The following is a 56,736-nucleotide window of genomic DNA, read 5'->3' as shown; positions in this document are numbered from 1 at the left end:
TTCCCCGACGACCGCGGCTGGGACCTCGACGCGCTGTACGACCCCGACCCGGCGCGGCCCGGCACCAGCTACGCCCGGCACGGCGGCTTCCTGACCTCCCCCGGTGACTTCGACGCCGCGTTCTTCGGCATCGGGCCGCGCGAGGCGCTCACCATGGACCCCCAGCAGCGCCTGCTCCTGGAGACCGGCTGGGAGGCCGTCGAACGCGCCGGCATCGACCCGGTGTCGCTGCGCGGCAGCGACACCGGGGTGTTCGTCGGCCTCGTCGCCCAGGACTACGCGCCCCGCCCCCACGAAGTCCCCGGTGAGCTCGACGGCCACTTCATGACGGGCAACGCCGCGAGCGTCGCCTCGGGCCGGCTCGCCTACACGCTCGGCCTCGAAGGCCCCGCGGTCACCGTGGACACGGCCTGCTCCTCCTCACTCGTCGCCCTGCACCTGGCGGGGCAGGCGCTGCGCGCGGGGGAGTGCCGGCTCGCTCTCGTCGGCGGCGTGTGCGTGCTGGCCGGGCCGCGGGTGTTCCTGGAATTCAGCCGGCAGCGCGGACTCGCCCCGGACGGGCGGTGCAAGGCGTTCGCCGCCGCGGCCGACGGTACGGGGCTCGCCGAGGGCGCCGGGATGCTGCTCGTGGAGCGGCTCTCCGACGCCCGGCGACTCGGGCATCCCGTGCTCGCCCTGGTGCGCGGCAGCGCCGTCAACCAGGACGGCGCGAGCAACGGACTGACCGCGCCGAGCGGCCCCGCACAGGAACGCGTCATCCGCCGCGCCCTCGACCAGGCCCGCCTCACCCCCGACGAGGTCGACGCCGTCGAGGCACACGGCACCGGGACCACTCTCGGTGACCCCATCGAGGCCCACGCGCTGCTCGCCACCTACGGCAAGAGTCGTCAAGCGCCCCTGTGGATCGGCTCGCTGAAGTCCAACATCGGCCACAGCCAGGCCGCCGCGGGCGTCGCGGGCGTCATCAAGACCATCGAGGCCCTGCGCCACGAGAAGCTCCCCGCGACCCTCCACGTCGACCGCCCCTCGCCGCACATCGACTGGTCCGCAGGGCCCGTCCGTCCGCTCACCGAGCCTCGGCCCTGGCCCCGCACCGAGGGACGGGCGCGCCGCGCCGCCGTCTCCTCCTTCGGCATCAGCGGCACCAACGCCCATGTCGTTCTGGAGGAGGCCCCGGACCTCCCGGCCCCGCCGCCGTACCTTCCCACCGCGCACCTCCCGGCCCCGGCTGCGCCGGCCAGGGACGCGACCGCCCCCCACACCACAGCCCCCTCGCTCCCGCGGCCCCCGCGCCCCTGGATCATCACCGCCCGCACGGACCAGGCCCTGCGGGACGCGGCCGCCGCGCTGCTCGCCCATCTCGACGGGGCGCCCGGCGCCCCGACCGACGACATCGCCCACTGGCTGGCGCACGGCCGCACCCGTTTCCCGCGCCGCGCGGCCGTCACCGGCACCGACCGCGGCTCGCTGCGGGACGCCCTGCGCGCCCTCGCCGACGGCAGGCCCGCTCCCGGGCTCGCCCTCGTCTCGCCCCGCGCTGCGGGACCGCTCGTCCTGGCCTTCTCCGGCCAGGGTTCCCAGCGGGCCGGCATGGGACGCGACCTGTACGCAGCCCACACCGTGTTCGGCGCCGCCCTCGATGACGTACTGGACCGCCTCGCACCGAAGCTGAGCGGCCACCTTCCGCTGCCGCTGAAGGAGGTCATGTTCGCTGACGCCGGCACCCCCGAGGCGGACCTGCTGCAGCGGACCGGCTACACCCAGACCGCCCTCTTCGCCTTCCAGCTCGCACTCGTACGGCTGCTGGAGGCGCACGGGCTGCGCGCCGACGCCGTCATCGGGCACTCCATCGGGGAACTCGCCGCCGCCCACGTCGCCGGTGTCCTCGGCCTCGACGACGCCGTGGCACTCGTGGCGGCCCGCGCCCTGTCGATGGAACGGCTGCCGCGGGAACGCGGCGCCATGCTCTCCGTCCAGGCCGCCGAACGCCACGTCCGTCCCCTGCTGCGCCCGCACGCGGACCGGATCGCCGTCGCCGCCGTCAACGGGACACGGTCCACGGTGGTCTCCGGCGACCTCGACGCCGTACGCGCCGTCGAGGAACGCTGCGCGAAGCTCGGCCACCGCACCCGCCGGCTCACCGTCAGCCATGCTTTCCACTCCCCGCACATGGACCCCGTGCTCGACGCCCTGCACGCCACGGCCCGCACGCTCACCGCGGCCCCGCCCCGGCTGCCGCTCGCCTCGAACGTCACCGGGACGACCGCCGGCCCGGGAGACCTCGCCGACCCCGGCTACTGGGCCCGGCACGCCCGCGGCACCGTCCGCTTCCACGACGGGCTGCGCGCTCTCGCCGAAGCGCACGCCGGTCATCCGACGTACCTGGAGGTCGGCCCCGATGCGACCCTCACCCCGCTGATCGCCGTCGCCCAGCCCGACACGGTCCATGTGCCGCTCCAGCGCCGCGACCTACCGCAGACCCAGGCCCTCGACCTGGCGCTCACCACGCTCACCCTGCACGGCCGTACCGTCGCACCCGCCGAGGAGGCCCTACGGCACACCCCCGTGACTCCGCCGACCGAACTGCCCACCTACCCCTTCCAGCGGCAGCGGTACTGGCTCACCACACCCGGCCCGCACCCCGGCGCCGCAGCACCTCAGAACCTTCAACGCCCCGACCCGGACGGCGGGTTCGGGGGCCTGCTGACCGCTGCCGAGGGGCCGGCACGCGAACGGCTTCTGCTGGAGCGGATCAGGGCGCACGCCGCGGAGGTCCTCGGCCACGAGGGGCCCGACGCCGTCGCGGGCGACGCCGCGTTCCAGGAGGTGGGGCTGACCTCCTTCGCCCTGCTGGACCTGCGCAACCGGCTGTGCGCGGACACCGGACTCGAACTCGCGCCCGTCGTCGTCTTCGACCACCCCACCCCCGCCGCACTCGCCGCCCACCTGCACCGCACGCTGCCCGCGCACCCCGTGCCGGCTTCAGAGGCGGTTTAGCCCGCCCGGACATGCTGAGCGGCACGCAGCAGCGCACGCACGTACGGCATGACCAGCGGGAGGAAACCCATGAGCGACGGCCTGCCCACGCGCCGCCTCGGCACCCTCGAAGTCGCCGCGCAGGGCCTCGGAGGGCTCGGCATCAGCGAGTTCTACGGGCCCACCGACGACGCCGAGTCGATCGCCACCATCCACCGGGCCCTCGACCTGGGCGTCACGCTCATCGACACCGCCGACGTGTACGGCAACGGCGCGAGCGAGGAACTCATCGGCAAGGCCCTCGCCGGCAGCCGGCGTGAACAGGCGGTCGTCGCCACGAAGTTCGGCGTGGTGCGCAGCGGCAGCGGGATCGGCCACGCCGTGCGCGGTGACGCCGCGTACGTGCGGCAGGCCGCCGACGACTCGTTGCACCGGCTCGGGCTCGACCACATCGACCTGTACTTCCAGGCCCGCGTCGACCCGGCCGTGCCCATCGAGGAAACCGTCGGCGCGCTCGCCGAACTCGTCACCGCCGGAAAGGTCCGTTTCATAGGCCTGTCCGAGGCCGCAGCGGCCACCATCCGGCGCGCCCACGCCGTGCACCCGATCACCGCGCTGCAGACCGAGTGGTCCCTGTGGTCACGCGGAATCGAGGCGGAGACCGCCCCCACGGCACGCGAGCTGGGCATCGGCATCGTGCCCAACGCGCCGCTCGGCCGCGGGTTCCTCACCGGCCGCTACCGCGACGTGTCCGCCTTCGGCGAGCACGACTTCCGGCGCCTGGCCCAGCCCCGGCTGACCGCCCGCAACCTCCCCCACAACCTCGCCCTCGTCGACCGGCTCGCCCCGCTGGCCAAGGACAAGGGCGTCACCGTCGGCCAGCTCGCCCTGGCCTGGGTCCACCACCGCGGCTCCGACGTCGTACCGATCCCCGGCACCCGGCGCGTCGACCACCTCGAGGAGAACCTCGCCGCCGCCACACTCGACCTCACCGCCGACGAACTCGCCGCCGTCGAGGAGGCGCTGCCCGCGCAGGAGGTCGAGGGCACCCGGCTCACCGAGTTCAGCCTGCAGTTCACCGACCGCTGATGGCCGCCCCGACCCTGTCCCGCGACGCCCCGGCGGCGCTCGGCGCGGCGGAGGTCCGCCGCCGCCCGGCGCTCGCACGGCCCTTGCGCCGCGCCCTCGTGCTGCTCTTCCTCGTCGTCGTGCCGGTGGTCCTGCTCAGCTCGCTGATCGTGTTCACGCTCGGTCATCTGTCGCCGGTGGACCCGGCCGCCGCCCGGCTGGGCGAGAACGCCACCGCCGCCGACGTGGCCCGGCTGCACCGGCTCTGGGGCCTCGACCAGCCCTTCGCGCAGCAGTACCTGTCCTGGCTGGGGCACGCCCTCACCGGCGACCTGGGCCGCTCGTACCTGACCGACATCCCGGTGGCCGACGCGATCGCCCAGCGCCTGCCCGTCGACCTGTCGGTGGCGCTCGTCGCGCTCGTGGCGGCGGTGCTCATCGGCTTCCCCGCCGGGATCGCGGCGGGTGTGCGGCCGGGCGGGCGCGTGGACAAGGCGGTGACCGCGCTCGGTTCGCTGGCCGTGACGGTGCCCGTGTTCCTCGTCGGCATCTGGCTCGTGCAACTGTTCGCGGTGCACCTCACGTGGCTGCCGGCCACCGGGTACGCGCCGCCCGCCGCGGGCATCGGGGAGTGGCTGCGGCACGTGCTGCTGCCCGGGCTGTCCTTGAGCTTCGTCGTCGCCACCGCCCTCGCCCGGCAGCTGCGCACCTCGCTCGCCGGTGCCCTGGCCGAGAACTTCGTCGTCGGCGCCACCCTGCGCGGCCTGAGCGCGCGCCGGGTGCTGTTCGTGCACGTGCTGCGCACCGCCGCAGGACCGGCGGTGTCGCTGATCGGCCTGGAGGTGCCCGAACTCCTCGGCGGCGCGGTGGTCGTGGAGACCGTGTTCGGGCTGCCCGGACTCGGTCAGTACGCGCTCAGCGGAGCCGCCTCGCACGACACCGCCGTCGTCCAGGGCGTGCTCCTGGTCACCGTGGGTGTGGTGCTGGTCGCCAACCTCCTGGTCGACGCCCTCATCGGACGGCTGCGGCCCGAGACCCGGAAGGGATGAACACCGCGCCATGATCACTCGGATCTCCCGGAGACTGGCGGCCGCCCTGCCCACGGCGTCCGCTCGCATCGCGGCCGTGCTGCTGCTCGGGGTGCTGGTGCTCACGGCGTTCGGACCGGCGCTCACGCCGTACGACCCGCTGGCCCAGAACCCCGACGCCATCCTGCGCGGCCCCGGCCTCCACCACCCGTTCGGCACCGACGAGCTGGGCCGCGACGTCCTGAGCCGGCTTGTCACGGGCACCCGGCCCACCGTGCTGAGCGCGCTGGCGATGGTCGGCATCGGTGTCGTGGGCGGTGCCCTGCCGGGGATCGCGTCGGTGCTGCTCGGCCGCAGGGCCGCGGGCGTCGCGCTGCGCGGTGTCGACGCGCTGCTCACCCTGCCCACTGTCGTCGTCGCCATCGCCGTCGCCGGCGTCTTCGGCAACGGCCCGGCGACCGCCGCCCTCGCCGTCGGCGCCCTCTTCGCACCACGCCTGCTGCGCGTCGTACGGGCCGAGGCCCTCGGCTATGCGCACACCCAGTACGTGGAGGCCGCCGAACTGCTCGGCGCGTCCCGGCTGTGGATCGTGCGCCGGCACATCTGGCGCAAGACCCTGCCCACGCTCGGCGTCACCACGGCCCTGACCGCCGGGTACGCCGTCCTCGCCACCACCGGCCTCGCATTCCTCGGCCTCGGCGTGCAGCCACCGCACCCCACCTGGGGCGGCATGCTCACCGGCACCGTCCAGCAGCTGTGGCAGGACGCGTGGGGCCCGCTGTGGCCGGGCCTGTTCATCATCGCGACGGTGTGGTCGTGCAACGCCCTGGCCGACACCCTGCGCCGCGGCGAGCCGGTGGCCGCCGTGCCCGGCACGGTGAAGGAGGCCCTGCGTGTCTGACTCCGAACCCCTCCTGTCCGTGGAGAACCTGACGATCTCCGCCACGGGCACGGACCCGCCCCTCGTGCGCGGAGTCGGGTTCACCCTGCGCCGCGGACGGACCCTCGGCCTCGTCGGCGAGTCGGGCAGCGGCAAGACCCTCACCTGCCGCGCCGTGCTCGGCGTACTCCCCGCCGGATGCACCGTCACGGCCGGGCGGATCCGCTTCGCGGGCCAGGACGTCACCCGCCTCGACCGGCGCGGCTGGCAGCCGCTGCGCGCCGCCCGGATCGGCGCCGTCTTCCAGGACCCCGGCTCGTATCTCACCCCGTCCCTGACCATCGGCAGGCAACTGCGCGAGGTGCTGCGGGTGCGCGGCGGAGCCACCCGCGCCGAAGCCCGCGAACGCGCCCTCGGTCTCCTCACCGAGGTCGGCCTGCGCGATCCAGCGCGGGTCGCCCGGCAGATCCCCGCGCAGCTGTCCGGCGGCATGCAGCAGCGGGCCATGCTCGCCCTCGCCGTCGCCTGCCGCCCCGACCTGCTGGTCGCCGACGAACCCACCACCGCGCTCGACGCCCGCACCCAGCGCGACGTGCTCGCGCTGCTGCGCTCCCTGCGCGAACGCCTCGGCCTCGCCGTCCTGTTCGTCTCCCACGACCTGGAGGCCGTCGGCGGACTCTGCGACGACATCGGCGTGTTCCGCCACGGAGAACTCGTCGAGGCGGCGCCCGCGCGGCGGCTGCTGCACACCCCCGCCCACCCGTACACCCGCTCGCTCCTGGCGGACGCGGGCCTGCTGGAGGAGGAGCCGTATGCCCGCTGACGAACCCGTCCTGCGCGTCGACGACTTGGGCGTCACCTACCGGGCCCCCGACGGCACACGGCACCGCGTCCTCGACGGTGTGCACCTCAGTGTCCCCGCTGCCACCGTCACCGGTGTGATCGGGGAGACCGGATCCGGCAAGACGACCCTCGCGCGGGCCGTGCTCGGTCTGGTCACACCCACCGCCGGAAGCGTGCACCTCGACGGCCGTGACATCACCCGCCTCGGCCACCGCGCTCGCCGCGCGCTACGCCGCCAGGGCACGATCCAGTACGTCTTCCAGGACCCGCTGCGCTCCCTCGACCCGGACCTGACGGCGGCCGAGTCGATCACGGAGGGCCTCGCCGTGCGCCGCGAGGGCGACGCCGCCGGCCGTGCCGCACGTGCCGCCGAACTCCTGGACCTCGTCGGACTCGATCCGGCGTTGGCCGACCGCACCCCCGGTCGGCTCTCCGGCGGGCAGCGCCAGCGCGTCGCCATCGCCCGCGCACTGGCCACCCGGCCCCGGCTGCTCGTGTGCGACGAACCCGTCAGCGCCCTCGACGCCTCCGGCCGCGCGCAGATCCTCGCCCTGCTGGGCCGGCTCCGCGACGAGCTGGGACTGGCCGTCACCGTCATCTCGCACGACCTGCCGAGCATGGCCGAGGTCGCCGACCGTGTCGCCGTCCTGCACGAGGGCCGCATCGTCGAAGAGGGCCCCACCCGTCAGGTCCTCACCCACGCGGCCCACCCGTACACCGAACTGCTCCTCGACGCCGCCCCCCGCACCCTCAAGGCCCGTCTCGCCCGCCTCCCGGCGTGAACGACGACGCGCCGACCGCTCCGTCACGCACCAGCCGCCCGGAGCCCACCGTGGCCCCGGCCCGGAAAGGATCCCAGTGAACCCGCACAGCGCCAGACCGCACACCCGGACGGCCGCCGCCGCCGTCGCCCTCACCGCCCTGCTCACCGCGTGCAGCGGCACCGGGGGCGACACCACCGGCGCGGCCGGCTCCGCCCCCGGCGGCACCCTCAGCTGGTCCCTGCCCACGCCCTCCTCCTGGGACCCGGTCACCTCCCAGTCCGGGATCGACGTCACCCCGCTCAGCCTGGTCTACGACTCGATCACCCGGCTCGGTCCCAAGGGGGACGCCCGTCCCGGCATCGCCCGCACATGGGCGTACAGCCAGGACGGCCGCACCCTGACCCTCACCCTGCGCCCGGGCCTGACCTTCTCCGACGGCACCCCCCTGAACGCCGAGGCCGTGCAGAAGAGCATCGAACGGGGCAAGACCCAGGCCGACTCCGGCATCGCCGGCCAGCTCGGCTCCATCGCCACGATCGACGCCCCCAACCCCACCACCGTCGTGCTCCACCTGAAGCACAAGGACTACGCGCTGCCGCTCGCGTTCGGCGGCAAGACCGGCATGGTCGTCAGTCCGAAGGCGGCCGCGGCCGACCCGAAGCAGCTCGCCACCGCACCGGTGGGCTCCGGACCCTTCACCGTCACCAGCTACAGCCCGGACGGGCAGGCCGTCCTCAAACGCAACCCGCACTACTGGGACGCCAAGGACATCCACCTCGCCGGCGTCACCCTGAAGTTCCTGTCCGACCCGCAGGCCATCGTCTCCGCGCTGCGCAGTGGCGAGACCCAACTCGCCAGCTTCATCAACGGCACCCAGGTGGCCTCCCTGAAGGCGTCCGGCCTCGCCGTCGACGAGTTCCCGAGCCTGCAGGTCTCCAGCATCGAGGTCAACGCCAAGCTCAAGCCGTTCGACAACCCGCTGTTCACGCAGGCCGTCAACCACGCCATCGACCGCAGGGCCCTGGTGAAGGTCCTCAACGGCGGCCACGGCGAGCCCACCGTGCAGCCCTTCCCCGCCGGCTACCTCGCCTACGACCCGGGCAGCGCCGACGCCTACCCCTACGACCTGGCCAAGGCCAAGTCCCTGCTGAAGCAGGCCAAGTACGACGGCAAACCGTTCCCGATCACCTGGTTCTCCAGCCCCGGCGGCATCGACCGGCGGGTGGAGGCGGAACTGCTCCAGGACCAGCTGAAGAAGGCCGGCATCAACACCACCCTGGAGCAGATCCCGGTCGCCCAGGTCGCCGACAAGGTGTACGTCAAGCACCAGGTCGCGTTCTTCCCGAGCGGCGTCTTCGGCCGGGAGTCGCCGGCGCAGCAGCTGTCGTTCGCGAACACCCCGTACGGCAGCTACGACGTCCCGGCCCTGACGAAGGCGCTCCAGGACGCCGGCGACCAGCCCGTGGACAGCCCCGGCTACGGCCCGGCGCTGCGCAGGGTCACCGCTCAGACCGTGCGCAGCGGCTCGGACATCATGCTGTTCACGTCACCGTGGCTGTTCGGACGGGCGAAGCAGGTCACCGGCTTCGCCCCGGCCATCACCTCACCGCGGCTGGAGGGCGTCAGGCTGAGCTCGTGATCCGCTCGGCGCTCGCCCGCGGGACCGTGGCCCGGTCCCGCGGGGCGACGTCCGGCAGCGCCAGACCGTAGTGCTCGCGCAGGGTGCTGCCCTCGTAGGCGGTACGGAAGAGGCCACGGCGCTGCAGGATCGGCACCACCTCGTCGACGAAGGCGGGCAGCCCGTCGAAGGTGACGTCCGGCATGAGCGTGAACCCGTCGACGGCGCCGGACTCGAACCACGTCTGGATCAGGTCGGCGACCTGCTCGGGCGCGCCGACGGCCACCACGTGCCCGCCCCCGCCGCCGCGCCGCACGATGTCGCGCACGGTGCGGCCCTCCAGGGCCAGCCGGGCCACCGCGCGGGCGTGGCCGCCGACGCGGTGCAGACCGCCGCGCAGGGCCTCGGGAACGGGCCGGTCGAGCGCCAGGTCACCCGGGTCGAGGCCGAGGGTGGCGGCGACCGCGAACAACGCGCCCTCGTTGCCGCTGAGTTCGTCGAGCTCCTCCCGGCGCTCGAGCGCCTCCTCCTCCGTGCCGGCGACGGAGGTGACCAGTCCCGGCAGGAACAGTACCGATCCGGCCGGGCGTCCGAAGGCGAGCGCGCGGGAGCGGATGTCGGAGATGTCGGCGAGCGCCGCGTCCGGGTCGACGACGGCGCTGAACATCACCTCGCCCGTGCGTGCCGTCAGGGTCCGCACGCTGTCGGACACGCCGGCGTGGAAGATCACCGGGTAGCCCTGCTCGGAGGGGGGCAGGCTGATCGGTCCGGCCACGTCGTAGTGGGAGCCGTGGTGGTCGATCGGCCGTATCCGCGCCATGTCGGCGTACCGGCCGGACGCCACGTCGGTGACCAGCGCGTCGGGCGCCCAGCTCTCCCAGAGCTTTCGCACGACGGACACGAACTCCTGGGCACGTGCGTACCGTTCGGCCGAGTCGGGTTCGTGGGCGGTGAAGTTCCCGGCGACGCGCGGGCCCGAGGTGGTCACCGCGTTCCAGCCGGCCCGGCCGTGGCTGATCAGGTCCAGGGCGCGGAACCGGCGGGCGATGTTGTACGGCTCGTTGTACGTGGTGGATGCGGTGCCGACCAGGCCGATGCGCTCGGTCACGACGGCCATGGCGGTCAGGACCAGCGTCGGTTCCAGGCCGTTGACGATCGGGTAGTCGGTGAGGTCCGCGTGCAGCCCGGGCACGTCGGCGAGGAACACCGCGTCGAGCAGTCCCCGCTCGGCGGTCCGCGCCACGTCCAGGTACCCCTCGATCCGGGAGAACGCCACCGGGTCGGCGCCCGGCCACCGCCATGCGCCGGGGTGGTGGCCCGCGGCCACGGGGTGCACGTTCAGGTGCAGGGTACGGGCGGGGTTCGGCTGGCTGTGCGCAGGCACGACAGGTCCTCCCTGGTCGTGTGGACGGGTGGGCCGCATCGTCCCAACGCGGTCTAAAGCCGCACTGAACCCTTCCCGGGCAGGACCACGCCCTCCAGCATCAGGCCCAGGACCCGGGTGCCGGCGTCGCGGCCCGGCGCCGCGTTCTCGCTGACCCAGCCGGCCGCCGTGAGCAGGTCGAACAGGTCGTCGGGGGTGAGGTCGTCGCGCACCTGGCCCGCCTCCTGCGCCGCCCGCAGCAGATCGGCGCCGCAGCGGTGCATCGCGGTACAGGCCACGTGCGAGGGGGTGCCCTCGTCGTACATCGCCTCGGTGAGGATGCCGACCAGGCCGCGGAAGGTGCTGATGTGGGCGACGGCGTGCTTCATCCAGCGGGCGAGGGCGTCGAGCGGGTCGCTGTCGGCGGCGTACTCCCTGGCCTCGGCGACGAGCGTGTCCAGGCCGTCGCGGGTGGCCGCCTCCACGAGGGAGGCCCGGTTGGGGAAGTGCCGGTACAGGGTGCCGATGGCCACGCCGGCCTGGGCGGCGATGTCCTCCAGGGAGGCGTCGGAGCCGGAGACCGCGAAGGCCTTGCGGGCCGCGGCGAGGATCGTGTCGTAGTTGCGCCGGCCGTCCGCCCGCTTGGGGCGCTGTGCGATGTAGGGGCCCTTGGCTGCCATGTCCGGTCCTCCAGCGGTTGACTACATGAGGCAGCCTCAGCTTAACTGACTCAGGACAACCTGAGGTGGCCTCAGGTTAAGCGGGCCGAAACAGCCCGGGCCGCCCGTCAGGGCCGTTCGCCATGCGCTCGGGCCCGTCGTCGTCCGTCATCCGCTCAGGCCTCTCGTCCTTGAGCCCAGGCCTTCCAAGGAGGCATCCCCATGTCCACCGACACCAGTTCCGGAGCCGGGCCCGTCGCGCAGTCCCCGGCGCACGCGCCCCCCGCAGCCTGGGGTCTCGTCCTGCTCGCCCTCGTCGGGGCGGAGTTCATGCTCCAGCTCGACGGCACGATCGTGAACGTCGCCCTGCCCGGTCTGCAGGCCGACCTCGGCCTGAACGTCACCAGCGCGTCCTGGGTGCTCAACGGCTTCTTCCTCGCCTTCGGCGGCCTGCTGCTGCTCGCCGGACGCCTCGGCGACGTCCTCGGCCACCGCCGGGTGTTCCTCGCCGGCGTCGCCCTCGTCGGCCTCGCCTCGCTGCTGGCCGGGCTCGCCCCGAACGTCGCCGTGCTGCTCACCGGACGCGTCCTGCAGGGCGCGGGCGCCGCGATCGCCGGACCCACCGGGCTCGCCCTGCTCACCATCGAGTTCGAGGGGGAGCGTCTGCAGAAGGCGTTCGGCCTCTACTCCACGGTCACCGGCCTCGGCGCCGCCTCCGGCATGATCCTCGGCGGCGTGCTGACCTGGGCCGGCGACTGGCGCTGGACGCTCCTCGTGAACGTGCCCGTCGCCCTCGCCATCGTCCTGACCGGAGCCCGCGTGCTCACCCGCACCCCCGCCCCGGCCACCCGCCGCTCCCTCGGCGTCGCCAGCGCGGTCCTGGTCACCGGCGCCCTCGTGGCCCTCGTCCACGGTCTGGTCCGCGCTTCCGAGGACGGCTGGGGCGACGCCCTGACGCTGGCCTCGCTCGGCGCCGCCGTCGTCCTGGCCGCCGCGCTGCTCGCCGTCGACTCGCGCGCGTCCGAACCGCTTCTGCCGCTGCGCGTCTTCGCACACCGCGAGCGGGTTGGCGGCTTCCTGGGCCTGATCCTGCTGGCCGCCGTCCTGACCGCGTTCCTGTTCTACGTGGTCCAGTACCTGGACGCCGTACTGGGACTCGGTCCGCTGCGGCGCGGCCTGGCCATCCTGCCCTTCGGCCTCGGCATGCTGCTCACCACGCAGGTACTGACGAAGTACTTGTCCCGCATCGGTGTGAAGGCACGTGGCGTGATCGGCCTCGTGGTGGTGGTGGCCGCCGTCCTGTGGCTGACCCGGCTCGACGGCGCCAGCTCCTACGCCGCCGACGTCCTGCCGCCCATCGTGGTGCTCGGCGTCGGGGTGGGCCTGGCGATCGTGCCGATCAACATGACGATCCTCGCCACGTCCCGGCCCGAGGACACCGGCATCACGGCCGGCATCCTGCAGACCGCGCTGACCGTCGGCGGCACCATCGGCCTCGCCGTGCTGCTCATCCCGTTCACCTCCGGCAGCGGCGACCCCGCCGAGACGATCTCGTCGCTGTTCTGGTGGGCGACCGGCATCGCCGCGGCGGCGGCGCTCGTGGTCGCCGGGTTCTGGTTCACGGGCCGCGGCACGAGCGCGGCCGAGCAGGCCGGCCCGGGCGCCGAGGCGGCCGAGCAGCCGGCCCCGGCCACGGACCCGGCCGAGCAGCGCTGAGCACCGGCCGGTGACCGGACGGCCGGACGAGCGACATCCCCCGCGCTCGTCCGGCCGTCTAGGCATGCCGGCACGGCGCCGGTCACGACGTCGCCGCACGGGGACACGGCGCTTTAGACCCGGCCAAGCCTCGGCCAAGGCCCGCCTTGGGGGAGGGGCGCAGACTCGGGTGCGATCACCCACGTCCGTGCATGCGATCACCCGCGCCCGGATATCCGCACTGACCCCCGCACCCCCGCATCCTCCCCGTCCCCCGCATCCCCCGAACCGATCCGCTGAAGACCCACTCACCAGGAGCCCCGCATGACCGCGCTCTCCGTGCTCGACCAAGGCCCCGTCCGCGTCGGCGGCGCACCCGGCCACGCCCTGCATGACGCGCTCGAACTGGCCCGCGTGGTCGAGGAACTGGGATACCGGCGCTACTGGGTGGCCGAGCACCACTCCACCGCCATGATGGGCACCTCCGCGCCCGAGATCCTCATCGGCCACCTCGCGGCCCACACCACGCGTCTGCGCCTCGGCACCGGCGGCATGATGCTGCCCAACCACCGCCCGCTGCACCTGGCCGAGCAGTTCCGCACCCTCAACGCCCTGTATCCCGGGCGGATCGACCTCGGGGTCGGCCGGTCCTCGGGCACCGGTGACGAGACGACGGCCGCCGCGCTCGGCTGGAGCCGTGAACGCAGCGACCGTTTCGAGGAGTTGCTCGCCGAGCTGCTCGGTCACGGCGGCCTGCGCCCGCTGCCCGCGGAGCACCCGTACGCCACGCTGCGCGCGGTGCCCGTGGAGGTGCCGCTGCCGCCGGTGCACGTCCTGGGGTCCAGCGTCAGCTCCGCCGAACGCGCCGCGCGCGCCGGCCTGCCGTACGCCTTCTTCGCGGCCTATGTGAACCCGGACGTCGCCGTCACCGCGCTGCGCCGCTACCGGGAGGCGTTCGTGCCGCACACCCCGGACGCGCGACCGCACGCCGTACTCGCGCTGCGGGTGTGGGCGGGCGAGGACGACGAGCACGCCCACCGGATCGCCGCCCCCGCCAAACTCGCGGTGCTGCAGATCCTCACCGGCCAGGATCCGCGGCTGGTGCCGGAGGAGACCGCGCTGGCGCACCGCCCGACCGAGGCCGAGCGCGCCGTCGCCGCGCCGCTCGACCAGCGCTCCGACGTCATCGGCGGCCCGGACACCGTGCGCGAACGGCTCGAGGCGCTGACCGAGGCGTCCGGGGCCGACGAGATCATGGCGCTGACCAACACCTACGACCCCGGCGAGCGCCGCGCCTCCTACCGGCGCCTCGCCGAGGCCCTGAGGATCACTCCCGCGGTGGCGGCGCACCCTCCTCGGACAGTGTGAGCGCACCCGACGGGCACAGTGCGACGGCCTCCCGCACGGCCGCGTACTGTGCCTCGTCGGGCCGCGCGGCGAGCAGGACGGTGAGTCCGCCCTCGTCATGCTCGAAGACATCCTCGGCGCTCAGGACGCACAGGCCCGCGCCGATGCAGCGGTTCCGGTCGACGATGACACGCATGATGACGGACTCCTTGTCCCTGCCGCGCTGGACTACCACGTGACGGGCAGGGACACGAGCCCCTGCATGGTGCCGGACTGACGCATCGTCAGCTCATCGGAGTCCACCGCGAGCCGCAGCCCCGGCAGGCGCCGCACCAGCGTCTCGTAGGCCACCTCCAGCTGGGTGCGGGCCAGGCTCTGGCCGAGGCACTGGTGGATGCCGAAGCCGAACGTGAGGTGCTGACGGCTGCCGCGCGACAGGTCGAAGGTGTAGGGGTCGGCGTGCACCGACGGGTCGCGGTTGGCCATCGTCGAGGAGACGACGATCCCGTCGCCCGCCTTGATGTGCCGCCCCGCGATCTCGATGTCGTCGGTCACCCAGCGCACCCCGCCGAAGTCCGTCACCGCCGTGATCCGCAACAGCTCCTCGACGGCGACCCGGACCGGCACCCGGCCCTCGCGCAGGGCGGCCAGCTGCTCGGGGTGGTCGAACAGCGCCACCACACCCAGCGGGATCATCGACGAGGTGGTCTCCAGACCGGCGATCAGCAGCACCATCGCCAGCTGCACCAGCTCGTCATGGCCCAGTTCGCCCTCCAGGACCCGGCGCGCCAGCCGCCCGAGCAGCTCCTCGCCCGGGTCGCGCTCCTGCGCCGAGACCAGCCCGTCCAGATAGCCGAACAGGGCCTTGCCGGCCGCGTTGGTCTCCTCCGGCGTGCTCGCCTGCATCACCCCGCGCGTGGCGTCCTGGAAGAACGCGTGGTCCGCAAACGGAATGCCGAGCAGCGCCGACATCGCGAGCCCCGGAATCGGCATGGCGTAATCCGCCACCAGATCGGCCGGCGGTCCCTTTTCGAGCATCGCGTCGATCAGTGCGTCGATGTCGGCCTGAATACGCGGGCGCAGCGCCCGCGCGTGCTTCAGGCCGAATTCCGGATTGAGCAGCCGGCGATGGATGTCGTGGGTGGGCGGATCCTCTCCGACGAGCACCAGTTTCCGGGCCTCCTCGGCTCCCAGATGCGGCGCCATGGTGGGGTACTCGTCATAGCTGCGGTCCGAGGAAAGGCGCGGATCGGAAAGGATCTCACGGCTCTCCGCGTACCCGGTGAAGAGCCAGACCCGACGCCCGTTCCAGAGGGTGACCTGGTTGATCGGGCCGCGTTCCGCTATGTCCCGGTAGATGCCGGGCGGTTGGTAGGGGCACGTACGGCGCTGCGGGAACGACGGTGCCTCGACGACATCGGCGGACAAGGCGGCCTCCGTGGGCTCGGGACGGGCTGGGACGAAGCCGACCGTAACCACGCCGCGCGAATACCGGCAATGCGCGAACCGCCTCTGATTACCGACGATTTGGTGCTCCCTTGCACCGCCTTATGGCTGGGTTTAGGCGGGGCGAAGGCGGAGTTTGTCCGGCCCCCGGACGCTGGACGCGAACCACCGCTGTCACTGTCCATGTCACCGGCCTGAGGGGATTCCCGTGCGGATCGGCATCACCTACCTCGGCGTATCGCCCACCGTCGACCGGGAATCGGCACGCGAGAAGTATCACGAATTCCTGCGCCAGGTGGAGTGGGCGGGCGACCACGACTTCTCCGGCATCTGGATCACCGAGCACCACTTCTCCGGCTACAGCCTGAGTGCCTCGCCGCTCCTGCTGCTGTCCCGGGCCGCCGCCGCGGCCCCCACCCTGCGGATCGGCACCGGCATCCTGGTGCTGCCGCTGTGGGAGCCGGTGCGGCTCGCCGCCGACCTCGGCACGCTCGACACCCTCTCCGACGGCCGGCTCGACATCGGCATCGGACGGGGCTACCAGCCGCACGAGTTCCAGGGGTTCGGGCGGGCGCTCGACACCAGCCGGGACAGGTTCGAGGAGGCCACCGACCTGCTGGTGCGGCTCCTCGAAGGCCCCGTCGAGTCCTACGCGGGCACGTACCACTCCGTCGACGCCCCGGTGACCGTGCTGCCCCGCCCGGTGCAGACCCCGCGTCCGCCCGTGTGGCTGGCGGCGGTGAGCCCCGAGTCGACGCGCTTCGCGGTCCGCCGCGGGTTCCATCTGCTGGGCCTGGCCCTCGCCACCCCCGCCGAGCTGGCACGACAGTGGCGCACGGCCCAGGACCTGGCCGCGGAAGAGGGCACGGGGACAGACGGCTTGGAGTACGGCGTGAACCGGTTCGTGTACTGCGGCACCGACCCCGACGGTCGCCGCGCCGCGGTCCGTGAGGTGGCCCGCCAGATACAGACCTCCCGGGCCCTCGCCCAGGGCACCGTACCCGCCGGCGGACTGCCCCCGCTGCCCGCCCGCATCGACCCGGCGGACGAGGCCCTGGCCGCCGAACGCCTGCTGGCCGGGTCCCCGGACGAGATCCGCAAGCAGCTCACCGAACTCGCCGAAGCGGGCGTCACCCAGGTCAACGCGGCCTTCGAGTACGGCGCACTGCCGGCCGAGACGGCCTTCGCGTCCCTGCGCCTGTTCGCCGAGGAGGTACTGCCGCTCTGACCACGCCGGAGGTCCCGCCACCCCACCCGGCCCGGCGCTCGCCGTCACCCGTGGTCACCACGCGCGAATGCCGGGGAAAGTCACCGCGATCCGCTGCATCGCACCGACTTCCACCTGGAGCAGCCCACCGCGTGGCAGGGTTGCCGGTCAGCGACCGAGGGCTTGACGCTGACACTCAATGCCGGTCGGTGATCGTGCGGAGCGCTCCTGCCCCACGTCGGTGCCGGAAGGCGACGCCCTGCAGGGGCAGTCGGACCGGCACCGCGTCCCGGCTCAGGAACCGCCGCGCTCGCGGGGTGTCTTCCGGCCGGCCTCGATCGCCACCGCCAGCCGGTTCTCGGCCGGGGGCAGCGGGCAGGTGGCGAGGTCCGTGTAGGCGCCCCGCATCGGCCGATCCGGTCGTCGCAGCGCACCTTGCCGCCCGTGCTCGCCGGGACGAAGCTCGCGCCCTCGCGCAGAGCGACCCTGTTCTCGCGCACGACCTTCGCATCGGCCGTCCGGACCTGCCGCGCCAGTACGACGACGGTGGCCTGGTCGATGTGAACAGCGCGCCGGCGCATGCCATCGCCACGGCCTGCTCCATCGAGCCGTCTTCGGCCGAACGGATCGTGGCGACTCGTCAGGACCTCGGTTCATTCAGCTCGCTGGACGAGGTGTTCGTCTACGCTCAGGTCGAGGAGGGCGCCGCTGCACGGATCCGCGACCACGCGCTGCTCCTGCCGAGGTAGACCGTGAGGCGTGTACGGGCTGACCTTCGGCAGACGACACCCTGCGCGCGGCCGCCCGCCGACCTCGCCGGGGCACGACCACGGCGGTGAGCAGACGGTATAACGCCCCGGCCGGCATGGACCCGGGTGAGTAGTCGACGCGTATGACAGCACGCCAAGCGGTACCGCGGGGGCCGTGCCACCCGCCCCACCCGTTGATCACCGACCGTCCGTCGCCCTAGGGTGCGGGGACAGTCGTACCGGGAGCCGATAACCATCAGTCAGTACCTCACCCCCCGTGCACGCGCCGCCCTCGCCGTCGGCCGGGGGCTCGGCACCGTTCCGGCCCCGGGGCTCGTCCTCGGCGGCATCCTCGGCCTGCAGGGCGGGGCGGCGCTGACGACCCGTCTCTACCCGGCCGTGGGACCGGCCGGCGTGGTGACCCTGCGGCTGGCGATCGCCGCACTCGCCCTCACCGCACTGTGGCGGCCACGGATCCGCGGCGACCGGGCCGGCCTCGGCCTCGCGGCCGCCGCCGGGACCCTGCTCGCCGTGCACCATCTCGCCTACTACGAGGCAGTCGCCCGGCTGCCCCTGGGCGCCGCCACCACCCTGGAGTTCCTCGGCCCCTTCGCCATCGCCCTGTGCGGCTCCCGTCGCGCCCCCGACCTGCTGTGGGCGGGCCTCGCCGCCACCGGCGTCCTCCTGCTCAGCGGCACCGGTACCGCCCTGGACGCGACCGGCATCGCCTGCGCCACCCTCGCCGGATGCTGCTGGGCCGGATACATCCTGGTCGGCAAGCGGCTGGCCGGACACGCCCCCGACGGCCGCGGCCTCGCGCTGGCCGTGATCTGGGGTGCGCTGCTCAGCCTTCCGTACGGCATCACACAGGCCGGCAGCCGCCTCCTGGACCCGGGCACCCTCGCCGTGGCCGCGGCGGTCGCCGGGCTCTCCAGCGTCCTGCCCTACACCCTCCAGCTGGAGGCGCTGCGCCGCCTGACTCCGCGCGTCTTCGGGGTACTGACCAGCCTGGAACCGGCGATCGGCGCGCTGATCGGGCTGCTGTTCCTGGGGCAGCACCTCGCGGTGGCCCAGTGGGCGGGGGTCGCGGCGGTGGCGGTGGCTTCGGTGGGGGCGACGCGCACGGAGGAGTCGCCGGGCGGGACGGGTGGGGCGCCGGCCGTCGATGGTCCCACCCGGGCCGCTGGGGACTGAGCGGCGAAGTTCCCCTGCGGGGCCGGGAATGCCGCGGTGACCGCTCCACGTACGCAGCCGTCGGTGGCCTGGACGCGAGCCAGGGGCGGCCCGGCCCGGGCAGCTGATGGGAGGGTGCGGCCGTCGCTTTGGGGTGCCGGGCCCGGCATTCCGGCCTGCGCTGCGCGCGAGCGCGTCGCGCGTCGCGCGGCGGTGATGGCCGCGGCCTGCCTGCCAAGTGCCGCCGTGGATCGGCCTCGACGGCCCGCGGGTGGTGTCGAGGGTGCCGACAGCCCACCGGGCCATGCCCTACCGTGACCGGCATGGACGCGTCGGGACGGAGCCTTCGGAGCTATCGATATGTCGGTCCCAGGGACCTGAAGGCCGCCGTCGGGCCGGGGGACGCGGGCACCGTCGTTCGTACGGCGGCCGAGTTCGCGTACTGGGCCGCCACCCGGACCCGTGAGGAACTGGCCGAGCCCTTCACCTTCGTCGTCGGCCTGGACGGCGCCCTGCGGCTCGCCCCGCGCCGGTCCGAGCACGTGGCCTGCGCGGGGGGTGAGCCGGTGCTGAGCGCGGGAGAGATCCGCTTCGGCGAGGAAGCCGGCCGCTGGGCGGTGCGCGAGGTGAGCAACCAGTCGACGGGTTACTGCCCGGACACGGACTCATGGCCGGCGGTGGCCGAGGCGCTCGACCGGGCCGGGGTGGACCGTCCCGGGTCCTTCACCCATGAGGTGGTCTTCCGCCGGTGCCGCGGCTGCGGGCAGCACAACATCGTGCGGGAAGACCACTTCGTCTGCGTCTTCTGCGACGCCGACCTTCCCTGGCGGTGGAACATCGACCCCTGAGCGGTCAGCGGGGAAGCGGCCGTACCGTGAGCATCTGCTGGGCCTGGCCCACGGGGCCGTGGACGTCGTGGAGGACACTGCTGGTGAGGCCCTGGCCGCTGGGGCCGAAGGTGACCGTGGTGTCCAGGCCGACCCAGCGGCCCGCCGGTTGCCGGTGCAGATGGATCGTCAGGTCGACGTTGGGGAACATCCACTCGGCCGGAGACCGGCGTACGGCGATGCCGTTGGCCGTGTCGACGAGGGCGACGTAGGAGGCGAGCGGGCTGCCCGGCTCGCCCGCGACGAGTCCGAGGTCCGTGGAGATCCAGACCGTGCCGCGGCCCGGCTCGGACGGGGCGACCGGCCGGATGTCGACGGACGCGCAGTGGCCGCCGGGCCAGACCGAGGCGAGGGAGTGACCGGCGAGCCCGTCCGGCGGGGTGAGGCGCGCCCCGGCACCGCCGGCCACAGTGCCGGTGTCCACCTCGGTCAGCAGCCAGGCGCGGGCCCGTACCACCGGCCGGTCCGCGATGCGTACGACCGCTTCGAGCAGTTCGACGGTGCGGCCTGGCCGGATCGACTCCACCTGGACCTCGCACTCGTCCAGGGCGAGGCGCCCCAGGATGTCGAAGCTGATCCTGGACAGGAGCAGGCCGTTCGGTGGGCGCTCGGCGCGGTACTGGTCGATCGCGTGGACCACGAGTCCGCCGAGCGGGCTGAAGTGCATGTCGTCGGTGTCCCACGCGCCGCTCGCGTGCGCGGTGGGCTTGTAGCGATGCTGATCGATGCGCTCGAAGTAGCTGGCGGCCAACGGGTGCCTCTCCTCAGGATGTCGGTGCACGTGGGTGCGTCGAGCAGATCGATGCACAGTACATCCGTGGCCGTGGCCGTGTATCCGGTGATGACGCCGGCCTCTCCAGGCGCTTGACCCGGCGCAGACACGGCCGTACCGCCGGCCTCGGTCGCTCTCTCCGCGTTCCTGGTGAACGTACGGCACGTGTTCTGCGCGCCGTCCTTCCCGCTGCACCGGATCAAGGGGCCGCTCGGCAGGGTGTACAGCACCTGGGCGCTGTGCGACGAGGCCTGCGCGCTGACCGCGTAGGAGCAGGCCCGGTGCTGGTCCGGGCGCCGCATCCTGTGGCTGCAGTGGTTCATGCATCTGTACTGGGCGGGCGGCGCCACGGCTGGGGCGCTGCTCGGCTCGCTCATCCCCGAGAGTGTCCACGGTCTGGACTTCGCGCTCACGGCCCTGTTCACGGTGCTGGCGCTCGATGCCGTCCGCGACCGGCGAGACGACCTGCCCACCACCCTGCTCGCCCTGCTCGGCGCGCTCGCCGCCCGGCTGCTTCTCCCCGGAAGTCTGCTGCTCGCCGCCTTCGCCCTGTTCACCGCCGGCTCCTCGTCCGCCGTTCGACCACCCGAAGGGTGAGCCATGCCTGACCCGGGCTGTCTCGTCACCGCGCTCCTCGTCGCCGCCGCCGTCACCTGGGCGCTGCGCGCCGTGCCCTTCGCCGTGCTCGGCCCGCTGCGCGCGAGCGGAACCGTGCGGTACCTCCAGCCCCGGATGCCCGCCGGGATCATGGTGATCCTCGTCGTGTACCGCCTGCGCGACCTGCCGCTCACCCACACCGCCGTGCTCGCCCCGGTCGCGGCCCTCGCCGTCACCGTCGGCCCGCACCTGTGGCGCCGCAACGCCCCGCTGAGCATCCTGGCCGGCACCGCCGTGCATGTCGCGCCGGCCAGTACGGTTTTCGCCCGCTGACGCGGCTCGGCCCGGCGCCGCGCGCGGGGCGGTGCCGGGCCGGGGCGAGTCGGTGCCGGCCGGGGCGCGTCGGCGCCGGGCCGGGGTGACGGGAGCGGGGCGGTGCCGGTCAGGCCGCGAGGCGCTCCGCGAGCTGCTTGGCCTTCGCGGCGGCCTCCTCCAGGGCGCGCTCGCGGGAGGCCTCGTACAGCGGGACCAGCTCGGCCATCGCCGGGTTCTGCGGGGCCATGGTCAGCTCGGGAACGATGAAGTCGACGTCCAGACCGAGGGCGTCGCCGAGCACGGCCTTGAGGTAGTTCTGCACGTACTCGTATCCCTCACGCGGCGTGCCCGGCCCGTACGCGCCGCCCCGGCTGGCGATGACCGTCACCGGGGTGCCCTTCGCGGACTGGGTCTCGCCGGCCGTGCGGCCGATGAGGATCACGTTGTCCAGCCAGGCCTTGAGGGTCGAGGGGATCGAGAAGTTGTACATCGGGGCGCCGATCAGCACCGCGTCGGCCTGCTCCAGCTCCTCGATCAGCCGGACCCGCTCGGCGAAGGCGGCGGCCTGCTCCGGTGTGTGCGAGGCAGGGTCGGCGAAGCCGGCGGTGTGCGCGGCGGCGGTGATGTGCGGGACGGGCTGCGCCGCGAGGTCGCGGTGGACGACCGTGCCGTCGGGGTGCTGCTCCTGCCAGTGCGCGCGGAACGCCGCCGCCACGGCGCGCGAGGCCGAGGCCTCGGCCGGGAACACGGACGAGTCGATGTGCAGCAAGGTGGCCATGGTGACTCCAGAAAGAAGGCAAAAAGGAAGGCAAAAGGGATAGAGGTGTCCTGCGGCTCAGCATGGGCTGAGTTTTCGGGCAGAACTATGTTTAGCACAGGGGCTTACTTTTTTTCAGCCCCCTACCTCGAGGTAGTACCCTGAGCGCATGGCAGCGGACGTGACCCACGACAGCGCGGCGTGCAAGCGGGTGGACGACGGCATCACGCGTGTCTTCCAACTGCTCGGAAAGCGCTGGAGCGGCCCGATCGTGGCGGTCCTGGTGGAACAGCCCGCGCACTTCGCGGACCTGCGCCGGGCCGTCCCCGGCATCAGCGAGCGCATGCTGTCCGACCGGCTCGCGGAACTCGGCGCGGCCGGACTCGTGCTCCGCGAGGTCGACGAGGGCCCGCCGCTGCGGGTGTCCTACCGGCTGACCGAGGCGGGGGCCGCCCTGGAGCCGGCGCTCCGGGAGCTGGCCGAATGGGCGAAGGCCCACCTGCCGGACGCGCCGTCGTGCCCCGGCGTGGAGCGCGGGCGGGCGGCCGGATCGCCGGCGTAGACCCGGCCATGGACATCACCGTGCAGTGGGTGCGGACCTTCTGGACCAAGCGGTCACGCGGCGGTGCCGCCGCCGCCCGGCGGAACGCGGTGCCGGTCGGATTCCCGTTGCCCGAGGTGCCGCTGGGCCGCGCGCACGTCGTGTGGGTGGCCCAGCGGCACGGCTTCGAGGCCCGGGAGAGGCGTACGGATCTCGGCGACATCGGCGTGAGCCTGCCGTAACGGGACGGCGGCCTCAGGGTCTTCGCGCACACCGGGTTCGGTCTGCCCGCCCGGCCCCGCAGGGCGCCCGCCGTATGGCTCCGGCCGGACCAGTGGGTTCGCCGGCAGCTCAACCACCGCTGCAGCAGCGCCTCCGGGATGGCGGACCGGTCCTACTCGCTCGACACCTTCAACGTCGCCTACGGCCCGGTCGGCCATGAGGTGTTCCTCGGGGAACCGACCGTGCTGGTCGACGAGCGCGGCCCGGTGCGCCAGCCCGCCGGCGACCGTGAGAGGACCGGGGTCCCGGTCCGTCACGCGACACCGGAGAGTGTCCACTTCGGCCGGGAATCGCTGGTCGGCGGAGTGAGCCGGTGCGGGGGTTGTCCCCCGACTCGAGGGACCGGATGGCCGGATGGTGCGGAACACCGCGCGTCGGCGACGGTGGTCTCCCATGATCGCCCGTCGGAAGGACACGCACGTGCGCACCCTCACGGCCACCGCCGCCGCCCTGATCCTCGCCGCCGGGGCCGTACCCGCCGCGGCCGCCGCACGCCCCGGGCCACCGGGCACCGACGGGGTGTGGCGCATGGACGGCTACGGCACCGTCCTCGCCATCGGCGGGGGAGTGCTGCGGGAGTACCAGACGACATCCGTCAGCTGCCTCGAGGGCGACACCTCACGGCAGACCGGTCCGGGCACCTACGCGGCGCCGGACGGCTCGCTGCTGACCGTACGGACCGCGCACGACCGCGACCACGCGCTGCTCGCCGCGGACAGCTCGGTCGGGCACCGCACGCTGCGCCGCCTGAACGCCCTGCCCGCCGCGTGCACGCGCCCCGTCCCCACGGACCCGCGCACCGCCTTCGACGTCTTCTGGCAGACCTTCGAGGAGAACTACCCCTTCTTCGCCCGGAAGCACATCGACTGGCACGCCGTCCGCGACCGGTACCGCCCGCTGGTGCACGAGGACACCACGAAGGACCAGCTCTTCGGCATCCTCAGCCGGATGGTCAGTCCGCTGTACGACGCCCACGTCACGGTGACCGACGGTGATCGCCACTTCGGTCAGGTCCGCCCCGGCACGCAAGCACCCAGCCCCGAACTGGACGCCACCGTCAGGAAGTTCATCGCGGCCCGCGACCTCAAGGACGCCCTCGGCCGCGAGGACTTCGGCGCGGGCCGCATCACCTATGCCGACCTGCCCGGCGGCCTCGGCTATCTGCGCATCTCCGGATTCGGCGGCTACGCGGGCGAGGACGCGCCGTACACCGCCGAACGGGCCGAACTCGACCGGGCGTTGAACACCGTGCTCACCCCGAGCCGCACCGAGCGGCTCAAGGGGCTCGTCATCGACCTGCGCGTCAACGGCGGCGGCTCCGACAGCCTCGGTATCCGGATCGCCGAGCGGCTGACCGGCACGCCGTACACCGCGTACGCGAAACGGGCCCGCAACGACCCGGCCGATCCCGGCCGGCACACCCGCCCCGAACCGGTCCCTGTCGTGCCGGCCGACGCCCCCCGGTACACCGGCCCGGTCGCCGTGCTCACCGGCGGCTCGACGGTCAGCGCGGGCGAGACCTTCACCCAGGCACTGATGGACCGTCCCGGACCGACGGTGCGGATCGGGCAGCCCACCCAGGGCGTCTTCTCGGACGTGCTGGAGCGCACCCTGCCCGACGGGCTGCGCTTCGGCCTGCCGAACGAGGAGTACCTGACCCGCACCGGCCGCACCTTCGACGGCACGGGCATCCCGCCGCAGCTGACCGAACCGGTCTTCACCGAGGAGGAGTTCGCCGAGAACCGCGACTCGGCCTTCGACCGGGCGGTGAACCTCCTCGGCGGGCGCGGCTGAGCCGGCTTCAGTCCACCGGCCAGGTGTGGGCGGGGGCGTTGAGGTGCATGTAGTCGATGTACAGCTGGGTCATCTGCCGCAGGGCCTCGTGGCGGCCGGCGCGCGTGGTGGCGTCGAGGTGGTGGAACATCTCCTTCTGCCACACGGCGCCGTTGCGCGCCGTCACACAGCGCTGCTCGATGATGCCGAGCAGCGGCTCGCGCCACGCGTCGTCCATGCCGGAGTGCTCCAGGCCACGGTGCGCGAGCGGCAGCAGCCTGCGCAGGACCAGTTCCGGCACCGGCACCTCGCCCATCCCGGGCCAGTACAGCAGGGCGTCGATGCCACGCCGGGCGGCGGTGTGCAGATTGTCCTCGGCGGCCGCGAAGGACATCCGCGACCACACCGGCCGGTCCTCCTCCACCAGGGCCCGGGTGAGGCCGTAGTAGAAGGCGCCGTTGGCGAGGGTGTCGGCGACGGTCGGTCCGGCGGGCAGCACCCGGTTCTCCACCCGGATGTGCGGGACGTCGTGGGAGACGGCGTACACCGGGCGGTTCCAGCGGTAGATCGTGCCGTTGTGCAGGGTCAGTTCACCGAGGTCCGGGATGTCACCACGGTCCAGGGTCTCCGCCGGGTCCTGCTCCTCGCACAGCGGGAGGAGGGCGGGGAAGTAGCGCAGGTTCTCCTCGAAGAGGTCGAAGACGCTGTTGATCCACCGCTCCCCGAACCACACCCGGGGCCGTACGCCCTGCACCTTGATCTCCTCCGGGCGGGTGTCCGTGGCCTGTTCGAACAGCGGGACACGGGTCTCGTGCCACAGTTCCTTGCCGAACAGGAACGGTGCGTTCGCCGCCAGTGCGACCTGGACCCCCGCGATGGACTGCGCCGCGTTCCAGTAGGGGGCGAACTCCTCGGGAGAAACCTGGAGGTGGAACTGTGTGCTCGTGCACGCCGCCTCCGGGGTGATGGTGTCCGCGTAGGTGCGCAGCCGGTCCACACCGTCCACCTCGATGCGCAGGTCCTCGCCGCGGGCGGCGAAGATCTGGTCGTTGAGCAGCTGGTAGCGCGGGTTCTCCGACAGGGTCTCCTCGCCGATGTCCTCCTGGCGCAGGGTGGGCAGGATCCCGATCATGATCAGCCGTGTGCCGATCGACCTGGCCCGCTCGTCCGCGTGGTTCAGCGCCGCGCGGATCTCCGACTCCCACGCGTCGGGACCGCCCGCCGTCAGCCGCCGGGGCGGCACGTTGATCTCCAGGTTGAAGCGGCCCAGCTCGGTGGACCAGGCGGGGTCGGAGATCGCCTTCAGCACATCGGTGTTGCGCATCGCCGGCTCGGCGTCGTCGCCGACCAGGTTCAGCTCGATCTCCAGACCGACCTGCGGCCGCTCGGACTCGAACCGCGAGTCGCGCAGCATCTGCGCCAGCGCGTCCAGGCACGCGTGCATCTTGATCCGGTACCGGCGGCGGTCCTCGCGGGTGAAGACGAGCGCCGGGACGTCGCGTCCCATCGGCCCTCCAGGATGCCCCTCGTCGCAGCCCTCCCCACCAGCGTCGCACCAACGCGCGAGCCACACCAGGCGCGGCCGGCGGCACGAGCCGGCGCCGCCTCCGGGGCGAGCCGCGCTCAGCGCCCCGACCGGTGCCTTCGTACCCGGGCGTGCACAGCGCGTGGTGGCCCGGTACGGCCGGAGTTCCGCATCGCGGGGCAGGGGGCGCTGGCCGCGGCACGGCCCAGGTTGCGAAGATGGGGCCATGACCACCTCGCACGGCGCTCGCCGGCCCACGATCGCCGACGTCGCCGCGGCGGCGTCGGTGTCGCGGACCACGGTGTCGCACGCCCTCAACGGCATCGGCAAGGTCGACCCGCGGACCCGCGAACGCATCAGGAAGATCGCCGCCGAGCTGGGGTACCGGCCCAACCTGCGCGCCCAGCGGCTGCGCCGGGGCCAGGCCAAGGCCATCGCGCTGGCGTCCTCGATGCCGTTCGCGGTGGCCGGCGGCCCCTCGCGGCTCGGCTTCTACATGGAGGTGGCCGCCGCCGCGGCCGAGCGGGCCCTCGTCCACGGCTACGCCCTCGTGCTGATCCCGCCGGTACAGTCCGGATCCGCGCTCTACTCCGTCGACATCGACGGCGCCATCGTGGTCGAACCCGAGGCGGACGACGCCGCCGTGGCCCAACTGCGCGAGCGCGGACTGCCGTACGTCGCGCTGGGCCGGCCCACCGCACCCGACGACGACGCTCCCTACGTGGACCTGCACGGCGGCAGGGTGGTCGAACTGCTCCTGGACCACCTGCGCGACCAGGGCGCCCGCAGCCCGGCGCTCATCGTCGGCGCGGGCACCCGGCACTCGGCGGTCGACGCCCGCGCCGCCTACGAACGGATCGCCGCCGCCCACGGCCGGCCGGCCATCGTCGCCACCGCGCCGGAGGAGGGCGGCGAGCAGGCGGGGTACGACCGGTGTGCCGCGCTGCTCGCGGAGCACCCCGGCATCGACGCGCTGTGCGTGCTCGTCGACGCCTTCGCGGTCGGCGCCGTACGGGCGCTGCGGGACGCGGGCCGCCGTGTCCCCGAGGACGTCATGGTCGTCACCCGGTACGACGGGCTGCGCGCCCGCACCTGCGAACCCCCGCTCACCGCGGTCGACCTGGGCCTGGACCGGGCCGCCGCGGACGCGGTGGAACTGCTCCTCGCCCGACTGGGCGCGCGCCCGGAAACGTGCGCGGCGCCCGGGCGGGCGGACACCGAACCGGCGGACACCGGGCCCGCGGATACCGTGCGGGCGGACGCCGGGTCGGCGGATACCGGGCGCGAGGTACCGGTCGCCGTACCCCGGCTCGTCCCGCGGGCCTCGTCCCTGCGCCGTCCGCCGGGCACGGGCGACGGGACTCCGGCGGCCTAGCTCTGGTCGTCAAACTCCCGCTGCCCCGCCGGGCGGACGGCGGGGCAGGCCGGAGATTGACGACAGGGCCTGGCGGCCCGCCGGATTACGTCCCTGCCATCAGCGCCACCCCCGACACCAGGGCGAAGACGAGGACGAAGGCCCGCATTCTCCGCGCGTCCAGGCGCTGGTGCACGAGGCGGCTGAGCCAGGCTCCCGCCGCGAGCGCGGGCAGCAGCAGGAGCGCCCAGCCCATGTCCGCCGGACGGCCGCGCCCGGTGACGAACAGCAGGGCCAGCGAGGCGACTTCACCCACCAGGAAGCACGCGGCGACCGTGGCCCGCAGCTCGCCGGGCGGCCGGTGCTGGTAGACGAGGGCGAGGGGCGGGCCGCCCACGCCGGTCGCGGTCTCGGTCAGCCCGGTGACGACACCGGCGCCCAGGTAGGCACCGCGCCCAGGCACGAACGACGGCACGACGAGGCTCACCACGGCCGCCAGCACCGTCGCCGCGCCGACCACGGCCCCGAGAGAGCCGGCCGGGATCGCCCACAGCAGCGCCAGCCCCGCCGGTGTCGCCGTGAGCCGCGCCGCCGTGATCCACCCGGCGCCGCGCAGATCGAGGCTGTGCCGTTCGCGCCAGGCGACGTACAGGTTGAGCGGGATCATCGCGGTCAGCACGAACACGGGCAGCAGACCCGGATCGAGCAGCCCCGCGACCGGCGCCACGATCAGCGCGAACCCGAGCCCGCTGGCCCCCTGGACGAACGCGGCCGCCGCGACGGTCAACGCCAGCACCGCGAGCGTGCCGCCGCTCATCGCCGCTCACCCGGACAGGGCACGTCCCCGGCGGTCACCTCGTGGCGCGCCGCCGTCCGGCGCCGTGCCGCCACCGACGTCGGATGGGCCCGTGTCACCCCGGCGCGCCCTACCACCTGCGGGGCCAGTTCGGCGGCCCGGCGGACCAGGGCCGGCCCGTCCCAGTCCGGCGGCCAGCCCCGCCACAGGCGCAGGCGGCCGGCGACGAACACGGCGGTCAGCTGGTCCCGGTTGCCCCGCCGGACCAGCTCCCACGGCAGGTCCCAGGACGGCCGCATCTCCGGCCGGTCGAGGTCGACCAGGAGGAAGTCCGCGGCGGCGCCGGGCACCACCCGTCCTGTGTCCCGGCCGAGTCCGACCGCGTCCGCGCCGCCCGCGGTGGCCCGCTCCCACCACGTCCAGCCGGCGCCGCACGAGGAGTCCCCGCTGGCCAGGCCGTAGGTGAGCCGCTGGGCGAACTCCGCCGCGCCGGTGAGCCGGAAGCCGTCCCCACGGGTTCCGTCGGTGCCGAGACCGAACCGGATGCCGCGCTCGGCGAAGACGGTCGCCGGGGCGACGGCGTTGCCCTTCCACGCGCTGGCGACCGGGTTGTAGCTCACCGCGGCGCCGCTGTCCGCGAGCAGCGAGACCTCCGACGGAGTGAGCAGCGTCGCGTGCGCGGCCAGCAACTGTGGGCCCACGGCGCCCACATGGTGCAGGTACTCCAGGGGCCGCAGCCCGTGCCGGACCAGCGAGCGCTCGACGGCGACGAGGTGTTCGTTCACATGGATCTGTACGACGGTGCCCGCGTCGGCGGCGAGCCGCGCCGTCGCGGCCAGCGTGTGCGCCGTCGCGGCCTCCGGCACGGACACGGCGAGCGAGGGACGGACCAGGTCGTCACCGTCGTAGCGCGCCAGGTGCTTCTCGGCGGCGGCGAGCACCGTCTGCGTGTCCACGTCCGCTCCGGTGCCGTCGGCGGCGTCGTTGCAGACGAGCCCCAGCACACAGCGGATCCCCGCGTCCCGCGCGGCCGAGGCCACCACGTCCACGTCCACCGGGGCCCGGGTCCCGGACTCGGCGACCGTCGTGAAGCCGCCCCGCAGGGACTCCAGCGCGGCCAGTTTCGCCGCGACGTAGGCCGACTCCTCGTCCAGGGCCCGCTCCAGCGGCACCCACACCCGGCGGAAGATCTCCGAGGGCTCCCCGAAGGCGAGGGCGCCGCCGAAGCTCTGCGTCAGATGGTGGTGGGCGTCGACGAAGCCCGGCGTCAGCGCGTGCCCGGACAGCCGGAGTGGGGTCAGCGAGGGGTGGGTTTGTACGATCCGCTCGGCGGGGCCGACGTCGGCGAACACGCCGTCCCGCACCACCACCGCGTGCAGCTCCAGCGGGCCGTCGGGGGTCAGCGCCACGTCGGGAACCAGCAGCAGCGCGTCCTCGCGGAGCCGGTCGGGGGTCAGGTCGGTCATGCTTCTCCGTTGTTCGAGGGGGGCGGTGCGGGAGTTCAGGCACGGGCCGCCGGGCCCGGCGCCTCGGCCGGCACGGCGGCACCGGTGTCCGCCGCACGCCGCCCCATGTGGTGGAAGACGACATTGAGGACGGCGGCGACGAGGGCGCCCACGGCGACCCCGCTCTCCAGCAGGATCCGCACGTCGGACGGGAGCCCGGCGTACACACCGGGGACCAGGATCGGCAGCAGCCCCAGCGTGAGCGCGACCGCGCAGGTCATCGTGGCCGTGTGGTCCTCCAGCCGGGCGCGGCCGAGCATCTGCACACCGAGGACGGTGATCACGGCGAAGACGACCATCGCGGCGCCCCCGACCACGGCCGGGGGCATCGCACTGATCGCCCGCGCGACGGGCGTCACGAAGCCGAGGACGACGAGGACGGCGCCCGCGGCGGCCGTGACGTACCGGCTGCGCACGCCGGTGACCCGCACGATGCCGATGTTCTCCCCGCTGGTCACCATCAGCGGCAGCCCGAAGCAGCCGCCGAGCAGCGAGGTCAGCGCGTCCCCGCGCACCGTGCGCGGCACGTCGGCGCGGACGTCGATGTCCTTGCCGACCGCCTCGGCGTTGATGACGGTCTGCCCGGTCGCCTCCGCCATGGACGCCAGGCTGTACAGCATCAGCGGCAGCGCGGCCAGCAGGTCGAAGACGGGTGCGCCGAACGGCAACGGCCTGGGCATGCCGACCAGTTGACCGGAGAGCGCGGAGCCCGGGTGGACCTGGCCGAGGGCGAAGGCGAGGGCGGTGCCGGCCGCGAGGCCGAGCAGGACGGCGAGTTGCCGCAGGACCCCGCGCAGCAGCCGGGTGAAGCCGACGATCAGGGCGATGGTGGCGCAGGCGAGCCCCAGCCGGGCCGGATCCGCGAAGCCGGGCGTGCCGGGCTGTCCGGTGACCAGGAGCGCGCCGACCTTCACCAGATTGACCCCGACGATCACGATCATCGTGCCGATGACCAGCGGCGGGAAGAACCGCAGCAGCCGTGCGAACAGCGGCAGCACCAGGAAGGTGAAGGCGGCGGTGAGCAGCACCGCGCCGGTCGCCGTGCGCAGCCCGTGGGCCTGCGCGATCGACAGGAACAGGATGAGCGGCGCACCGCCCGGGAGCATCACGAACGGCAGCCGCGGCCCGAACTTCCAGGGGCCGAGGGACTGGACGAGGGAGCCGATCCCGGACAGCAGCAGGGCCGCCGAGAGCAGGTCGGCGGTGACGCCCGGGCTGAGCCGGAGGGTGGCGCTCATCAGGAAGATCGCGGAGATCGGGGTCGCCGCCATGACGAGGACGTGCTGGACGCCGAAGAGCAGGATCCGCCCGAGGGGGCGGGACTCGTCGACGGGATGTACGGGTCTGGACACGTGCGGGCTCCGTTCGGCTCGCTCGGTTCAGGCCTCGACGATCCGGTCGTGGACGGCGACCAAATCGATGCGGCCAAATCGATTTGGCCGTCAGTATGGAGCCACCGACGGGGGGTCGGTCAAGGGGGTGGACCCGGCGGCTCCCGCCGTCAGGCGTTCTTGCGGGCCACGCCTCCGTAGAAGCCGATCGCTTCGGAGCCGGGCGGCGGTGTGGTGTCCGGGCGCCAGAACGGCACCTGGGTCAGGCCGGGCTCGACCAGTTCGAAGCCGTCGAAGAACCGCTCGATCCGGTCGCGGGAGCGCAGGTTCATGGTCGCGGTCGCGCTGTCGTACACGGCCTCGGCCTCGCTGCGGTCGTCGGCGAAGTCACCCGTCGCGTGCGAGAGCACCAGGAAACTCCCGGCCGGGAGGGCGTCCCGGAGGGTGGCCACGATCCGCTCGGGCTCTTCCGTGTCGCGGACGAAGTGGAGGACGGCGACGAGGAACAGGGCCACCGGCCGGTCGAAGTCGATGATCCGGCGGATCTCGGGGTGATCGACGACGGACCGCGGATCGCGCAGGTCGGCGAGCACGATGCCGGTCGTGCCGGCCCGGCTGAGCAGCGCGTCGCCGTGCGCCTTCACGATCGGGTCGTTGTCGACATAGGCGACGCGCGTGTCCGCGGCCACCTCCTGGGCGACCTCGTGCACGTTCGGCGAAGTGGGCAGCCCGGTGCCGATGTCGAGGATCTGCCGGACGCCGCTGCCGATGACGTGCCGGACCGCCCGGTGCAGGAAGGCGCGGTTGGCCCGCACGGAGATCCACACCTCGGGCGCCGCCGCGGCCAGTTGGTCGCCCGCGAGCTGGTCCACCTCGTAGTTGTCCTTGCCGCCCAGGAGGTAGTCGTAGATCCGTGCGGGATGCGGCTTGCTGGTGTCGATGTGCACGGCCCGGCCGCCGTCCTGAGTCACGCTGTGCTCCTCTCCCGGCCGTCACGGCCTCGGTCCCGCAAACGGTCGGCCAAAGCTTCCCATATCAACTACCGGGTGCGCGCGGGGAGTTCCCGGAGTTCAGGATCGTGTGGCGCGGAGCCTGGCCGAGGGCGGCGGCACCGGACCGGGCCCCGCCACCTACCGTGTTGGACACCTGCCCGATGCCCTCCACCGTGAGTGTCACCGTGTCACCGGGCCCGAGCGACGGCGGCTCCTGCCGGCCGCGCACGCCCCACACCTCGGCGAGACAACCGCCGTTGCCACAGGTGCCCGAGCCCAGGACGTCCCCGGGACGCACCCGCGTCCTGCCCCTTCGAGGCCGTATCCGTGCAGGAGGCGATCCGGCGCACGCCCAGGACGCCGCACACATCGCCGGAAGGTGACGGAGGTGGGCGCGACGCTGAGGGGACGAGAGCCGGGGCCGGCCGGGGATGGACGCGTAGCCGACGGGGCCCGCACCGGCTGCGGCGGCGTCAGGTGGCTCACCTGGGTATGGATGACAGCCGCCGGCGGCCGGCCTGTCCGTACGCCTTCGCACGCGTCGCTCAGCCGCTCCACCCCCTTGCACCGAACGTTTCTCACGCGCCGTTCGACCCCGCGTACCGCGCGGCCGTCACCCGGGTGGCTCGTCCGGCTGGCCTGTGGGTCGTCGGTGGCGGATGGTCGGAACAAGATCGGTGAGTCGAAGCTTCGTCGGACCGGTCGTGGGTCGTCCCTCCGTGTCCGTGACGAGGCGGGCCGACGCGCCGGGGGCGGGGAACGGTGAATCCATGCGCTCGGGTCGTTCCCCGCTCCTCTCGCTCCTTTCGCTCCTCCCGCTCCTCCTGCTCCCGCTCCTCCGGTCCCTCGGCCCCTCGATTCCCTTCCGCTACTCCGGCCCGGCGAGGCGGCGACTCGCCGCTGGGGCTCACTGCGTGCCGGAGGAGTCCGCGCTCCGTCGGGCGGGAGGCCGCCATCCGCCGGAGACCTCCTTGACCGGCTTGTGCGGGAAGCGGCGTCCGGCGTACCGCTGGGCCTCCGAGCCCGGCAGGACGTAGAGCGTCTCGGTCTTGTCCTGGAGGGGGCGCAGCACCGTGTCCAGATAGGCCTTGCGGTCGTCGAGGTACGGCCCGAGCACGTCCTCGCCCGCGGGGCACACGGCCAGGCAGTAGCCGGACTTGTAGCTGGGCTTGAAGGCGAGGCTCTGCCACATCGACGCGTTCTCCGGATCGGTGACCCGGGAGCGGAAGTCGGCGGCGTCCTCGCTGTCGGCCACCGTCTGCACCCAGTCGGTGAACCCACTCATGAACTCCCGGTAGTTGTGGGTCGCGCAGGCCAGGGCGTCGAACGAACCGTCCTTGCCGATCGCGCCCACCGGGCAGGCCGCGACGCACAGCTTGCAGTCCACGCAGGGGCTGTAGTCCAGCCGTTGTCCGTACGCGCTGACCGGGGCGTCCACGAGCACCGTGGCGAGCAGCACGAAGTTGCCGAACCGGGGATGGATGACGTTGCGGTGCAGCCCCATCACACCCAGGCCCGCCGCGACCGCGACCGTCTTGTGGGCCACCACCCAGATGCGGCCGGGGAAGCGCTCCATCTCCTGCGGAAACCCGGCCGACGGGTTGAGCGCGCGATAACCGGCGCCCTCCAGCGCCCGGGCCACCGTACGGGCGGCGGCGTTGACCTGTTCGTCGGTCTGGTGGAACTCCTGGTTGGCCACGCTGCGCGCGGGTGAGCGCGTGTTGTCGCGGTTCATGCGGACCATCAGCGAGACCAGCGAGCGCGTCCCGGGCAGCGCGGCCAGCACGTGCGCGCGCTCCCCGGCCAGATCGGGGTGGTCCAGGCTCACCGCCGCGGCGTCGTCCGCTCCCGCGTCCAGACACAGCGCGCGCAGCCAGTCCGCGTCGATCACCGGGGGCGGCGCGGGCCGGTCGCCGGCCGAGCGAGCGGCCAGAACGGCCCGCACGGACGGGTGGCCGGCGAGTTTCGCAGGCAGCTTCCGGCCTCCTGTTTCCCCGGCGGTTTCCTGCTCGGTCATGCCGCCCCTTCCAGATGGGTTGGAATTTCAAACTCACTGTAGCGGCTCACTATGTCGCCCGGGCGGGCGCCCTGGCAAGGGGTTCCTGGTGGGTGTGTCTGGGCTCGGGCGATGCGGTTGAAGTTTGGAAACCGATCGGTTTACTGTGCTGGAAACCGATCGGTTTCCCCTTCGAGGAGATGACCATGACTTCGATCAAGGACGCTGTCGTACTGGTCACCGGCGGCAGCCGTGGCCTGGGCAAGGCGCTGGTGGAGGAGCTGTACACGCGCGGCGCCGCCAAGGTGTACGCCACGGCCCGCGACCCGCGCACCGTGACCCATCCCGACGCCGTGCCGCTCGCCCTGGAGGTCACCGACTCCGCATCCGTCGAGGCCGCCGCGGCACAGGCCGGCGACGTCACGATCCTGATCAACAACGCGGGTGTCTCGCTTGGGGCGGCCTCCTTCCTCGAGGCGCCCGTCGACGACGTACGCCGCGAATTCGAGATCAACTTCTACGGGCCGCTGCTGGTCACCCGGGCCTTCGTCCCCGTCATCGGGCGCAACGTCATCGGGCGCAACGGCGGCGGACACCTCCTCAACGTCCACTCGGTGCTCTCCTGGCTCGGCGTCGCCGGCTCCTACAGCGCCACCAAGGCCGCGCTGTGGTCCCAGACCAACTCCCTGCGCCTCGAACTGCGCTCACGCGGTATCGGGGTCACCGGACTGCACGTCGGCTACATCGACACCGACATGACCACGAACGTCGACGCGCCCAAGTCCACCCCGGGCGACATCGCCGCCCTGGCGCTGGACGGCATCGAGGCCGGGGCGTACGAGGTGCTGGCGGACGACGTCACCCGGGGTGTGAAGGCGGGGCTGTCGGGGGACCTGGCGGCGCTGTATCCGCAGCTGGCCGAGTAGGCGTCCGCCAGCGGCCGGCCAGTGAAACCCCACTGGTCACAGCCGTCGCGAGCATCGGCGTTTCGGCCACGCACCGCCGCCGCGAAAGCCTTGCGGCACTGCGACCGCGCGTTCGACGCCCCGGAATCCCGGGCCTGTGCTTCGTCCGGAAACACGTGCGTTCGAATCGCCCGCGCCCTCGTTGAGCCGGGCACCACCGGACCATCCAGGTGCGGTGCCGACCCGAAGGAGGGACGCGCGTGACCGTGACCGACGCCTCGACAGAAGACTTCCCGCCGCCCCCTCCGCCACCGGCCACCATCAGCTACGAGGGCAAGTTCGGCAAGAACCCGCTGGAAGAAGCCAGTTTCCGCGCGATGTGCGGGCGGCTGCCGTCCGTGCTGCGCAGCACCGCCGGTATGGCCTGGTCCGTCGACCGCTCCGGGGTCGTGCTGCTCCTCGTCTGCCAGTTCCTCACCGGCGCGGCGGCCGCCGTGGTCCTCGGCTGCACCGCACAGGCCATGCGCCACCTCCTCGGCACGGGCCCCGTGTCCGCACGTCTGCACGGGGCCCTGCCCGCGCTCGCGGTCGTCACCGCGGCGGCGGCGCTCGGCCGCGTCAGCCGGGCCCTGGCCTCCTACGCCGACGGCAGGATCACCCCGCGCCTGGTGACCGAGGCCGACGTGGCGCTCGTCTCCGCCGTCTGCCGGGTGGAGGCCTCCGCCTGCGCCGAGGACGGCTTCGCCGACCGCCAGGAGGCCGCCGAGGTCGGCGTCACCCGCACCACCACGATGGTCAAGGACGCGCAGCAGTTCCTGGCCTCGCTCATCCGCATGATCGCCGCCGGCGGGGTCATCACGCCACTGCACTGGCTGATGCTCCCGCTGTTGCTGCTGGCCGTCCTGCCCGCGGGCGTGGGTGCCGTGCTCTCCGCCCGCGTCGACTACGAGACCCACTACGCCAACGTCGGCGACCGCAACGTACGCGGCATGATGCGCTGGTGGGCCACCTACTCGCGGCACGGCGACGAGGTCCGCGCCAACGGGATGACCGACTACCTCGTCCACTGGTACCGCGCGCTGTCCGAGCGCATCGACCGGCGGACCCTGAGCGCCGCGCCCCGCATGCTCCGTATCGTGCTGGCGACCTCGGCCCTCGGCGGTGCTTTCCTGCTCCTCACCTGGGCCGCCCTCGCCTGGCTCGCCATGACCGGGCGGGTCGCCCTGTCCGTCGCCGCGACGGCGGTGGTCGCCGTGCAGACCACGCTCGCCGCGCTGTCCCAGTTCGTGACCTACGGCGCCGCGATGTTCCACACCTCCCTCTACCTCGCCGACATGCGCTCGTTCCTCGACATGGCCGCCGAACGGGCCCCGAAGAGGGGTGAATCGACCATCCCGGACCAGGTCGAGGAGATCCTGCTCGAGGAGGTCGTCCACCAGTACCCCGGCAAGGACGAGCCCGCCGTGAACGGTGTCTCCCTCACCCTGCGGCGCGGCGAGATCCTCGCGGTCGTGGGCGAGAACGGCTCCGGCAAGTCCACGCTGACCAAGCTCATCACCGGCATCCTGCTGCCGGACAAGGGGCGGGTCCTCTGGGACGGTGTCGACCTCGCGCGTGCCCGGCCCGACTCCGTCTGGCGCCGGACCGCACTCGTCCCGCAGAACTTCGCCTGCTGGCCCCTGCGCGCCAGGGAGAACATCACACTCGGCCAGCCGCGCACCCATGACGACGGCCCGGTGTGGGAGGCCGTCGACGCGGTCGGCATGCGCGAGGCGGTCGAGCGGCTCCCGCACGGTCTCGACACCCTGCTCGCACGCGAGATCTTCGGCGGCGCCGAACTGTCCGGCGGACAGTGGCAGCGCCTGGCCTGCGGGCGCGCCCTGTACCGCCGTACCCCCCTGCTCATCCTGGACGAGCCGACGTCACAGATGGATCCGCGCGGCGAGCACCAGATCTTCCTGGAGATCAAACGCATCGCCGCGCGGCGCATCACCATCGTGGTCACCCACCAGCTGGAGAACACCCGCCTCGCGGACCGGATCGTCGTCCTGCAGGGCGGCCGCGTCGTGGAGCAGGGCGGCTACGACGACCTCGTGCACGCCGACGGCCTCTTCGCCGAACTCGTCGCCCTGGCCAAGGACCGGTAGCGCACGCAAGGACCGGTAGCGCGCGCAGGGGCCGGACCGCGCCCTATACGATCATGATCACGCTGACGGAGAAGTCCCGCCCGGTACCCGGACCCGCGCCCGGGGGACTCGGCGGGACCCCACCGACGAGGGGAACCGAACGATGGAATTCGTCGAGCTCGGCGCGAGCGGCCTGGAGGTCTCGCGGCTGGCGCTGGGCTGCATGAGCTACGGCGTTCCCGACCGGGGGCCGCATCCGTGGACCCTGGACGAGGAGGCCGCCCGCCCGCTCCTCCGCCAGGCCCTGGACGCGGGGATCACCTTCTTCGACACCGCCAACAGCTACTCCGCCGGCACGAGCGAGGAGATCGTCGGCAGGGCGCTCGGCGAGCTGACCCGGCGCGAGGACGTCGTGATCGCCACCAAGGTCTACTTCGCGGTGGACAACGGCGCGGCGCGCAGCGACCGACCCAACCGGTCCGGCCTGTCCCGCAAGGCGATCCTGACCGAGATCGACCAGAGCCTGCGCCGGCTCGGCACCGACTACGTGGACCTCTACCAGATCCACCGCTTCGACCCGCACACCCCGGTCGAGGAGACGATGGAGGCACTGCACGACGTGGTCAGGGCGGGCAAGGCCCGGTACCTCGGGGCGAGTTCGATGTACGCCTGGCAGTTCGCCAAGCTGCAGCACACCGCCGAGCGGCACGGCTGGACGAAGTTCGTCAGCATGCAGAACCACTACAACCTGCTCTACCGCGAGGAGGAGCGGGAGATGCTGCCGCTCTGCGCGGACCAGGGCGTCGGCGTGCTGCCGTGGAGCCCGCTCGCCCGGGGCCGGCTCACCCGGGACTGGGACGCCACCAGTGTCCGCGGCGAGACGGACGCCTACGGCCGCACCCTGTACCAGCCGGACGACAAGCGGATCGTCGACGCCGTCGCCGCGATCGCCGGACGGCGTGGCGTCCCGCGGGCCCAGGTGGCCCTGGCCTGGGTCGCCTCCCGCCCGGGTGTCACCGCCCCCATCGTCGGCGCCACCAAGCCCCACCACATCCCGGACGCGCTCGCCGCGCTCGACCTCCGGCTCACCGACGACGAGATACGGGAACTCGAAGAGCCGTACACGCCCAGGCGGATCGCCGGTCATTGAGCCCGACCGCGCGCCGGGCTCTCGCCGTACGCCCGTCTGTCCCGTCCTGGACAGACGGGCGTCACCGTATCTAGAGTCCTTGTCCAAGGTTGGAAAATCAGTCCAATGAGGAGACGGTCATGGCCGCCGCTTCGCCCGTAACGTTCGACGACGTCCGTGCGGCCGCCGCACGCCTCGAAGGCGTCGCCCACCGCACCCCGGTTCTCACCTCGCGCACCCTGAACGCCCTCGTCGGCGCCGAGGTGTTCATCAAGTGCGAGAACTTCCAGCGCGTCGGCGCCTTCAAGTTCCGCGGCGCCTACAACGCGGCCGCCCAGCTCTCCCCGGACCAGCTGGCCAAGGGCATCGCCGCCTACTCCTCCGGCAACCACGCCCAGGCCACCGCCCTGGCCGCGCGCGAACTCGGCACCAGCGCCGTCATCCTGATGCCCGAGGACGCCCCGCGCCTCAAGCGGGAGGCGACCGCCGGGTACGGCGCCGAGATCGTCACCTACGACCGCTACACCGAGGACCGCACCGCGCTCGGTACGGCGCTGGCCGAGGACCGCGGCCTGGCCCTCATCCCGCCCTACGACCACCCTCACGTCATCGCCGGGCAGGGCACCGCCACCCTGGAACTCCTCGACGAGACCGGCCCGCTGGACGCCCTGCTCGTGCCGGTCGGCGGCGGCGGCCTGATCGCCGGCAGCGCCACCGCCGCCAAGGCCCTGCACCCGGGCATCAGGGTGGTCGGCGTGGAGCCGGAGGAAGGGGACGACACCAAGCGGTCGTTGGAGACCGGCGCCCGCGTCACCCTGCCCGTGCCCCGGACCATCGCCGACGGACAGGCCCTGCCCACGCCCGGCGAGATCACCTTCGAGATCAACCGGCGCCTGGTCGACGCCATCGCCCTCGTCAGCGACGCGGAGATCGTCACCGCCATGCGCTTCGCCTTCGAACGCCTGAAGATCGTCCTCGAACCCAGCGGGGCCACCGGACTCGCCGCACTCCTGGCCGGCCGCGCCGGCGAACTCCCGCCCCGCATCGGCGTCATCGCCTCGGGCGGCAACATCGACGCCGCGAGGTTCGCCGAACTCATCGCCGGGTGACCGGATTTGCGGCGCGTGGGGTTCCTCGGATTCTGCGCGGGCGGTGAACCGGCGCCGCACCGCGGGCCCGGGCCGTTGTCAGTGGTCGGCCTTACGGTTTGATCAGTGAGGACCCGCGGGGAAGGCCGCCGGTCCGTCCTGGGGGAGGGGTGTGCCATGACCACGGCTTCCGCGGTGTCGACGACGTATCTGGAGCTGTCGCAGGAGGGCGGCGGCGCCCACAAGTTCTACGAAGTGACCGTCGACGGCTTGGTGGTGACGGTGCGGTACGGCAGGATCGGCGCCACCGGTCAGATCCAGACGACGACCTTCCCGACCGCGGAGAAGGCAAAGGCGGCAGCCGCCAGGAAAGTGGGGGAGAAGGTCCGCAAGGGATACGCCCCGGCAGTCCAGGGGCAGCGCGCCCCGCGCCCGGTGACCCGGCGTCAGGTCAGTTCGGCCCCGTCCACCGCGCGGGCCGTGGCACCGGTCCTGTGGCGGTTCCGTACGGGTTCCGCCGCCTTCGGCATCCATGTCGACGACACACACTGCTGGGTCGGCAACCAGGCGGGTGACGTCTACACCCTCGGCCACGACGGCGCCGTCCTCGCCCGTTTCGGCCTGCCGGACGGCGTGAAGTGCCTGGTCGCCGACGACTTCTGGATCTACGCGGGCTGCGACGACGGCAAGGTCTACGACCTCTCCTCCAAGCTGCCGTTCGCCGCGTACGACATCGCCGCCGACGTCGACATCTTCTGGCTGGACATCCACGAGGGCGTCCTGAACGTGTCCGACCGCGACGGCCGGCTGACCGTCATCGACCACGAGGACGAACACCAGTGGGCCCGCCGCAGCCAGGGCGAACACGCCTGGATGGTGCGCGCCGACGACCGCGCCGTCTACCACGGCCACCACCGTGGCGTCACCGCCTACGCGCCCGACGGCAGTGGCGAGTTGTGGCACACGGCCACCGGGGGCAGCGTGCTGTTCGGCTGGCAGGAGGACGACGCCGTCTACGCGGGCACGGGCCACCGCGTGGTCCAGCGGCTGTCGAAGGCGACCGGCGCCATCGAGGCGACCTACGCCTGTGACAGCGCGGTCTACTCATGTGCCACCTCCCCGGGCGGCCGGTTCGTCTTCGCCGGGGACGCCGCGTCCTCCGTCTACTGCTTCGACCGGCAGGGCACGCGCCTGTGGAAGCTGGGCACGGGCGGCGGCTCGGCGCTGTCGATGCAGTACCGCGACGAGCGGCTGTACCTGGTGACCACCGACGGCTCGCTGGTGTGCGTCGACGCGAGCGAGCCGGCCATCGCCGCGGCCCAGCAGGGCACGGTGCCGGTGGCGCGGGACGTCAAGCTCGCCGCGGCCCTGCCGACCTACCAGCCCGCCACCGCCGTGGCCGCCGTGTCCACCGTCGCGCAGGCTCCGACCGGAGCCGTGGTGGTGGAGTGCGTGCGGGAGGGCGGCCGGCTCCGGGTGCACGTGGTGTCCGAGGGCTACGACACCTCCTGGAACGTCCAGTTCCCGCGCGCGATACGCGAGCCGGGCGCCCGCTATGTCGTGGACGCCCTGCACCCGGCGGCCGGCGGTTTCTACCGCATCCGCGGCGACATCCGCCGCCTGCTGTGACGCCCTCACCGCCGCCGGGCGGCCACGTCCCGCGGGGCGGTCGGGTCGGTGCCTCAGGGGAGGCCGTCCCCCCGTGCCTCAGGTCCGCACGCCGTCGCCTCCGTCGGCAACTTCCGTGCTCTGCCGGGACGTTGACGGGCGTGCCCGCGCGCTCCGGCAGAACCGGACGTGAGCCGTCAGGGGCGTACGCTCTCGGCCTCCGCCAGCACCTCCCGCGCCACCGGGAGCACCTCGGCGCGGTCCTCCGGGACCAGTCCGATGCGGGTACGGCGGTCCAGGAGATCCGACTCGTCCAGCGCGCCCTCGTGCCGGACCGCCCACAGCAGTTCCGCGCGGGTGACCGGATGGCCGGGCAGCACCCGCTCGGCCAGGGCGGGGTCGTCGGCCGCGAGGGCATGGACGGCCTCGGCCTCGGTGCCGTAGCGGCGGATCAGGCGCCGGGGCGCGGACAGGCCGCGCAGCCGTCCGGGGGCGGCGGCGCCGACCAGGGGAAGCGTGGCGGTGGGGGAGGGCGGGGCGGGGAGGCCCCGCGCGGCGGTCGCGGCGTCCACGGCGTCCTGGGCCATCCGCCGGTAGGTGGTGAGCTTGCCGCCCACGATCGTCGTGATGCCGTCGGGGGACGTCAGCACCGCGTGCCGGCGGGAGATGTCGGAGGTGCGGGCGGGTTCGCCGTCGCGGCCGTCGAGCGCGGAGGTGTCCAGCAGGGGGCGCAGACCGGCGAAGGCGCCGACGACCTCCTCCCGGGTGACCGGCGTGTCCAGGACCGAGCCCAGCACGTCCAGCAGGAAACCGATGTCCGTCTCGGGCACGTCAGGGACGTCCGGGATCCCGCCCTCGACCGGTTCGTCGGTGAGACCGACGTACACCCGGCCGTCGCCCTGGGGCAGGACCAGGACGAAGCGGTTGGTCTCGCCGGGTATGGGGATGTGCAGGCCGGCCGGCAGGGTGCCGAGCCGTTCCGAGCGCAGCACCAGATGGGTGCCGCGGGAGGGCCGGATCCGGATGCCCTCGACGAGGTCGCCCGCCCACACCCCGGTCGCGTTGATGACCGCGCGGGCCCTGATCTCGCCCTCGTCGCCGGTGAGTTCGTCGCGGATCCGGGCGCCGGTGCCGGTCAGCTCCAGCACCCTGACCCGGGTCAGCACCCGGGCGCCCTGCGCGGCGGCCGTCCTGGCCAGGGCAGTCACCAGCCGGGCGTCGTCGGCCACCTTGCCGTCCCAGGACAGCAGTCCGCCGCGCAGTCCGGCCGGCCGGACCGCGGGCGCCAGGTGCCTGGCCTCCGTCGCCGACAGCCGGCGTGGGGCGGGCAGGACCTGGCGGGGGGTCCGGGCGGCCAGCCGCAGCATGTCCCCGGCGCGGAACCCGGCCCACGCCAGCGAGGCCTGGGCCCGGGACACCAGCGGGGTCAGCGGCAGCACGAACGGCTGGGCGGCCACCAGGTGCGGGGCCGTCCGGGTCATCAGCACCCCGCGCTCGACCGCGCTCTCGTGCGCGACGTCGAACTGCGCGGAGGCCAGATAGCGCAGCCCGCCGTGAATGAGCTTCGAGCTCCAGCGGGAGGTGCCGAAGGCCAGGTCGTGGGCGTCCACCGCGGCGACGTCAAGACCGCGGGCCGCCGCGTCCAGGGCGGCTCCGGCCCCGGTGGCGCCGAGCCCGACGACCAGGACGTCGACCACCCTGCCGTCGGTGGCCTCGGCCAGTTCGCGCCTGCGGCGGTGTGCGCTCAGGGACGAGCCGGCGCCGGCCCGGGTGTGGCTCATGGCGTGAGGGTCCTCTCCAGGAGGGTGCGCAACTCGCCGAGGAAGGCCGCGGAGTCGAGCTCCGGGTCGTCCTCGTCGGTCATCGTGCGCAGGGACAGGGTGAAGGACTGCACGGTCAACAGCAGCGCGCGGGCCTGCCGTTCGACATGCCCGGGGCGCACGGAACCGTCCGCGTGGCCCTCGCGCAGCCCGTCGGCCAGCAGCGCCAGCAGCGCCTCCTGGCTCGCTCCACGGCGGTCGAGCACATAGGGGAGCAGCAGTTCCGGATCGACGTCGACGATCTTGCGGAAGAGCGGGTGCGCCCGGAAGGCCTCGACGCCCGACACCAGGCCGTCCACGATCCGGGTGCGGGTGTCCGTGCCGGAGCCGGGCTCGGGGATCGCCCGGGTGGCCACGTCGATCCACTCGCGGGTCATCAGGTCGCCCACGAGGGTCCGCAGATCCGGCCAGCGCCGGTACAGCGTCATCCGCGAGACACCGGCGCGGCGGGCCACGTCGGCGAGGGTGGTGCGGCGGACCCCGACGGCCAGCACACAGTCGCGCACCGCGTCGAGCACCTGATCGTTGTCCGAGCCGTTGTGACGAATAGGCGTCATGTGTCACAGTGTAACGCCCCGGGGTCGGGCGCAGCAGACACCGTCCCCGGAGACGGCCCGCCGGCCGTCGCGCGAACCGAGTACACCGAGCAACATCGAGCACACCGACCTGTGAGGACGACCGTTCAATGGACATGCTGTGGAACGGCTGGGGCGACCCGGCCAAGGCGGCCCCGCTGCCCGACTCGGTGACCGGACTGCTGCGCGACCTGCTCGGGGTCAAGCCCCGCACCGCGCCCGCCCTCACCCTCGAGGACATCGACCTGCCCGCCCCCACAGCCGCGCGCGCCGCGCTCAAGGCGCTCGCCGAGGCCGTCGGCGGCGCGGACCACGTCCGCACCGACAGCGAGAGCCGCATCCGGCACACCCGCGGCAAGTCCACCCCCGACCTCCTGCGCGTCCGCGCCGGGGACTTCTCGGACGTCCCGCAGGCCGTGGTGCTGCCCGGCTCCCACGACGAGGTCCTCGCCGTCCTGCGCGCCTGCGCCGCGCACGGCCTCGCCGCCGTCCCCTTCGGCGGCGGCACCTCGGTCGTCGGCGGACTCGCCCCCCAGCGCAGTGCGTTCATCGCGCTGGACCTGCGCCGCATGAACGGCCTGCTCGACCTGGACCCGGTCTCGCGCACCGCCGTGCTCCAGCCCGGTCTGCGTGCCCCCGAGGCCGAGGCCCTGCTCGCCGAACAGGGCTTCACCCTGGGTCACTTCCCCCAGTCCTTCGAGTGGGCCACCATCGGCGGCTTCGCGGCCGCCCGCTCCAGCGGCCAGGCGTCCGCCGGATACGGCCGCTTCGACGAGATGGTCCTCGGCCTGACCCTCGCCACCCCCGAGGGCACCATCGAGACCGGCCGCGCCCCGCGCTCCGCCGCGGGACCCGACCTGCGCCAGCTGGTCCTCGGCTCGGAGGGCGCCTTCGGTGTCATCACCTCCGTCACCGTGCGGATCCGCCCGCTGCCGCAGGCGCGGATCTACGAGGGCTGGCGGTTCGCCTCCTTCGAGGAGGGCGCCGCCGCCCTGCGCAGGCTCGCCCAGGACGGACCCCGGCCGACCGTGCTCCGGCTGTCCGACGAGACCGAGACCCTCATCGGCCTGGCCCAGCCCGACGCCATCGGCGGCGACCTGTCGCAGAGCGCGGCCGGCTGCCTGGCCATCACCGGCTACGAGGGCACGGCCGAGGACACCGCGCGGCGCCGGGAACAGGCGGCGGCCGTCCTCACCGCCTGCGGCGGCACCCTCCTCGGTGCGGAACCCGGCGAACGCTGGGCCCACGGCCGCTTCTCCGCGCCGTACCTGCGCGACGCCCTGCTCGACGTCGGCGCCTTCGCCGAGACCCTGGAGACCGCCGCCTTCTGGTCCCGCATCCCCGACCTGTACGCGGCCGTACGCACCGCCCTCACCGAGACCCTCACCGAGGCCGGCACCCCGCCCCTGGTCATGTGCCACATCTCCCACGTGTACGAGAACGGCGCCTCGCTCTACTTCACGGTCGTCAGCGCCCAGGGCGAGGACCCGGTGGCACACTGGACGCCCGCCAAGCACGCGGCCAACGAGGCCGTGCTGGCGGCCGGCGGCACCATCTCCCACCACCACGGCGTCGGCACCGACCACCGCGACTGGTACGTGCGCGAGGCCGGACCGCTCGGCATCTCGGCCCTGCGCGCCGTCAAGCGCCGCCTGGACCCCGAGGGCGTCCTCAACCCCGGCGTCCTGCTCCCCATCGACTGACCCACACATCCGCCGGCCGAACCCACCAGTCCACCGACCCGTCGACCGATCACACCCGATCCGCCTGCTTCGGAGGCACACCGATGCGACAGTTCACCGCCGTCGTCAACCCCACTGCGGGCGGCTCCACCGGGGCGGCGACACTGCTGCACCTCGCCCGGCTGCTGCGCGAGGCCGGAGCCGAGCTCGAAACGGAGTACAGCCACAGCCTCGCCCACGCCCAGGACATCGCCCGCCGCGCCGGTGAGCGCGGCCGGATCGTCCTGGCGGTCGGCGGCGACGGCATCGCGGGCGGCATCGGCGGCGCGCTGAGCGGCACCGGGACCGTCCTCGGCCTGGTGCCCGCGGGACGCGGCAACGACTTCGCCCGCGCCCTGAACCTGCCCGCCGACCCCGCCGCACTCGCCGGGATCCTGCTGCACGCCGAGCCCCGGCCGGTCGACACCATCGAGGTGGAGTCGGCCGTCCACCCGCGCACCGTGGTCCTGGGCAGTGTCTACGCCGGCGTGGACGCGGTGGCCAACCGGCACGCCAACCACGCCCGGCTGCTGCGCGGTTCCGCCTCCTACTACGCGGGCGGCCTGCGCGCCGTCACCACCTGGCGGCCGGCCGACTACCGCGTCACCGTGGACGGTGAGGAACACACTCACCGCGGCTACACCGTCGTCGCCGCCAACTCCCCCTACTACGGCTCCGGTCGGCTCATCGCCCCCGACGCGCGCGTCGACGACGGCCTGCTGGACGTGGTGCTGATCCGCGAGGCACCGCGCCGGCTGTTCTTCACCCTCATGAACGAGCTGAAGACGGGCGGTCATGTGCACCGTCCGGAAGTACGCGTGCTGCGCGGCAGGGAACTGCGCATCGAGGCGAACCGGCCCGTCCCCTACGGCGCGGACGGCGAGGTCGACGCCACCCTCCCGGTGACCGTGCGGGTACGGCCCGGGGACCTGCCGGTGCTGTACTGACCCCGGTCACCGTCGACCGGGAACCGGCCCAGAACACCGGGAAGCGGCACGGCACCGGTGCATGACCGGCCGGCCCTGGGTAGGGGGAGGAGAACCGGCCGAGCGCGCCGGGGAGGGGTTGGTCGGTCATGACACTGGAGCCCGCCGACGGCGTGGTGCAGGCGGTCGTCCTGTACGACGGACGGCTGCTGCTCGTGGCGGACGGCCACGGCTGGGCACTGCCGTCCGGTACCCCCGAACCGGCCGAGCCGGCCGAGGCCACCGCGGCGCGCGTCGTCTACGAACTCACCGGTTACCTCGTCGACGGCACCGAGCCCCTGACCCCGCCCGACGCGGCGGCAGCGGACGGGGCGTCGGCGGTGGTGTGCCAGCTGCTGAGCGAGTCCCCGTCGGACGGGGCCGGTCTCGCGCCGGAGCAGGTGCGCTGGGTGCCGATCTCCGAGACCGGCGATGCCGCACTCCCGCCGGCCGTGCGCGCGTACCTCCGGGGACACACGCCCGCGTGACGTACCTGCCGGTCAGCGGTCCGCCGAGCCCGGCATGCGCGCGAGGAACCGCTGCCGGTCGACGACAGTCCGGTCGATCTCGCCCGTGGCCACCAGCTCACCCGAGCCGTCGACGGCCCGCACCACGAACGTGAGCCACCCGCCCGTGCCGGAGGCGGACGGCTCGGCGCTCACCTCCACCTGGCCACCGACCGGCGTGGCCCGCAGATGCCGGACCCGCACCGCGGTGCCGACAGTGGTCTGGCCGGACCCGGTGAAGGCGCTGGCGGCCCGCACGGTGGCCGCCTCCATCCAGGCGATCAGCCGGGGCGTGGCGAGAACGGGCACGTCACCGCTGCCCAGCGACACCGCGGTGTCGGCCTCCGTCACCTCGTGCTCCATCCCACCACGCTAGCCCCGGGCGACCCGGCACGCCGTACGGGGGGACGCCTGGTTTCAACGGCCGGGCGGCCGCAGCACGTCCACCGCGGACCGGCCGGCCGGTGGCGATGGGCACGGCCGACGTGCGGGGGACCGCGGGCAGTGGCCGCCCGACGCAGGACCGGGCATGGCGCGGGCCCGTTCCCGGCTGCGCGCGGCCCGGAGCGAGGAAGTCCAAGAGGCCTCGTTCGTCTGCCGTCAGGCGCCGCCCGTCTGATAACCGGCGCCTATCACGCCATCGAGAACACCTCTTTGACGTGTCCCCGAACAGAGGCGGATGCTGCCCCGCAGTGCCCATCGGAGAAAGAGGCGGACCGGACCATGAGCGGCATCGAGGACCCCGTCGACGATCTGTCGGTCACCCCGCCCAAGCGCTGGGCGACCGGTGTCCCGGCGGTGACGCACGCGCTGGAGTACTCGCTGGGGCAGACGACTGTACGGCGCACCGCGCTGACCCTGCTGAACATCAACCAGGTCAAGGGATTCGACTGCCCGGGGTGCGCCTGGCCGGAGCCGGCACCGGGCAAGCGGCACCGCAACGAATACTGTGAGAACGGCGCCAAGCACATCAGTGACGAAGCCACCTCGCGACGGGTCACCGCCGAGTTCTTCCGCCGGCACTCCATCCCCGAACTGGGCGGGAAGTCGGACTACTGGCTCAACCAGCAGGGCCGGCTGACCGAGCCCATGATCAAGCGGCCCGGCGCGGCACACTACGAACCGATCGGCTGGGACGAGGCGCTCGACGTGCTCGCCGGAGAGCTCCGCCGGCTGGACTCCCCGGACGAGGCCCTCTTCTACACCTCGGGCCGGCTGAACAACGAGGCCGCCTTCCTGCTGCAGCTCTTCGCCCGCGCCTACGGCACCAACAACCTGCCGGACTGCTCCAACCTGTGCCACGAGTCCAGCGGTTCCGCGCTGACGGAAACGCTGGGCATCGGCAAGGGCAGCGTGTCCCTGGACGACATCCACACCGCGGACCTCGTCTTCGTCGTCGGACAGAACCCGGGCACCAACCATCCGCGGATGCTGACCGCGCTGGAGGAGACCAAGCGCAACGGCGGCAAGGTCATCGCGGTCAACCCGCTGCCGGAGGCGGGACTCATCCGCTTCAAGCACCCGCAGAAGGCACGCGGAGTGATCGGCCGGGGCACCGCGATGGCCGACCGGTTCCTGCAGATACGCCCCGGCGGTGACCTCGCCCTGTTCCAGGCACTGGGCCGGCTGCTGCTGGAGGCCGAGGACGAACGCCCCGGCACCGTACTCGACCACGCCTTCATCGGTGCCCACACCACCGGCTTCGCCGACTTCGCCGATCACGCCCGGAAGATCGCCTGGGAGGACGTCCTGGCCGCGACCGGGCTGAGCCGCGAGGAGATCGAGGCCGTCCACGACCAGGTCCTGCGCAGCCGAAACATCATCGTCTGCTGGGCCATGGGCCTCACCCAGCACAAGCACGGCGTTCCCACCATCCGCGAAGTCGTCAACTTCCTGCTGCTGCGCGGCAACATCGGCAGGCCGGGCGCCGGCGTGTGCCCGGTGCGCGGTCACAGCAACGTCCAGGGGGACCGCACGATGGGCATCTGGGAGCGCATGCCCCAGGCGTTCCTCGACGCCCTGGGAAGCGAGTTCGGCTTCACCCCGCCCGCACGGCACGGACTGGACTCGGTGGACGGCATCCGGGCCATGCGCGACGGCACGGCGAAACTCTTCCTCGGCGTCGCCGGCAACTTCGTCCGGGCCACCCCCGACAGCCATGTCACCGAGGAGGCGATGCGCCGGTGCCGGCTCACCGCGCACATCTCCACCAAGCTCAACCGCTCCCACACGGTCTGCGGTGACACCGCCCTCATCCTGCCCACCCTCGGCCGCAGCGACCGCGACATCCAGGCGTCCGGTGAGCAGTTCGTCACCGTCGAGGACTCCATGAGCGAGGTGCACGCCTCCCGCGGACGCCTGGCCCCGGCCTCCCCGCACCTGCTCAGCGAGGTCGCGATCATCAGCCGGCTGGCCCGCCGCACACTCGGCGACACACCCGCCATCCCCTGGGAGGACTTCGAGGCGGACTACGCCACGGTCCGCGACCGCATCTCCCGCGTCGTCCCGGGCTTCGAGGACTTCAACGCCCGGGTGGCCAGGCCCGGCGGCTTCCGGCTGCCCAACCCGGTCAACCGGCGCGTGTTCCGCACCCCGAGCGGCAAGGCGGTCTTCACCGTCAACGAGTTCACGATGCCGCACATCCCCGAGGGCCACCTGCTGCTGCAGACACTGCGCTCCCACGACCAGTGGAACACCATCCCGTACGCGATGAACGACCGCTACCGCGGCATCCACAACGCCCGCCGCGTGGTGCTCGTCAACCCCGCCGACCTGACCGCCCTCGGGTTCGCCGACCGCGACCGGGTGGACCTCGTCACGGTCTGGCACGACGGGCTGGAGCGCCGGGCGGAGGACTTCCGCGTCGTCGCCTACCCCACCAGCCGGGGCTCCGCGGCCTCCTACTACCCCGAGACCAACGTCCTGGTGCCACTGGACAGCGTCGCCGACATCAGCAACACCCCCACGTCCAAGGGCGTGTTGATCCGCCTGGAGCCGACGCGCGGGACAGCACCGTGGGACGCGTGACGGTACGGCGGCCGGTGCTCCGGCTCCGCGACGGAGTGCCCTCCGCCCGGCCGGACACCCTGGCCGCCGAGGACCGCTGCCGTTGCGCGGCACCATGCTGATGGTCAGCGGCCGCGCCTCCTTCGAGCTGGTGCAGAAGGCCGAACTGGCCGGGATCCCCCTGCTGGCGGCCGTCTCGGCCCCCTCCTCGCTGGCCGTGGACCTTGCGGCCGGCAGCGGGCTGACCCTGGTCGGCTTTCTGCGCGGTACGTCGATGAACATGTACGCCGGTGCGGAGCGGTTCCGGCCGCAGCCGGCGGGCTGACGGGGGTTGATGTCGTCCGGCGCGGGGCGGTGGTGGCGCCGGGGCCGGTGCGGGGGCAACCGGGGGATCGGGGCAACCGGGGGAGCGTCCCGGAGCTGCCGCTGCCGCTGCCGCTGCCGCTGCCGCTGCCGCTGCCGCTCCCGCGCCCCGCAGAACCGGCCGAGGGCTCGATGCGGCGAGCAGCGGACGAGGACCGGCCGTTCCCACGGCACCGGCGACGCACACCGGCACACCCCATCCTGGCTGGTGCCATCGACGCACATCGCATCCTGGCTGGTGCCATCGGCGCACACCGGATCCGAGGGCGGCGCCGTCGGCGCACACCGGCGGGCCGCATCCCCGCCCGGCCCCGGCACCGTCGGCTACCGCCGCGCATCCCCGCCCGGCCCCGGCACCGTCGGCTACCGCCCCGGATCCCCCGGCACGCGCTCCAGGGCCGAGGCCACGTCGGTGGAGCGGGCGATGTCCGTCAGCGCCCTCGCCATCACCGAACCCGGTTCGCGGGCGGCGATCACCAGCCCCACCGGCACCGCCGCGGTGGGCTCGACCAGCGGCACCGTGCGCATGCCGTGCGGCACACCGAACACATGGAGCCAGGCATGCGGCACGACGGCGGCCCACCGGCCGGTCCGCACATGGGCGAACAGCGCCGCCACGGAGTCGGTCTCCAGCCGGGGCGAGGGCTGCGTCCCCGCCCGCGCGAACAGCTCGTCCAGTACCCGGCGGCCCTGCATGGCCGGGGTCAGCATGCACAGCGGCAGCCGTGCGGCCTCCGCCCAGGTGGCGGTCGTACGCCGGGCCAGGCCGTCGGCGGCGGTGAGCAGCAGGACGTACCGCTCCCGGTACAGCGGAACCGTGTGGAAGCCCTCCGACACGTCCTCGCGCAGATAGGTGACCCCGGCGTCGAGCTCGAAGTTCTGCAGCTGCCGCAGGATGTCCACCGACTGCATGTCGGCGCTGACCTCGACCGTGACCAGCGGGTGCGCCGCGCAGAACGGGCCGGTCAGCTGGGCGACGGCACCGGAGGCGGTCGGCACCGTACCGATCCGCATCCGGCCGCTCAGGCCGCTGCGCAGGACGTCGACCTCGTCCTTGAGGGCGTCACGGTCGGCGAGGATCCGCTGGGCCCACACGACGATGCGCTCTCCCTCCGGAGTGAGGCCCTCGTACTTGCGGCCGCGTCGCACCAGCGGTACGTCGAGTTCCTCCTCCAGCTTGCGCAGCGCCTCCGACAGGGCGGGCTGGGAGACGTAGCAGGCCTGGGCGGCACGGGCGAAGTGCCGCTCCCGGGAGAGGGCGACGAGGTATTCCAGCTGACGAAAGAGCACGGCACGGGTGTACCCGACCCCACCCCGCGACGCCAGCCCGGGCCCGTACCCCGGACTGTAACGGCCCCCGTTCCGTGTCCTCCGTTTGCGGCGCCGTGCCCACCGGGGTTCAGTGATTACGGACCCCACTCCGGAACAACCATCCCGCGGATGTCGACCTCCGCGCCCAGGAGCTGCCATGTCGATGTCGTTCGGTGCACCGTTCGGTTCGTCGGATCCCTTCAGCGAGTTGTTCAACCGCTTCTTCGGGATGTCACCGGCGTCATCGCCTCCCGCGGTGCAGCGGGTGCCCATCGGCCGGCTGCTGACCGAGTCGTCGCAGGAACTGCTCAACCTCGCCGCGCGGCGGGCGGTCGAGGACGGCACGTCGGACCTGGACACCGAACATCTGCTGTGGGCCGCCACCAAGGTCGAACCGTCCCGGAGACTGCTCTCCCAGCTGGACGTCGACCCCGACGCGCTGGCGGCCGAGATCGCCAAGATCCTGCCAAAGGAGTCCGGCGAACCGTCCGCGCAGCCCGGCCTCACCCCGGCGGCCAAGCGCACGCTCGGCGCCGCCTACGCCCGGTCCCAGGCGGCCGGTGTCTCGTACATCGGTCCCGAGCACCTCCTCGGCGCCCTGCTGGGCGACAGCGACACGGGCGCCGCCAGGCTGCTGCGCGCCGAGGGCATGGACACGGGAAAACTGGCGGATCTGACCGAACAGGCCGCGCGCGGCGAGGGAGCTCCCGCCGAACGGAAGAAGACGCCGGCGACGACATTGGACGAGTTCGGCCGGGATCTGACCGAGGAGGCGAAGGCGGGGAAGCTGGATCCGGTGGTGGGGCGCGCGGAGGAGATCGAGCAGACCGTCGAGATCCTCTCCCGGCGGTCGAAGAACAACCCGGTGCTGATCGGTGAGCCCGGTGTGGGCAAGACGGCGATCGTGGAGGGGCTGGCGCAGCGGATCGTGGCCGGTGAGGTACCCGACAGCCTCAAGGACAAGAGGGTCGTGGCGCTGGACCTGTCGGGGATGGTGGCGGGGGCACAGTACCGGGGCCAGTTCGAGGAGCGGTTGAAGAAGGTCATCGAGGACGTCCAGGCCGCGAAGGGCCGGATCATCCTGTTCATCGACGAACTCCACACCGTCGTGGGCGCGGGGGCGACGGGGGAGGGGGCGATGGACGCGGGCAACATGCTCAAGCCCGCCCTCGCCCGCGGTGAACTCCATGTCGTGGGCGCCACGACGATCGACGAGTACCGCAAGTACGTGGAGAAGGACGCGGCGCTGGAGCGGCGGTTCCAGCCGGTGATGGTGCCGGAGCCGACGGTGGAGGAGACGGTGCAGATCCTGGAGGGTCTGCGGGACGCCTACGAGGCGCACCACCAAGTCCGGTTCGACGACGGTGCGTTGACGGCCGCGGCGGAACTCACCGACCGCTACGTCACCGACCGCTTCCTGCCCGACAAGGCCATCGACGTGATGGACCAGGCCGGAGCCCGGGTGCGGCTGCGCAGCGTGGGCAGGTCCACGGAGGTGGTCAGCCGCGAGGACCGCATCGCCCGGCTCCGCCGCGAACTCGACCAGGCCGTCAGCGTGGAGGACTTCGAGAAGGCCTCGGAGCTGAAGCGGCAGATCTCCGAGGCGGAGGGCGAACTCGCCGGCATCGAGGAACGCCGCGAGGGCGTGGTGTCGGTGACGGCCGACGACATCGCCGACATCGTCTCCCGCCGTACGGGGATCCCCGTGTCGCAGCTGACGGCGAGCGAGAGGGAGAAGCTGCTGAGGCTCGAGGAGGAGATGCACGCCCGGATCGTCGGCCAGGACGAGGCCGTCACCGCCGTCTCCCAGGCGGTACGGCGCAACCGCGCGGGCATGGGGGATCCGGACCGGCCGGTGGGATCCTTCCTCTTCCTCGGCCCCACGGGTGTCGGCAAGACCGAACTCGCCAAGACGCTCGCGGCGTTGCTGTTCGGGGACGAGGACCGGATGATCCGGTTCGACATGAGCGAGTTCCAGGAGAAGCACACCGTTGCCCGGCTCGTGGGTGCCCCTCCCGGATACGTGGGCTATGAGGAGGCGGGCCAGCTGACCGAGAAGGTGCGCCGCCGGCCGTACAGCGTGGTGCTGTTCGACGAGGTGGAGAAGGCGCACCCGGACGTCTTCAACACCCTGCTGCAGATCCTGGATGACGGCCGGCTCACCGACGCCCAGGGCCGCACCGTCGACTTCCGGCACTGCGTGGTCATCATGACGTCCAACATCGGCGCGCACCGGATCCTGGACCACAAGGGTGATGTGTCGGAGCTGAAGGACGAGTTGATGGAGGACCTGCGGACCAGGTTCCTGCCGGAGTTCCTCAACCGGATCGACGACATCATCATCTTCCACGGGCTGACCGAGGACGATCTCGGGAAGATCGTGGACCATCTGCTGGACCGGAGCAAACGCCGCGTCCACGCCCAGGGGATGGCGCTGGAGGTGACCGAGGCGGCGAAGAGGCTGCTCATCGCGCACGGCCACCAGCCCGAGTTCGGTGCCCGGCCGCTGCGCCGCACGATCCAGGCGGAACTCGACAACCGGATCGCGACCCTCCTGCTGAGCGGCGATGCCGAGCCCGGGGACACCATCGTCGCCGACGTCGAACACGACTCCCTCCACTGCCGGGTCCGCAAGAGCAGCGACTCCGGTGAGCCCGCCGGGGCGGGGGCCGCGTCGCCGGAGAGGTGACGGGGTCCGCCGACGTGGCGCCGGTCAGCCGTGCCCGCTCTGCTCCCCGGTCTCCCCGATCGACACCACGACCACGCTCGACGGGCCGTCGGGTGTGTCGAAGTGGACCGAGTCACCGGGGCGGTGTCCGAGCAGCGCGCGGCCGAGCGGACTGTCGGAGGTGACCAGGTTCTGGTCCAGGGCCTCGGCGAGCTCGCCGATCCGCAGCGTCTCCACCGAGCCGTCCGGGAAGCGGACGGTGACCGTGCTGCCCACGCCGACCACGTCCGTCGGGGCGGGCCCGGCGACATCGGCCTGGCGCAGCCGCTCGGTGATGGTCCCGATACGGCGGTCCAGGCGGTCGAGCTGATCGGCGCGCTGCAACTGGTCGGCCTGGTCGGCCTGGTCGCCCACCTCCGTGGTGTCCCGCAGGGTGCCGGCGACGAGCCGGCGCTCGTCACGCAGGTCGGCCAGCTCCTGCTCCAGCGCGTGGCGGGCAGCGGCGCTGATCGGCTCCGGGTCACCGGTCATTCCGGCTCCTCTGTCCAGGGGAGGATTTACATCATTCCGGCACTTTTCGCATCGTATCAACGAGAATGCGAGGTGGCACCGCCCCGTGTCCGCGGTCGTGGCGGCGGCTGCGGTGGAGGTGCCATGTGTCACGATATACGGTGTCTTCAGGTGTTTTGTTTCGCCGGTTTCCCGCTCCCCTCCAGGAGGCTCCCATGTCCTCGAAGCGACGCCGGAAGAAGAAGTCGCGACGCGGCCACGCCGCCAACCACGGCAAACGGCCCCAGTGCTGAAGACCTGACGGACACGGACAGGACCATGGGCGCCGGCACCATCGCGGACCGGCGCCCTTCTCGTGCGCGCCGCCGGATTCATGGGACGTCGGGCCGGGGCACCGCCAGACTCGGACCCATGAGACCGATGACGCCCCCTCCCGCCCGCTCGGCCGCTCTCACGCCGAGGTGCGCCCCATGACCTCCGCCGTGGTGGTCGGCGGCGGGCCCAACGGCCTGGCCGCCGCCGCTCTCCTCGCCAAGGCGGGACTGGACGTTACGCTCCTGGAAGCGGCGGACGAGGTCGGCGGAGGGACCCGCAGTGACGAGGCGATCGTGCCGGGACTCCTGCACGACTGCTGTTCGGCCGTCCATCCCATGGCCGTCAGCTCCCCGGCGCTGCGCGCGCTGGATCTCGAACGGCACGGGTTGCGCTGGCTGTTGCCGGACATCGACTGCGTGCACCCGTTGGACGACGGCAGCGCCGGGGTGCTGCTGCGTTCGGTGGCGGACACCGCCCGCATGCTCGGCCCGGACGGTGACCGGTACCGCGCGCTCCTCGCCGGCCCGGTGCGTCACTGGGACGCCCTGGCACACGATGTGATGGGTCCCCTGCTGCGCATCCCCACACACCCGCTGGCGCTCGCCCGCTTCGGCATGCCGACCGCGCTTCCCGCCTCCCTCCTGGCCCGCCTCTTCACCACCCGGCGGGCGCGGGCCCTGTGGGCGGGCGTGGCGGCACACGCCTTCCGTCCGCTGTCGCGCCCGTTCACCTCGGCGATCGGGCTCGGCATCCTCACCGCGGGCCATGCCGCCGGCTGGGCCGTGGCCGAGGGCGGCTCACAGTCCATCGCCCGCAGCATGGAACGCGTACTGCGGAGGCACGGAGGCACCGTCCACACCGGGGTGCGCGTCACCGACCCCCGGCAGCTGCCGTCCGCCGACGTCACCCTCCTCGACCTCGACCCCGGCCAGGTCGCCGCCCTCTACGGCGACCGGCTCCCGGCCCGGGTGCGCGGTGCCTACCGGCGGTTCCGGCGTGCCCCCGCCGTCTTCAAGCTCGACCTGGCCGTCGAAGGCGGCGTGCCCTGGCGGAACGAGCACGCGCGCCGGGCCGGCACCGTGCACCTCGGCGGCCCGCTCACCGAGGTGGCCGGCGCGGAGCGGGCCGTGGTGGCCGGCCGCATGCCCGAGCACCCCTTCGTGCTCGTCGGCCAGCAGTACCTGGCGGACCCCTCCCGTTCGGTGGGTGACATCCACCCCGTCTACACCTATGCCCATGTGCCGTACGGCTACGACGGCGACGCGACCGAGGCGATACTCCGTCAGCTGGAGCGGTTCGCCCCCGGTGTCCGCGACCGCGTCGTGGGCCGCCGGGCCACCCCGCCCGCCCGGTTCGCCGCCGCCAATCCCAATTTCGCCGGCGGCGACATCATCACCGGGGCGCGGACGACCCCGCAGCTCCTCCTGGGCCCTCGCCCGACCACCGAGCCGTACTCGACCGGCCTGCCAGGGGTCTTCCTGTGCTCGGCGGCGACCCCTCCCGGTCCCGGCGCGCACGGCATGTGCGGCGCCGGAGCAGCGGTGGCCGCACTACGCCACCTGGGCGTACGGGCCGCACGCCGCCACTGACCCGCCACCGGTACCGGCGGTGGGCCTGACGGCCACGGGGAGGCTCGTGGTGGCCGCGGGACTCGTGGGCCGGGCCGCGCGTGCGTCACCTGACGACTCCTGCGTGCACGCCCCGCGGCGCGCGAGGTGCCCCCTCCCGGATACCGCGCAGGTTGTACGGCGTGCCGTCCTACCGCGGCCGGTGGAGACGGGAGTCAACTCCCGGGTTGGCGACGGCGGAAGGCGCCGGCACATACCTTGTGTGCCGTGCCGAGAGGCACTCGACCATCAGGGGGAACACCATGCGAACGAA

General features: G+C 73.1%; 46 protein-coding genes, 6 pseudogenes and 1 riboswitch (2 of these 53 only partly in view). Of the genes and pseudogenes, 33 read left to right on the top strand and 19 right to left on the bottom strand.

Features of this window, described 5'->3' with window-relative positions; all coding sequences use genetic code 11:
• From ABB07_RS40445 to ABB07_RS01870, 7 genes and pseudogenes are all read left to right on the top strand, one after another.
• Positions 1–2,997: pseudogene (locus ABB07_RS40445) on the top strand (type I polyketide synthase) (its annotated part extends 165 nt beyond the left edge of the window); the annotation flags it as partial.
• A gap of 69 nt (positions 2,998–3,066) precedes the next feature.
• Positions 3,067–4,065 carry an aldo/keto reductase gene (locus ABB07_RS01895; RefSeq protein ID WP_208896919.1) on the top strand — a complete coding sequence of 333 codons (999 nt, stop codon included), beginning with the start codon at positions 3,067–3,069 and terminating at the stop codon, positions 4,063–4,065.
• Positions 4,065–5,093, top strand: a complete 1,029-nt coding sequence (locus ABB07_RS01890) for an ABC transporter permease (protein ID WP_208896918.1) — start codon at positions 4,065–4,067, stop codon at positions 5,091–5,093. Before ABB07_RS01895 ends, ABB07_RS01890 begins: the two co-directional genes overlap by 1 nt.
• A gap of 10 nt (positions 5,094–5,103) precedes the next feature.
• Positions 5,104–5,973 (top strand): ABC transporter permease, encoded by an 870-nt coding sequence (locus tag ABB07_RS01885; protein ID WP_208896917.1) that lies wholly within the window; start codon positions 5,104–5,106, stop codon positions 5,971–5,973.
• Positions 5,966–6,775 carry an ABC transporter ATP-binding protein gene (locus ABB07_RS01880; RefSeq protein ID WP_208896916.1) on the top strand — a complete coding sequence of 270 codons (810 nt, stop codon included), beginning with the start codon at positions 5,966–5,968 and terminating at the stop codon, positions 6,773–6,775. Before ABB07_RS01885 ends, ABB07_RS01880 begins: the two co-directional genes overlap by 8 nt.
• Positions 6,765–7,577, top strand: coding sequence for an ABC transporter ATP-binding protein (locus tag ABB07_RS01875; RefSeq protein WP_208896915.1), 813 nt, complete (start codon positions 6,765–6,767; stop codon positions 7,575–7,577). The genes ABB07_RS01880 and ABB07_RS01875 overlap by 11 nt, the downstream gene beginning before the upstream one ends.
• 76 nt (positions 7,578–7,653) lie before the next feature.
• Complete coding sequence (locus ABB07_RS01870; RefSeq protein WP_208896914.1) at positions 7,654–9,198, top strand: ABC transporter substrate-binding protein; 1,545 nt, start codon at positions 7,654–7,656, stop codon at positions 9,196–9,198.
• On the opposite strand, the gene ABB07_RS01865 is transcribed toward ABB07_RS01870, so the two are convergent.
• Positions 9,182–10,561: an NtaA/DmoA family FMN-dependent monooxygenase gene (locus ABB07_RS01865; RefSeq protein WP_208896913.1), complete on the bottom strand. Its 1,380-nt coding sequence runs from the start codon at positions 10,559–10,561 to the stop codon at positions 9,182–9,184. The genes ABB07_RS01870 and ABB07_RS01865 overlap by 17 nt on opposite strands.
• A gap of 53 nt (positions 10,562–10,614) precedes the next feature.
• On the bottom strand, positions 10,615–11,220 hold the full coding sequence (locus ABB07_RS01860) for a TetR/AcrR family transcriptional regulator (RefSeq protein ID WP_208896912.1): 606 nt from the start codon (positions 11,218–11,220) through the stop codon (positions 10,615–10,617).
• 201 nt (positions 11,221–11,421) lie between these two features.
• On the opposite strand from ABB07_RS01860, the gene ABB07_RS01855 reads away from it, so the two are divergent.
• Together ABB07_RS01855 and ABB07_RS01850 are read left to right on the top strand one after the other, a co-directional pair.
• Entirely contained in the window at positions 11,422–12,915 is a 1,494-nt protein-coding gene (locus ABB07_RS01855; protein ID WP_208896911.1) for an MFS transporter, read from the top strand.
• Between the two features lie 303 nt (positions 12,916–13,218).
• The gene (locus tag ABB07_RS01850) at positions 13,219–14,262 is read left to right on the top strand and encodes an LLM class flavin-dependent oxidoreductase (protein ID WP_208896910.1); all 1,044 of its coding nucleotides are present in this window, start codon (positions 13,219–13,221) and stop codon (positions 14,260–14,262) included.
• On the opposite strand, the gene ABB07_RS01845 is transcribed toward ABB07_RS01850, so the two are convergent.
• Together ABB07_RS01845 and ABB07_RS01840 are read right to left on the bottom strand one after the other, a co-directional pair.
• Complete coding sequence (locus ABB07_RS01845; protein ID WP_208896909.1) at positions 14,222–14,437, bottom strand: ferredoxin; 216 nt, start codon at positions 14,435–14,437, stop codon at positions 14,222–14,224. The genes ABB07_RS01850 and ABB07_RS01845 overlap by 41 nt on opposite strands.
• 32 nt (positions 14,438–14,469) lie before the next feature.
• Positions 14,470–15,669, bottom strand: a complete 1,200-nt coding sequence (locus tag ABB07_RS01840; protein WP_208896908.1) for a cytochrome P450 — start codon at positions 15,667–15,669, stop codon at positions 14,470–14,472.
• A gap of 226 nt (positions 15,670–15,895) precedes the next feature.
• On the opposite strand from ABB07_RS01840, the gene ABB07_RS01835 reads away from it, so the two are divergent.
• Positions 15,896–16,915 carry an LLM class flavin-dependent oxidoreductase gene (locus ABB07_RS01835; RefSeq protein WP_244189171.1) on the top strand — a complete coding sequence of 340 codons (1,020 nt, stop codon included), beginning with the start codon at positions 15,896–15,898 and terminating at the stop codon, positions 16,913–16,915.
• Positions 16,916–16,995: 80 nt separating this feature from the next.
• Positions 16,996–17,098, bottom strand: a riboswitch (SAM riboswitch).
• Positions 17,099–17,188: 90 nt separating this feature from the next.
• On the opposite strand, the pseudogene ABB07_RS01830 reads toward ABB07_RS01835, so the two are convergent.
• Positions 17,189–17,293, bottom strand: a pseudogene (locus ABB07_RS01830) (DUF1684 domain-containing protein); the annotation flags it as partial.
• Positions 17,294–17,454: 161 nt separating this feature from the next.
• On the opposite strand from ABB07_RS01830, the gene ABB07_RS01825 reads away from it, so the two are divergent.
• The 3 genes from ABB07_RS01825 (at position 17,455) to ABB07_RS01815 (ending at position 19,664) form a co-directional block, all read left to right on the top strand.
• Positions 17,455–17,643 (top strand): ComEA family DNA-binding protein, encoded by a 189-nt coding sequence (locus tag ABB07_RS01825; RefSeq protein ID WP_208896907.1) that lies wholly within the window; start codon positions 17,455–17,457, stop codon positions 17,641–17,643.
• A 222-nt stretch (positions 17,644–17,865) separates the two neighbouring features.
• On the top strand, positions 17,866–18,837 hold the full coding sequence (locus ABB07_RS01820) for an EamA family transporter (RefSeq protein ID WP_244189170.1): 972 nt from the start codon (positions 17,866–17,868) through the stop codon (positions 18,835–18,837).
• A 302-nt stretch (positions 18,838–19,139) separates the two neighbouring features.
• Positions 19,140–19,664: a hypothetical protein gene (locus ABB07_RS01815; protein WP_208896906.1), complete on the top strand. Its 525-nt coding sequence runs from the start codon at positions 19,140–19,142 to the stop codon at positions 19,662–19,664.
• Positions 19,665–19,668: 4 nt separating this feature from the next.
• On the opposite strand, the gene ABB07_RS01810 is transcribed toward ABB07_RS01815, so the two are convergent.
• Entirely contained in the window at positions 19,669–20,454 is a 786-nt protein-coding gene (locus tag ABB07_RS01810) for a thioesterase family protein (protein ID WP_244189169.1), read from the bottom strand.
• Between the two features lie 342 nt (positions 20,455–20,796).
• On the opposite strand from ABB07_RS01810, the gene ABB07_RS40440 reads away from it, so the two are divergent.
• Both ABB07_RS40440 and ABB07_RS01800 read left to right on the top strand, forming a co-directional pair.
• On the top strand, positions 20,797–21,072 hold the full coding sequence (locus tag ABB07_RS40440; protein ID WP_244189168.1) for a hypothetical protein: 276 nt from the start codon (positions 20,797–20,799) through the stop codon (positions 21,070–21,072).
• 3 nt (positions 21,073–21,075) lie between these two features.
• The gene (locus ABB07_RS01800) at positions 21,076–21,405 is read left to right on the top strand and encodes a branched-chain amino acid transporter permease (protein ID WP_208896905.1); all 330 of its coding nucleotides are present in this window, start codon (positions 21,076–21,078) and stop codon (positions 21,403–21,405) included.
• 109 nt (positions 21,406–21,514) lie between these two features.
• Here ABB07_RS01800 and ABB07_RS01795 read toward each other — a convergent pair whose 3' ends face one another.
• A complete protein-coding gene (locus tag ABB07_RS01795; RefSeq protein WP_208896904.1) occupies positions 21,515–22,165 on the bottom strand; it encodes an FMN-dependent NADH-azoreductase in 651 nt (216 codons plus the stop codon).
• 148 nt (positions 22,166–22,313) lie between these two features.
• Between ABB07_RS01795 and ABB07_RS01790 the strand changes: the two genes are divergently transcribed.
• From ABB07_RS01790 to ABB07_RS01780, 3 genes and pseudogenes are all read left to right on the top strand, one after another.
• On the top strand, positions 22,314–22,706 hold the full coding sequence (locus ABB07_RS01790; RefSeq protein WP_208896903.1) for a winged helix-turn-helix transcriptional regulator: 393 nt from the start codon (positions 22,314–22,316) through the stop codon (positions 22,704–22,706).
• A gap of 8 nt (positions 22,707–22,714) precedes the next feature.
• Positions 22,715–23,179, top strand: a pseudogene (locus tag ABB07_RS41925) (hypothetical protein); the annotation flags it as partial.
• Positions 23,180–23,387: 208 nt separating this feature from the next.
• Positions 23,388–24,761, top strand: coding sequence for a S41 family peptidase (locus tag ABB07_RS01780; RefSeq protein WP_208903222.1), 1,374 nt, complete (start codon positions 23,388–23,390; stop codon positions 24,759–24,761).
• Between the two features lie 7 nt (positions 24,762–24,768).
• On the opposite strand, the gene ABB07_RS01775 is transcribed toward ABB07_RS01780, so the two are convergent.
• Positions 24,769–26,247, bottom strand: a complete 1,479-nt coding sequence (locus ABB07_RS01775; RefSeq protein ID WP_208896902.1) for a glutamate-cysteine ligase family protein — start codon at positions 26,245–26,247, stop codon at positions 24,769–24,771.
• Between the two features lie 244 nt (positions 26,248–26,491).
• On the opposite strand from ABB07_RS01775, the gene ABB07_RS01770 reads away from it, so the two are divergent.
• Entirely contained in the window at positions 26,492–27,640 is a 1,149-nt protein-coding gene (locus ABB07_RS01770) for a substrate-binding domain-containing protein (protein WP_208896901.1), read from the top strand.
• A gap of 85 nt (positions 27,641–27,725) precedes the next feature.
• Here ABB07_RS01770 and ABB07_RS01765 read toward each other — a convergent pair whose 3' ends face one another.
• The 6 genes and pseudogenes from ABB07_RS01765 to ABB07_RS01740 all read right to left on the bottom strand — a co-directional run bounded on the left by ABB07_RS01765 (position 27,726) and on the right by ABB07_RS01740 (position 34,260).
• Positions 27,726–28,436, bottom strand: a complete 711-nt coding sequence (locus ABB07_RS01765; protein ID WP_208896900.1) for a sulfite exporter TauE/SafE family protein — start codon at positions 28,434–28,436, stop codon at positions 27,726–27,728.
• Complete coding sequence (locus ABB07_RS01760; RefSeq protein ID WP_208896899.1) at positions 28,433–29,881, bottom strand: amidohydrolase family protein; 1,449 nt, start codon at positions 29,879–29,881, stop codon at positions 28,433–28,435. The genes ABB07_RS01765 and ABB07_RS01760 overlap by 4 nt, the downstream gene beginning before the upstream one ends.
• 35 nt (positions 29,882–29,916) lie before the next feature.
• Positions 29,917–31,272, bottom strand: a complete 1,356-nt coding sequence (locus tag ABB07_RS01755; protein ID WP_208896898.1) for a uracil-xanthine permease family protein — start codon at positions 31,270–31,272, stop codon at positions 29,917–29,919.
• A 149-nt stretch (positions 31,273–31,421) separates the two neighbouring features.
• Entirely contained in the window at positions 31,422–32,222 is an 801-nt protein-coding gene (locus tag ABB07_RS01750; protein WP_208896897.1) for an SAM-dependent methyltransferase, read from the bottom strand.
• A 99-nt stretch (positions 32,223–32,321) separates the two neighbouring features.
• A pseudogene (locus ABB07_RS01745) lies at positions 32,322–32,547 on the bottom strand (fumarylacetoacetate hydrolase family protein); the annotation flags it as partial.
• Between the two features lie 603 nt (positions 32,548–33,150).
• On the bottom strand, positions 33,151–34,260 hold the full coding sequence (locus ABB07_RS01740) for a 4Fe-4S binding protein (RefSeq protein WP_208896896.1): 1,110 nt from the start codon (positions 34,258–34,260) through the stop codon (positions 33,151–33,153).
• Between the two features lie 185 nt (positions 34,261–34,445).
• Between ABB07_RS01740 and ABB07_RS01735 the strand changes: the two genes are divergently transcribed.
• From ABB07_RS01735 to ABB07_RS01715, 5 genes are all read left to right on the top strand, one after another.
• Positions 34,446–35,165 (top strand): SDR family oxidoreductase, encoded by a 720-nt coding sequence (locus ABB07_RS01735; protein ID WP_208896895.1) that lies wholly within the window; start codon positions 34,446–34,448, stop codon positions 35,163–35,165.
• A 245-nt stretch (positions 35,166–35,410) separates the two neighbouring features.
• Complete coding sequence (locus ABB07_RS01730) at positions 35,411–37,291, top strand: ATP-binding cassette domain-containing protein (RefSeq protein ID WP_208903221.1); 1,881 nt, start codon at positions 35,411–35,413, stop codon at positions 37,289–37,291.
• Positions 37,292–37,433: 142 nt separating this feature from the next.
• Positions 37,434–38,420 (top strand): aldo/keto reductase, encoded by a 987-nt coding sequence (locus tag ABB07_RS01725; RefSeq protein WP_208896894.1) that lies wholly within the window; start codon positions 37,434–37,436, stop codon positions 38,418–38,420.
• Positions 38,421–38,539: 119 nt separating this feature from the next.
• Positions 38,540–39,508, top strand: a complete 969-nt coding sequence (locus tag ABB07_RS01720; RefSeq protein WP_208896893.1) for a threo-3-hydroxy-L-aspartate ammonia-lyase — start codon at positions 38,540–38,542, stop codon at positions 39,506–39,508.
• 156 nt (positions 39,509–39,664) lie between these two features.
• Positions 39,665–41,116 (top strand): WGR domain-containing protein, encoded by a 1,452-nt coding sequence (locus ABB07_RS01715; RefSeq protein ID WP_208896892.1) that lies wholly within the window; start codon positions 39,665–39,667, stop codon positions 41,114–41,116.
• A gap of 176 nt (positions 41,117–41,292) precedes the next feature.
• Here the strand turns inward: ABB07_RS01715 and ABB07_RS01710 are convergent, their stop codons facing one another.
• Positions 41,293–42,876, bottom strand: coding sequence for a glycerol-3-phosphate dehydrogenase/oxidase (locus ABB07_RS01710; protein ID WP_208896891.1), 1,584 nt, complete (start codon positions 42,874–42,876; stop codon positions 41,293–41,295).
• The gene (locus ABB07_RS01705) at positions 42,873–43,472 is read right to left on the bottom strand and encodes a TetR/AcrR family transcriptional regulator (RefSeq protein WP_208896890.1); all 600 of its coding nucleotides are present in this window, start codon (positions 43,470–43,472) and stop codon (positions 42,873–42,875) included. Before ABB07_RS01705 ends, ABB07_RS01710 begins: the two co-directional genes overlap by 4 nt.
• Before the next feature lie 128 nt (positions 43,473–43,600).
• Here ABB07_RS01705 and ABB07_RS01700 point away from each other — a divergent pair, with 128 nt between their 5' ends.
• The 3 genes from ABB07_RS01700 to ABB07_RS01690 all read left to right on the top strand — a co-directional run bounded on the left by ABB07_RS01700 (position 43,601) and on the right by ABB07_RS01690 (position 46,664).
• Complete coding sequence (locus tag ABB07_RS01700; RefSeq protein WP_208896889.1) at positions 43,601–45,193, top strand: FAD-binding oxidoreductase; 1,593 nt, start codon at positions 43,601–43,603, stop codon at positions 45,191–45,193.
• 83 nt (positions 45,194–45,276) lie between these two features.
• Positions 45,277–46,158 (top strand): YegS/Rv2252/BmrU family lipid kinase, encoded by an 882-nt coding sequence (locus tag ABB07_RS01695; RefSeq protein ID WP_208896888.1) that lies wholly within the window; start codon positions 45,277–45,279, stop codon positions 46,156–46,158.
• Between the two features lie 128 nt (positions 46,159–46,286).
• Positions 46,287–46,664 (top strand): NUDIX domain-containing protein, encoded by a 378-nt coding sequence (locus ABB07_RS01690; protein ID WP_208896887.1) that lies wholly within the window; start codon positions 46,287–46,289, stop codon positions 46,662–46,664.
• Positions 46,665–46,676: 12 nt separating this feature from the next.
• Here ABB07_RS01690 and ABB07_RS01685 read toward each other — a convergent pair whose 3' ends face one another.
• Entirely contained in the window at positions 46,677–47,045 is a 369-nt protein-coding gene (locus ABB07_RS01685; protein WP_208896886.1) for a thioesterase family protein, read from the bottom strand.
• A gap of 360 nt (positions 47,046–47,405) precedes the next feature.
• On the opposite strand from ABB07_RS01685, the gene ABB07_RS01680 reads away from it, so the two are divergent.
• The gene (locus tag ABB07_RS01680) at positions 47,406–49,709 is read left to right on the top strand and encodes an FdhF/YdeP family oxidoreductase (RefSeq protein ID WP_208896885.1); all 2,304 of its coding nucleotides are present in this window, start codon (positions 47,406–47,408) and stop codon (positions 49,707–49,709) included.
• A gap of 52 nt (positions 49,710–49,761) precedes the next feature.
• Positions 49,762–50,013, top strand: a pseudogene (locus ABB07_RS01675) (formate dehydrogenase accessory sulfurtransferase FdhD); the annotation flags it as partial.
• Between the two features lie 401 nt (positions 50,014–50,414).
• Here the strand turns inward: ABB07_RS01675 and ABB07_RS01670 are convergent.
• Positions 50,415–51,341, bottom strand: coding sequence for a LysR family transcriptional regulator (locus ABB07_RS01670; protein ID WP_208896884.1), 927 nt, complete (start codon positions 51,339–51,341; stop codon positions 50,415–50,417).
• Positions 51,342–51,519: 178 nt separating this feature from the next.
• On the opposite strand from ABB07_RS01670, the gene ABB07_RS01665 reads away from it, so the two are divergent.
• The gene (locus ABB07_RS01665) at positions 51,520–54,051 is read left to right on the top strand and encodes an ATP-dependent Clp protease ATP-binding subunit (protein WP_208896883.1); all 2,532 of its coding nucleotides are present in this window, start codon (positions 51,520–51,522) and stop codon (positions 54,049–54,051) included.
• Between the two features lie 24 nt (positions 54,052–54,075).
• On the opposite strand, the gene ABB07_RS01660 is transcribed toward ABB07_RS01665, so the two are convergent.
• On the bottom strand, positions 54,076–54,561 hold the full coding sequence (locus tag ABB07_RS01660; RefSeq protein ID WP_208896882.1) for a GreA/GreB family elongation factor: 486 nt from the start codon (positions 54,559–54,561) through the stop codon (positions 54,076–54,078).
• A 194-nt stretch (positions 54,562–54,755) separates the two neighbouring features.
• Here ABB07_RS01660 and ABB07_RS41920 point away from each other — a divergent pair, with 194 nt between their 5' ends.
• The 3 genes and pseudogenes from ABB07_RS41920 to ABB07_RS01650 all read left to right on the top strand — a co-directional run.
• On the top strand, positions 54,756–54,833 hold the full coding sequence (locus ABB07_RS41920) for a 50S ribosomal protein bL37 (RefSeq protein WP_373305753.1): 78 nt from the start codon (positions 54,756–54,758) through the stop codon (positions 54,831–54,833).
• Between the two features lie 117 nt (positions 54,834–54,950).
• Positions 54,951–56,444, top strand: a pseudogene (locus tag ABB07_RS01655) (phytoene desaturase family protein); the annotation flags it as partial.
• A gap of 281 nt (positions 56,445–56,725) precedes the next feature.
• On the top strand, positions 56,726–56,736 hold the start of the coding sequence (locus ABB07_RS01650; RefSeq protein ID WP_208896880.1) for a peptidoglycan-binding domain-containing protein. The gene runs 439 nt beyond the window's last position; 11 of the gene's 450 nt are visible here — the first part of the coding sequence; the start codon lies at positions 56,726–56,728; its stop codon lies off the right edge, out of view.

This window comes from Streptomyces incarnatus (assembly GCF_001027185.1).
Classification (GTDB): Bacteria; Actinomycetota; Actinomycetes; order Streptomycetales; family Streptomycetaceae; genus Streptomyces; species Streptomyces puniciscabiei.
The sequence above is the reverse complement of the archived record's forward strand: the minus strand, read 5'-3'. Positions and strand labels throughout refer to the sequence as shown.

Excerpts from the sequence above, each read along its gene's own strand:
- ABB07_RS01895 (WP_208896919.1), top strand. The coding sequence starts at position 3,067 with ATGAGCGACGGCCTGCCCACGCGCCGCCTCGGCACCCTCGAAGTCGCC.
- ABB07_RS01890 (WP_208896918.1), top strand. The coding sequence starts at position 4,065 with ATGGCCGCCCCGACCCTGTCCCGCGACGCCCCGGCGGCGCTCGGCGCG.
- ABB07_RS01885 (WP_208896917.1), top strand. The coding sequence starts at position 5,104 with ATGATCACTCGGATCTCCCGGAGACTGGCGGCCGCCCTGCCCACGGCG.
- ABB07_RS01875 (WP_208896915.1), top strand. The coding sequence starts at position 6,765 with ATGCCCGCTGACGAACCCGTCCTGCGCGTCGACGACTTGGGCGTCACC.
- ABB07_RS01860 (WP_208896912.1), bottom strand. The coding sequence starts at position 11,220 with ATGGCAGCCAAGGGCCCCTACATCGCACAGCGCCCCAAGCGGGCGGAC.
- ABB07_RS01855 (WP_208896911.1), top strand. The coding sequence starts at position 11,422 with ATGTCCACCGACACCAGTTCCGGAGCCGGGCCCGTCGCGCAGTCCCCG.
- ABB07_RS01850 (WP_208896910.1), top strand. The coding sequence starts at position 13,219 with ATGACCGCGCTCTCCGTGCTCGACCAAGGCCCCGTCCGCGTCGGCGGC.
- ABB07_RS01845 (WP_208896909.1), bottom strand. The coding sequence starts at position 14,437 with ATGCGTGTCATCGTCGACCGGAACCGCTGCATCGGCGCGGGCCTGTGC.
- ABB07_RS01815 (WP_208896906.1), top strand. The coding sequence starts at position 19,140 with ATGGACGCGTCGGGACGGAGCCTTCGGAGCTATCGATATGTCGGTCCC.
- ABB07_RS40440 (WP_244189168.1), top strand. The coding sequence starts at position 20,797 with ATGCATCTGTACTGGGCGGGCGGCGCCACGGCTGGGGCGCTGCTCGGC.
- ABB07_RS01800 (WP_208896905.1), top strand. The coding sequence starts at position 21,076 with ATGCCTGACCCGGGCTGTCTCGTCACCGCGCTCCTCGTCGCCGCCGCC.
- ABB07_RS01795 (WP_208896904.1), bottom strand. The coding sequence starts at position 22,165 with ATGGCCACCTTGCTGCACATCGACTCGTCCGTGTTCCCGGCCGAGGCC.
- ABB07_RS01790 (WP_208896903.1), top strand. The coding sequence starts at position 22,314 with ATGGCAGCGGACGTGACCCACGACAGCGCGGCGTGCAAGCGGGTGGAC.
- ABB07_RS01775 (WP_208896902.1), bottom strand. The coding sequence starts at position 26,247 with ATGGGACGCGACGTCCCGGCGCTCGTCTTCACCCGCGAGGACCGCCGC.
- ABB07_RS01770 (WP_208896901.1), top strand. The coding sequence starts at position 26,492 with ATGACCACCTCGCACGGCGCTCGCCGGCCCACGATCGCCGACGTCGCC.
- ABB07_RS01765 (WP_208896900.1), bottom strand. The coding sequence starts at position 28,436 with ATGAGCGGCGGCACGCTCGCGGTGCTGGCGTTGACCGTCGCGGCGGCC.
- ABB07_RS01760 (WP_208896899.1), bottom strand. The coding sequence starts at position 29,881 with ATGACCGACCTGACCCCCGACCGGCTCCGCGAGGACGCGCTGCTGCTG.
- ABB07_RS01740 (WP_208896896.1), bottom strand. The coding sequence starts at position 34,260 with ATGACCGAGCAGGAAACCGCCGGGGAAACAGGAGGCCGGAAGCTGCCT.
- ABB07_RS01735 (WP_208896895.1), top strand. The coding sequence starts at position 34,446 with ATGACTTCGATCAAGGACGCTGTCGTACTGGTCACCGGCGGCAGCCGT.
- ABB07_RS01725 (WP_208896894.1), top strand. The coding sequence starts at position 37,434 with ATGGAATTCGTCGAGCTCGGCGCGAGCGGCCTGGAGGTCTCGCGGCTG.
- ABB07_RS01720 (WP_208896893.1), top strand. The coding sequence starts at position 38,540 with ATGGCCGCCGCTTCGCCCGTAACGTTCGACGACGTCCGTGCGGCCGCC.
- ABB07_RS01715 (WP_208896892.1), top strand. The coding sequence starts at position 39,665 with ATGACCACGGCTTCCGCGGTGTCGACGACGTATCTGGAGCTGTCGCAG.
- ABB07_RS01710 (WP_208896891.1), bottom strand. The coding sequence starts at position 42,876 with ATGAGCCACACCCGGGCCGGCGCCGGCTCGTCCCTGAGCGCACACCGC.
- ABB07_RS01705 (WP_208896890.1), bottom strand. The coding sequence starts at position 43,472 with ATGACGCCTATTCGTCACAACGGCTCGGACAACGATCAGGTGCTCGAC.
- ABB07_RS01700 (WP_208896889.1), top strand. The coding sequence starts at position 43,601 with ATGGACATGCTGTGGAACGGCTGGGGCGACCCGGCCAAGGCGGCCCCG.
- ABB07_RS01695 (WP_208896888.1), top strand. The coding sequence starts at position 45,277 with ATGCGACAGTTCACCGCCGTCGTCAACCCCACTGCGGGCGGCTCCACC.
- ABB07_RS01690 (WP_208896887.1), top strand. The coding sequence starts at position 46,287 with ATGACACTGGAGCCCGCCGACGGCGTGGTGCAGGCGGTCGTCCTGTAC.
- ABB07_RS01685 (WP_208896886.1), bottom strand. The coding sequence starts at position 47,045 with ATGGAGCACGAGGTGACGGAGGCCGACACCGCGGTGTCGCTGGGCAGC.
- ABB07_RS01680 (WP_208896885.1), top strand. The coding sequence starts at position 47,406 with ATGAGCGGCATCGAGGACCCCGTCGACGATCTGTCGGTCACCCCGCCC.
- ABB07_RS01665 (WP_208896883.1), top strand. The coding sequence starts at position 51,520 with ATGTCGATGTCGTTCGGTGCACCGTTCGGTTCGTCGGATCCCTTCAGC.
- ABB07_RS01660 (WP_208896882.1), bottom strand. The coding sequence starts at position 54,561 with ATGACCGGTGACCCGGAGCCGATCAGCGCCGCTGCCCGCCACGCGCTG.
- ABB07_RS41920 (WP_373305753.1), top strand. The coding sequence starts at position 54,756 with ATGTCCTCGAAGCGACGCCGGAAGAAGAAGTCGCGACGCGGCCACGCC.